Raw genomic sequence first — 45,649 nt, forward strand, 5'->3', positions numbered from 1 at the left:
GATCCACGACGTCCCAGCCGCCCAGGTCGTCGATGGTCCACAGCCGCTCCGGGGCCGGGAAGTCGTCAGCGAAGTCGATTGCCACTGCGGGGTCGACCGGCCGGAACCCGGCCTCGGCCCAGATCTTCTGGCCCTCAGGGGTATAGAGGAAGTTCTTCAGCGCGTTGGCCTGCTCCTGGTGGGCGGAGGTGGTGACCACCGCGACCGGGTTCTCGATCTTGAACGTCTGCGGCGGGTTGATGTGTTGCACCGGCTTACCCTGCCGCTCGATGTTGATCGCCTCGTTCTCGTAGCTGAGCAGCACGTCACCGGTGCCCTGCAGGAACAGGTCGCTGGCCTCGCGACCCGACGACGGCCGGGTCCTGATGTGGTTGGACACCAGGTCCTCGACGAACGCCAGGCCCGCCTGCGCATCCTGACCGCCGTTGCTCTTCGCCGCATACGGCGCCAACAGGTTCCACTTGGCCGAGCCCGAACTCAGCGGGCTGGGGCTGACGACCTCGAGGCCGGGCTGGAGCAGGTCGTCCCAGTCCGTGATGTTTTTCGGGTTGCCTTCGCGCACCACGAATGTCACCACTGAGCCAAACGGGACACCGTTGGTGGCATCAGCGTTCCAGTCTTCAGCGACCTTGCCGGCCTTGACCAGCCGGGTGACGTCGGGTTGAACCGAGAAATTGACCAGATCAGCGGGTTTGCCGTCGACCACGGCGCGGGACTGGTCGCCGGAGGCGCCGTAGGAGGTGGTGACCGCGACGCCCTGACCCTCCTCGGTCGCGGCGAACGCCGGGATGATCTTGCTCCACCCTGGTTCAGGCACCGCATACGCGACCAGCGTCAGCGTCGTCGTCGCATCCTCGGCGGTGTCGTCGCCACCCGCGACGTCGCTGGATCCTCCGCCGCAGGCGGCGAGCATGGCGGCGGTGGCGGTCAATGCGGCGGCGGTGCGCCAGGACTTGAGGTTGAGCACTTCGTGACCTTTCCTTGCAGGGACGAGATGACGGATCCCGTCACGACAGCAAGGCGTGGGAGCAGGCGCTCAGACATCGGACGACCGGCTACCGACCCGAACCCCGGACGGGTATGGAGTCAGCGACAACAGCAGACGTCAGCAACGGCTGAGAACCCCACGGCGATGAGGGCCAGCACGTGGCCACTCTTGTTGCCGGTTGCCGTTCGCATGGCGCGAAGAATAACAGAGTCTCGGCGATCCGCTCGGCGAAGGGCGTCGCCGAAACTGCATTCCAGCAGCGCTTACTCGCAGTCTTCCTGCGTCGATGCAGTTTCGCGGTCGGTATGCGACCGGCCGACTCACATGGTCAGCAACCACATCACAATCACCAGGACCACGAGCAGGACCAGGGCCAGAGTGACCCGCGACCGCGGCATGCCGTATCTCACCTACCGTCTTCGTCTTGGTGGCGTACCCGGCGCAGCAACCGGATGCTGTTGCCGAGAGCGCCGTCGAGTACTACCGCGGCGCCATACGCGAGGACCAGCACGAACGGCATCACCACCGCGGTCTGGGCGATGAACGACAAGCCGGAGAGCCACAGCTCAACGCCGTCCCACCAATTGAGGAAGCCGCCCACCGGGCCAGCCTATTCGATGCGAAAATGCGCGGATGGCGGGCAGCGACATCGACAGCACCACCTGCGTCATCGCCGGTGGCGGGCCCGCGGGGGTCATGTTGGGCCTGCTGCTCGCGCGCGCCGGCGTGGACGTCGTGGTGATGGAGAAACACGCCGACTTCTTGCGCGACTTCCGCGGCGACACCGTCCACGCGAGCACCATGCGGATGCTCGACGAGTTGGGCCTGGGTCAGCAGTTCGCCGCCATCCCGCACCGCGAGATCGACACTTTGACACTGACGGTGCAAGGCACCGAGGTCAGCATCGACCTGAGCCGAATCCCGGGTCCGCACAAGCACATCGCCCTGGTACCGCAGTGGGATTTTCTGGAACTGCTGGCCTCCGCGGCGGCGCAGGAACCGACCTTTACGCTGCTGCGCAACACGGAGGTGCTCGGGCCGGTCCGCCGCGATGACACGGTGGTGGGTGTCGATTACCGCGACGCCTCCGGCCACCAGCGCCGGATGCACGCAACGCTGACCGTGGCCTGCGACGGTCGCTCGTCGACGCTGCGCACCGCTATGGGCCTGACCACCAGGAGCTTCGGGGCACCGATGGACGTCTGGTGGTTCCGGCTGCCGCGCGGAGTCGACGACCCGCACGGGCTGGCCGGCGTGATGGGCGCCGGGCACGCGATCGTCGTCATCGACCGCGGCGACTACTACCAGTGCGCCTACGTCATCCCCAAGGGCCGCGACGCCGCGTTGCGTCGACGCGGCATCGGCGCGTTGCACGACGGCGTCGTGAGCCTGGTGCCATGGCTGGCCGACCAGGTCACCGCGGTGTCCTCGTTTGATGAGGTCAAACTGCTCGACGTGCAACTCAACCGGCTGCGGCGCTGGTATGCCGACGGGCTGCTGCTGATCGGCGACGCCGCCCACGCGATGTCCCCGGTCGGCGGTGTCGGCATCAACCTTGCCGTGGCCGATGCGGTGGCCGCGGCCACCGTGCTGGCCGATCCGTTGCGTGCGGGCCGGCTGTCCACCCGCCACCTGGCCCGTATCCAGGCGCGACGCTGGGGGCCCACGGCGCTGGTTCAGTCGGTGCAGCGGCTGATCCACCGCCGGGTGATCGCCGTGGCCGTGTCGTCGACCGAGCCCGCCGAACCGCCGCTGGCCGTGCGCATGGCACCCAAACTGCGGTTCCTGCGAACCGTGGCCGGGTACGGCATCGCGATCGGCCCCCTACCCGAACGGGTGCCTGCCTTCGCGCGGCGCTGATCGTGATGGGTGGACGCCGAGCACGTCGGCAGTCGATGATGTCCGCATGGTCCTGGAACACACCGAAGCGTCCGGCGGGTCGCCGAGCAGGCAAGACAACTGGAACACTCCGTTGACCGTCACGGCTCCGGTGCCCTACACCGCCAGCGGACCGCTACGTAACCCGTTCCCGCCGATCGCTGACTACGCGTTTCTCTCCGACTGCGAGAACACCTGCCTGATCTCGTCGGCGGGTTCGGTGGAGTGGATGTGCGTCCCGCGCCCCGACTCCCCCAGCGTGTTCGGCGCGATTTTGGACCGCGGCGCCGGCCACTTCCGGCTCGGCCCCTACGGGGTGTCGGTGCCGTCGGCCCGCCGCTATCTGCCCGGGAGTCTGATCCTGGAGACGACGTGGCAGACCCACACCGGTTGGCTGATCGTGCGCGATGCGTTGGTGATGGGGCCGTGGCACGACCTCGAGACCCGCTCGCGCACGCATCGCCGTACGCCGATGGACTGGGACGCCGAGCACATCTTGCTGCGCACGGTGCGCTGTGTCAGCGGCACCGTCGAGTTGGTGCTCAACTGTGAGCCGGCGTTCGACTACCACCGCACGGCCGCGAGGTGGGAGTACTCCGGGCAGGCCTACGGGGAGGCGATCGCGCGCGCCCACCGTGACCCCGACGCGCATCCGACGATGCGGCTGACCTCGAACCTGCGACTGGGGTTGGAGGGCCACGAGGCGCGCGCACGCACCCGAATGAAGGAGGGCGACAACGCATTCGTGGCGTTGTCGTGGTCCAAACACCCGGCTCCGCAGAACTACGAGGAAGCCGCCGACAAGATGTGGCAGACCAGCGAGGCCTGGCGGCAGTGGATCAACGTCGGCGACTTCCCGGACCACCCGTGGCGGTCCTATTTGCAGCGCAGCGCGTTGACGCTGAAGGGGCTGACCTACTCCCCGACTGGCGCGCTGCTCGCCGCACCGACCACGTCGCTGCCAGAAACCCCGCAGGGCGAACGCAACTGGGACTACCGCTATGCGTGGGTGCGCGATTCGACATTCGCGCTGTGGGGCCTCTACACGTTGGGGCTGGACCGCGAGGCCGACGACTTCTTCGCGTTCATCGCCGACGTGTCGGGTGCGAACAACGGTGAGCGACACCCACTTCAGGTGATGTACGCCGTCGGCGGTGAGCGCACGCTCGTCGAGGAGGAACTGAACCACCTGTCCGGTTACGACGGGGCGCGGCCGGTGCGCATCGGCAACGGCGCGTACAACCAGATGCAGCACGACATCTGGGGCACCATGCTCGATTCGGTGTATCTGCACGCCAAGTCTCGTGAGCAGATCTCCGACACGCTGTGGCCGGTGCTCAAGCAGCAGGTCGAAGAGGCGATCAAGCACTGGAAGGAGCCCGACCGCGGGATCTGGGAGGTGCGCGGCGAACCTCAGCACTTCACGTCGAGCAAGATCATGTGCTGGGTGGCGCTGGACCGCGGTTCCAAACTGGCCGAACTACAGGGCGAGAAGTCCTATGCGCAGCAGTGGCGCGCGATCGCCGAGGAGATCAAGGCCGACGTGCTCAAGAACGGCGTCGACTCCCGCGGCGTGCTGACCCAACGCTACGGCCACGACGCGTTGGACGCGTCGCTGCTGCTGGCGGTGCTGACCCGGTTCCTGCCGCCCGACGATCCGCGGGTGCGGGCCACCGTGCTGGCGATCGCCGACGAGTTGACCGAAGAAGGCCTGGTGCTGCGCTACCGCGTCGAGGAGACCGACGACGGGCTGGCCGGCGAGGAGGGCACGTTCACGATCTGCTCGTTCTGGCTGGTCTCTGCGCTGGTCGAGATCGGTGAGATCCGCCGCGCCAAGCACCTGTGCGAGCGGCTGCTGTCGTTCGCCAGCCCGCTGCACCTCTACGCCGAGGAGATCGAACCCCGCACCGGACGGCACCTGGGCAACTTCCCGCAGGCGTTCACCCACCTGGCGTTGATCAACGCCGTGGTGCACGTGATCCGCGCCGAGGAGGAAGCCGACAGTTCCGGGGTGTTCGTGCCCGCCAACGCGCCCATGTGACCTTTCGGCCGCTATCTCCTCGCCGCGTTGGCGACCATGTCGGCGGCGATGGTCGCCGCCTCGTCCTCGATGGCGAACCCGCAGGCCCAGGTCTCGACGGTGACATTGGAGACCACCGCCAGCGCATGTTGGCAGCCCCAGCCGCCCGCGTCTTCCTGACCGGAGTACTGGGCAATCATGTTCTGCTCGGCGGTGACGTCTTCAAAGGTCCACGAGGACCGGGTGTCCCCGTCGTCCACCGCGACGGTGTCCCCGGCGCAGCCCTTCCACGACGACCTCGAACCCTCGAAGAACGCGCGCGCCTTGTCCGCCGACGGATACAACACGGCGGTCTGCTCGACCCAGTGGTCGTTGTCCTCGTCGGGTTCGCGGATGACCTGATCGCGCATCGCGGTCCAGCCGCTTCCGGCGTACACCGGCTCCTCGGCGGCATAGATCGCGCCGAGACAGTCCGGATCCGACACGTCGGCGGAGTGGTCGGTCATCTCCTCGAACTCGCTGGTGACCTTCATCGTGGTGGCGCCCATGATCCCGTTGATCTCGCCGACGGAAAGCAGCACGTCGTCGAGTTCGGACCTGTCCAGCGGCGCCACGTCGATGGGGCCGGCGTCCTGCCCGCGCACCGCGTTTCCGGCCGTCGTGTTCACACAGCCGGTGAGCACCGACGTCGCCACCACCAGCGCGGCCAGCGCCCGGGTTATCCCGACTTTCACCGCATAATCGTGCCAGAATCCGCGCCCCCACCGGGCAGGTTCGATGTCGCCGTCAACAGCATGCGCTTTGTGCAGCGACCTCCGCGCCCTCAGACGGGGCACCGCCGCAGCACGGTGTGCCGTCGTCGCCGGGGCGTTGCGGGCTGGACCCGAACGTCTCGGAGTCCGCGAGCACGGTGTAGACCTCCCACTTCTCGCCGGCGGGGCCCGTCACCCAGACTTTGTCCTGGGTGGCGAAGCAACACGTGGTGCCCAGTTCCTCGTCGGTGACAAGACCTTCGTCGGCCAGCCGGCCGATCTCGGCGTGTACGCGCTCGCTGGTCTCCACCTCGACGCCGAGATGGTTGAGCGTGCCGCCTCTGCCCGGGTTCTGCAGCAGCACCAGCTTGAGTGGCGGTTCGGCGATCGCGAAGTTCGCGTAGCCGTCCTTGAGCTTGGCCGGTTGGGTGTCGAACAACTTCGAATAGAACGCGACCGCGGTGTCGAGATCGTCGACGTTCAACGCCAATTGGACGCGGGACATGGTGCTCACCTTCCTGTTGTAGTACGACATATATCGAAATAGTCGTGAGGTCAGAATGCCCGACCTTTTTGATATATGTCAACACTTTGGGCAGAATGGAGGGATGCCCAAGGCCCTTCCGGTGATCGACATGTCCGCGCCCGTGTGCTGTGCACCGGTGGCCGCGGGCCCGATGAGCGACGACGACGCCCTCCACGTGGCGATGAGGTTGAAGGCCCTCGCCGATCCGGCGCGGGTCAAGATGATGTCCCTGTTGTTCGGGTCGCCGGCCGGAGAAGAGAACAGCGGTGATCTGGCCAGCGCCCTCGGGTTGACCGAGTCGACGGTCAGCCACCACCTGAGCCAACTGCGCAAGGCCGGTCTCGTCGAGTCCGAGCGACGCGGAATGAACGTGTTTCATCGGGTGCGCGCGGATGCGCTCAGCGCGATCTGCGCGGTGCTCGACCCCGACTGCTGCTAGCCGACCTTCTGCAGCATCAGGTCGGCCACCGCGACGGCGTCGAGAGCCCCGGCAGTGCCGTCGGTGCCGGTATCCGAAATCTCTACGTCCACAACATAATCGGCGACCACGCCGAGTGCCCGCTGAATCGTCGTACCCCCGTCACGCATCACCACCGCCGACACCACCGTGTCGTCGACGCTCACGTCGGTGATCCGGCTCGACCCGTTCGCCCCGTGCTCGGCTTGCTGCAGCACCAGGGTCGCGCCGTTGCATCGGTGCCAGTTCTCGGCCGAGGAGACCATGAACGCCCGCGCGTCGTCGGGTGTGGCGAACCTGACCACCCCGAAGAAGCCCGACGCCGACGGGCCCTCGGCCGAGCCGCCGGCCCACGACTGGCTGGCCACCGAGAGGACGGGGCGGTGTCGGTACACGGTCTGCTGCAGGCGATAGGCCGGGCCCACGCATTCGACCGGGGTGGCGTCGGCTTCACCGACACCGGCCAGCAGCGCGTCGGGGCCACCGTCGACGAGCGGCCCCAGGAAACCGGGGGCGCCGAGCAGCGTGGTCATCTCCTCGGCGGTGGGCAACACCTCGGGCAGTGGGCGCGACACCGACGGCGCCGCGGCAGGTTCGATGTGCAACACGGGCGGCGCGTCGACCGTTGTCGCGCACCCGCCCAGCGCCACACACGCGCTCAACGCGGCGACCGTCAGTGCCCGTGAGCGCATCGTCTCGCTACTTCTTGGTCTTGTCGGCGGTCGAGTCGGTGGACAGCGCCGCGACGAACGCCTCCTGCGGCACCTCGACCCGGCCGATCGTCTTCATCCGCTTCTTGCCTTCCTTCTGCTTCTCGAGCAGCTTGCGCTTGCGGCTGATGTCACCGCCATAGCACTTCGATAGCACGTCTTTGCGGATCGCGCGGATGTTTTCGCGAGCGATGATCTTCGAACCGATCGCGGCCTGCACCGGCACCTCGAACTGTTGACGCGGGATCAGTTCCTTGAGCTTCGTGGTCATCTTGTTGCCGTAGTCGTACGCCGACTCCTTGTGCACGATCGCGCTGAACGCGTCGACGGCCTCGCCCTGCAACAGGATGTCGACCTTGACCAGCTCGGCTTCCTGCTCGCCGGCCTCTTCGTAATCCAGGCTCGCGTAGCCGCGGGTGCGTGACTTCAGCGCGTCGAAGAAGTCAAAGATGATCTCCCCCAACGGCATTGTGTAACGCAGCTCGACACGCTCGGGTGACAGGTAGTCCATGCCGCCCAGTTCGCCGCGGCGCGACTGACACAACTCCATGATCGTGCCGATGAATTCGCTGGGCGCGATGATCGTCGTCTTGACGATGGGTTCATACACCGTGCGGATCTTGCCCTCCGGCCAGTCCGAGGGGTTGGTGACGATCAGGCCCGTGCCCTCGGTGTCGCTCTCCAAGACCACGCGGTACACGACGTTCGGTGAGGTCGAGATGAGGTCGAGGTTGAATTCGCGTTCGAGCCGCTCGCGGGTGATCTCCATGTGCAGCAGGCCGAGGAACCCGCAGCGGAAACCGAACCCCAGCGCCACCGAGGTTTCCGGCTCCCAGGTCAGCGCCGCGTCGTTGAGCTGCAGTTTATCCAGCGCGTCACGCAGGTCGGGGTATTCGGAGCCGTCGACGGGATACAGCCCGGAGTACACCATGGGTCGGGGCTCGCGATATCCGGTGAGCGGCTCGGGGGCACTGTTGCGCGCAGTCGTCACCGTGTCACCGACCTTGGACTGGCGCACGTCCTTGACACCGGTGATCAGGTAGCCCACCTCCCCCACGCCGAGCCCGTCGGAGGCCTTGGCCTCGGGTGAGACGATGCCCACCTCGAGCAGTTCGTGCACGGCGCCGGTGGACATCATCTTGATGCGCTCGCGCGGGGTGATCTTGCCGTCGACGACACGCACGTAGGTCACCACACCGCGGTAGGTGTCGTAGACCGAGTCGAAGATCATCGCCCGGGTCGGGGCGTCGGCGTCGCCGGTGGGCGGCGGCACCTCCTGCACCACGTGGTTGAGCAGCTCGGAGACGCCCTCGCCGGTCTTGCCCGACACCCGAAGCACATCGGTGGGTTCGCACCCGATGATGTGGGCGATCTCGGCGGCGTAGCGCTCCGGGTCGGCGGCGGGCAGGTCGATCTTGTTGAGCACCGGGATGATCTGCAGGTCCCGATCCAGCGCCAGGTACAGGTTGGCCAGCGTCTGCGCCTCGATGCCCTGGGCGGCGTCGACCAGCAGCACCGCGCCCTCGCACGCCTCCAGGGCGCGCGACACCTCATAGGTGAAGTCGACGTGGCCGGGGGTGTCGATCAGGTGCAGCACATACCGTTCGCCGTCGACCTCCCACGGCAACCGGACGTTCTGCGCCTTGATCGTGATGCCGCGCTCCCGCTCGATGTCCATCCGGTCGAGGTACTGCGCGCGCATCGTGCGGTCGTCGACCACACCGGTCAATTGCAGCATCCGGTCCGCCAGCGTCGACTTGCCGTGGTCGATATGGGCAATGATGCAGAAGTTCCGAATCTGCGCCGGCGCGGTGAAGGTCTGGTCGGCGAAACTGCTGATGGCAATCTCCAGGTGAGGCGGACTAAGGGCACTACCAGCGTATCCAGGCTGGGCCTCGCGCACACAATCGCGCCGTGCCCGCCTCGCTTATGCTCGAAAACATGGCTCCGCCCTGGAAAGCACTGCGGACGTTCCAGCAGTTCACCGAGAATTTGGTGTTCAACGAGGCGCCGAAGTTCATCCGTCAGATCGGCCAGTCCGAAACCGTGCAGCGCGGTATCCAGCAAGGCATCAAGATCGGCTTGGACGCGATCGCGGGCACCACGCGCGAAGAGGCCCCGGCAATCACCGCGGGCCGGCCCGTCAGCCGGAACTTCGCGCCCACCGCGCAACGGGCCCGCAAGCTGATGTACGCCCCGGATCTCGACGGTCGTGCGGATCCCGGCGAGATCGTCTGGACGTGGGTGGTCTACGAGGACGACCCGACCCAGGGCAAGGACCGCCCGGTGCTGGTGGTGGGGCGCGACCGCGCCACATTGCTCGGGTTGATGCTGTCCAGCCAGGACCGCCACCGCGACGACCCCGATTGGGTCGGGATCGGTAGCGGCAGCTGGGATTACGAGAACAGGGAGAGCTGGGTGCGGCTGGACCGGGTGCTCGACGTGCCCGAGGAGGGCATCCGTCGCGAGGGCGCGATCCTGGCGCGGGAGAAGTTCGAGATCGTCGCCGCACGTCTGCGCGCCGAGTACTCCTGGAGCTGACGCCCCCGATCGGCGCGGTTTGGCCGAGCGTGCGTGTTTGCGGGCGACACGCCGACCAAAAACCCGAGTTGACGCACGCTCGCACCCCGCAGTGAACCCCGTACGGGGCCGGTTAGCGCGGATCGCGCCACATCGGCCACATCTTCGGGCCGCCGTCGGGAAGCGTGATCTCCCCGGTCACCTCGAAGCCGAACCGTTGGTAGTAGCCGATGTTGTCCGGGTTGCTCGACTCGAGGTAGGCCGGCGCGTACTCGGCGTCGCAGCGGTCCAGGCGCGACCGCATCACCGCATGGCCGTATCCGGCGCCGCGGACGGTCGGATCGCTGCCGATCACCGCGAGATACCAGTGTGGTTCCTCGGGATGATTCGCCTTCATCAGCGCGGCGATCTGCTGACCGCGCCGCGCCCGCAGGCCGAACGCCCGGATGAACCCGGGCATCATGAGCAGTCCCTGTCGGCGGGTGTTTCGCCACTGCCCCGGCGGGTCCCACAGCGCAGCGGCGCCGACGTGCCCGCCGCGAGCCACCTCGGCGCCGCCGGTGTGCAGGAAGTGGTGACGGATCATGGCTGCGAACATCAGCCGCAGCGCATGCCGGCGACCGGCACCGTCGGGCAGCATCCACACCATGACCGGGTCGTCGTAGAACGCCCGGGCGAGAACCGTGGACATGTCGCGTACATAGCGCCGGCGGGCGGGCTCGATCGCGATATCACCCACGAGTGATGTAGGCCTCCAGGTGCTCCTGCTGCGCCTCGAGCTCCTCCATCCGGGTCTTGACCACGTCGCCGATGCTGACGATGCCGACCAGCCGGCCGCCCTCCATCACCGGGACGTGGCGCACCCGGTTCTCGGTCATCAGCCGGGTCAGACTGTCCACCGAATCCTCGGGCGAACAGGTCGCGATCAGCGTCGTCATGATCTCCGACACCGGCTGGGTGAGTAGTTCGGCGCCGCGTCGGTGTACCGCGCGCACCACGTCGCGCTCCGAGACGATGCCGATCAGGCCATCAGGTGATACCACCACCATCGCGCCAATGTTGTGCACCGACAGCTCGGTGAGCAGTCCGGCCACCGAGGTCTCGGGGGTGATGGTCGCCACCGACGAGCCCTTGTTCCGCAATACGTCCGCGATCCGCATCGAAGCCTCCACTCGTGATCTGCCTCACACCAGGCTAGGTCGGAGCCGCCGACTGCGAGAGGTTTTGGCATTCGTGTCCCAAAACGACGGGCCGTGCGGTGTGGTGGGGAGATCGATGGTGAGCGTGCGCAAACTCCCGACGGATGACGGCGTGTCGGCCGCAGACCCGCACGCTCGCGGGGGAAGACGCGGGGAAGGGGTATACCTGGCGCCATGATCGAGGTGACGCTGCTCGGCACCGGAAGTCCGATACCCGACGCGCGGCGTGCGGGCCCCTCGACGCTGGTGCGCGCCGGTGAGCAGACTTTTCTGGTCGACTGCGGCCGCGGGGTGCAACAACGGATGACAGCCGCGGGCGTGGGCTCCAATGGGCTGACCGCGCTGCTGCTGACCCACCTGCACAGCGACCACATCGCCGACCTGGGCGACGTGCTCATCACCCGGTGGGTCACGACGTTCACCCCGGACCCGGCGCCGCTGCCGATCATCGGGCCGCCGGGCACCGCCGAGGTGGTCGACGCGACGCTCAAGGCGTTCGGGTTCGACATCGGCTACCGCATCGCCCATCACGCCGACCTCTCCTCACCGCCCCCGGTCGAGGTGCACGAGTACACCGACGGCGGGGTCTGGGACCGCGACGGCGTGTCGATCACCGCGGCACCCACCGACCACCGGCCCGTCGCGCCGACGATCGGGTTCCGTGTCGAGCACGCGGGGGCGTCGGTGGTGCTGGCCGGCGACACGGTGCCCTGCGACAGCCTCGACGCGCTGGCGCGGGGCGCGGGCGCACTGGTGCACACCGTGATCCGCAAAGACCTGGTCGAGGCGCTGCCGTTGCAGCGCCTGCGCGACATCTGCGACTACCACTCCTCGGTCGAGGAGGCCGCGGCGACCGCGACCCGGGCCGGGGTCGGCATCCTGATCCTCACCCACTACGTGCCGGCCATCGAACCCGGGCAGGAAGACGACTGGCGTGCGCTGGCGGCTACGGCGTTCGACCGCCAGATCGAACTCGGCGACGATCTGCACACCGTCCAGGTGCATCCCGGGGTGTGCGGCAAACCGTAGTCGTTTGGGCAGGCCAACGGCCCTCGCTTTGGGGGTTCGAGCGCCCCGCTGGTACCCTGAGCAGTCGCTGCCCGTCGCCGGGCGCCCGCACAGACTCACCGACACCCCGACGAGATTTACGAAGGACTACACGCGTGGCCAACATCAAGTCGCAGATGAAGCGCAACCGCACCAACGAGAAGCGCAGGCTGCGCAACAAGTCGGTGAAGTCCTCGCTTCACACCGCGGTCCGCGGCTTCCGCGCGGCCGTCGAGTCCGGCGACAAGGACAAGGCCGGCGAACTGCTGGTCTCGACCGCCCGCCAGCTCGACAAGGCGGCCAGCAAGGGCGTCATCCACAAGAACCAGGCCGCCAACCGCAAGTCGGCGCTGGCCCGCGCGTTCAACAAGATCTAGAACCCTCAGTCCGCCGCCAACTCGGCGACCTGGCGCACCGCGGACTCCAGCGCGTAGTCGGCGTCGGCCGCCGCGCCCTTGACGTCGGCGTTGAGCGCGGCGACGAGCTGCAGCGCCTCGGCGACCGAGGTTCGTGACCACCGCCGCGCCTGCCGCTGCGCCTTCTGCACCCGCCACGGCGGCATGCTCAGTTCCGACGCCAACCGGTAGGGATCACCCGACAGCGGGGCCACCCGCGCGATCGTGTGCACGGTCTCGGCCAGCGCATCGGCCAGCAGCACGTGCGGCTCGCCACGCATCATCGCCCAGCGCAGCGCCTCGGCGGCGCCCGCCACATCACCCACCACCGCCTTGTCGGCGATGTCGAAACCCTTCACCTCGGCCTTGCCCGAGTGATAGCGCCGCACCGCCGCGGCGTCGACCTGACCGTCGGTGTCGGCGACCAGCTGGGAGCACACCGCCGCCAGTTCACGGATATCGGAGCCCACCGCGTCGATCACCGCGGCGACGGCGTCGTCGCTGACCTTCACCTTCAACGCGCGAAACTCGCGTCGGACGAAGTCGACACGATCGGCCGCCTTGGTGATGCGGGCACACGGATGAACCTGTGCACCAAGCTTTTTGAGTTGATCAGCGAGCGCCTTGGCGCGTCCGCCGCCGGAGTGCACCACCGCGAGCCAGGTGCCGGCCGGCAGTTCGGCCGCCGCGGCCGCGATCAGCGCGACCGCGTCCTTGCCCGCCTCCGCGGCGGACTCCAGGACCACCACCCGCTCGTCGGCGAACAGCGACGGGCTGAGCAGTTCGGCGAGTTCGCTGGTGCTCACCTCGCCTGCGCGCAGCCGGTTCACCGGGACGTCGGCGGCGCCGGCCTGGGCGCGGGCGGCGCGCAACACCTCCGCGACGGCCCGTTCGACCAGCAGCTCTTCATCGCCCAGCACGAGATGCAGACGCGAAACGTCATCACTCACGCACCGATCGTGCCATGTGCGTCGGACAGCCCCGCCACCGTCCACGCGACCAGGCACAGCGCCGCGCCGCACGCCGCCGCGCGCACCCACCACCAGCGCCACGCGACCACCACGGCCACGCCGATGGCCGCCACGGTGACCACCCCCGCCACCCCAGCCGGCACCGGGATCGACGATCCGGGAACGCTGGAGGCCCACCGCGCCACCCGCAGCAGCCACCACAGTTCGGGTCCGGTGAACCGAATCAGCACCGCGGCCCCGGTGGGCCACAGTTCGCCCAGCGCCGCGGCGGCCGTGCCAAGCACGGTGATCGGCGGGATCACCATGCACACAGCAAGGTTCGCGGCCACGGCGACCACGCTGAAGGTGCCCGCGATCCCGGCGACCAGTGGTGCGGTGACGAGTTGTGCGGCCACCGCGACGCTGGCCGCATCGGCCAACGGCTTCGGCCAGCCGCGGCCGACCAACCGTCGTGACCACACCGGCGCGATGACCACGAGAGCCGCGGTGGCCGACGCCGACAGGGCGAAGCCGACGTCGACGGCCAGTTCCGGCGAGGTGATCATCAACACGAGCACGGTCGCCGACAACGCCGGAATCGCCTGGCGACGACGGTGCGACGCGACCGCCAGCAGCGTGATCGCCCCCATGACGGCGGCGCGCAGCACGCTGGCCGAGGGTTGAACGACCACGACGAACGCCACCAGCGCCACCGCGGCCAACCCGACGGCCACCCGCGGACCGAGCAGGGCCGCGCTGATCAGCACCGCCCCGCACACGATCGTGACGTTGGCACCCGAGACCGCCGTCAGATGCGTCAGCCCGGAGGCGCGGAACTGCGCGGCCGCCTCGGTGCTCACGGCCGAGGTGTCGCCGAGCACCAGCGCGGGAAGCACCGCCGCCTGCTCGGCGGGCAGACCTTCTCGGGCCGCGTCGGCAAGTTCCGCGCGGATACCGTTGGCCGCGCGGTGGATCGGTGCGGCCTGGCCGTAGGTCGGCCGGCCGACCGCGGTGAGCACCGCGACCGTCAGGTCACGACGTGTCGGCCGTGCGACGCGGGCACGGAACGCCACCGGGCGCCCCGCGACCAGTTCGGCGAACGTCCTCGACGACGCGAACACGACGACGCGGCCGCCGGTCGGGTGTCCGTCGAGCCTCTGCAGCGTCGCGCGGAACATCATGCGGCCGCCGGCCAGGGCGCGCGGGCTTTCACTCGGGGTGGCCACGACGGCGGCGACCGTGCCATAGCGCTGGGCGACGGGATGGTCGCGCAGGTCGTCGACGCGCAGCCAGACCGCGACCGAGAACGCCGCGGCGACGAACGCGACCGCCAGCACGCCCGCACCGATGCGGCCGACCCGGTGCCCGTCCCGGTGCTCGTGGTGTTCACTACGGCGGCCACCCCACCAGCCCGCCACGGCGGTGAGCACCACCGCCGCAACGGCCGAGGCGAGCGCCCCGGTGTGCTGCCACAGAATTCCGGCTGCGGTCACCGCCCAGCTGGTCAGCGCCGCGGGGACCAGACGCAGGTCGAGTCCGGTGACGCCGGCCTCCACGACCGTCACACATGGACGTGTTCGCGCAGCTTCTCCAGCCGCGCGGGACCGATGCCATCGACGTCGCCGAGCTGCTCGACACTGCTGAACTTGCCATTGGTATCCCGCCAGGCCACGATCGCGGCCGCGGTCACCGGCCCGATACCGGGCAGGGTGTCGAGTTGTTCGACGGTGGCGGTGTTCAGGTTCACCGATCCGTCCGTGGCGGTCGCGGTCGCCGAAGCGCCCGGTGACGCTGCGACCTGCTGATCGGAGGTGACCGAGCTGCCCATGACGCTGGGCTCCCCCGGCGCGGAAGCGATGCCGACGACGATCTGCTCGCCGTCGACGACCCGCCTGGCCATGTTCAGCCCGAGCAGATCGGCACCGTCGAGCGCTCCGCCCGCGGCGGTCAGGGCATCGGCGATGCGCCCGCCGCCATCCAGCGTCACCAGACCCGGCTTGTGCACCAGTCCGACGACGCTGACGACGACCGGCTGGTCGGCACCCGGTTTTTCCTCCGGCGTGGGGGCGGTCGACGAAACCATCTGCACCGGCGGAAGGTTGGCCGACACCACCGCGGGTGGCCGGTCCCGGGCCAGGGTGAACAGCGTCACCAGCACCGCGACGGCACCCACCACCGCCAGCGCGATCGCCCCCGATCGGCGCGGGTCAGCCCGCACGGTGGTGAGCCAGTCCGCGGCGCGATCGGTCTTGGTCTCGGGCAACCAGCGCGACAACACGGCATCCGACGGGGCGGCGTCGTCGGCCTCGGCACCGTCGGCACCGTCCTCGTCTTCCCTGCCCAGGCGGCGGTGCAGGCGCTCGGCAGGCAATTCGGTTCGCATGCGGCCAAGTTAGGCCGGTGCGCCGTCCGCGCAGCCGCCGCGCGGTGACACGCCAGGGCCGCCTGTGGATGAAATCGCGGTTGGGGATAGCGCGGTTGTCTACCATTGGCTTGCCGCGACCCGCGCCATGCGACGCCGCGGCACACAGGGAGTGCAGCATGCTTCGTCGGCCCCCGATGATCGCCGGTATCGCGTTCGCGGTGTTGTATGCCGTTGCGTTGGTTCTGGTTCCGACGATGCCGGGCATCGACAAGCCGGGCTACGACATCGTCGCGCACGTCAACGCCCATTCCGGCTCCATGCGCGCCCAGGCGCTGCTGGTGGCGTTCGGCTCGCTGGCCCTGGTGGCGCTGCTCGCCTACGCCAGAGACCGATTGACCGGACCGCCGGCGTATGTATTCACGATCGGCTCGGCTGTGCTGCTCGGTCAGGTCAACATCGCGATGTGGTTCACCGCGGGCCTGGCGTTGCACCCCGGCCAACTCGGATCGGCCACCGCACGCACGCTCACCGACATCGCGACGATGTGGGCGCCGATGCTGACCGTGGCCGATATCATGGTCGCGGTACCGATTCTGTTGGCCGCCAACGAAGGTCGGTTCCCGCGTTGGATGGGCATCGCGGCCGCTGTCTTTGCTGTCGAGCAGTTGATCGAGACGATCACGATCATCGGCCCGCCGGGAAGTTTCATCTCCCCCGGTGGTCCGATGAACTTCTATCTCGGCGCGCCGCTGTTCATCCTGTTCTTCCTCGCGCTCGCTGCGGCGTTGTCGCTGGACCCGGCACCCGCCGAAGCAGGAGTTGTCGCCGATGTCGATGACGTCGCCGAATCGGCCCTCGACGAAACCGACGACGAAGCTGCCGGGACCGACGGGGACGTCGCCGACGAACGTGAGGTCGACGGCCGCACCTGAGCGCCCGCCGATGACGGGAACGGGTCGGCCAGGGAAGCCCGCACGTTGGTCAGCGCCGTGTCGACCGCGTCGCGCACGATGCCGCCGGCAGTGGCGCCGGTGGTGGTCGCCTGCGCGACGCCCGCCCGCCACGCCGCACCTGGGTCACCGGAGTCGGCCAACTCCTGAGCCGCTGCGTCCACCGACTGCGCGACGCCGAGCAATGCGATCTCGCCGGCCTCGAACGCCACGGCCGCCGTCACCCTGATCGCCTCGACGGCCAGCACCTGCGGAAGCGTCCGCGCTCCGGTGTCAGTGGGCGCCGGTGGCGGCAACGGCTGATTCAACGCCGCCAGCACACGTTCCCGCGCAGCGCTGACCGCTCGACGAAAGGCGCTGGGCTGCAATGTCGTAGCCGCAACATCGGTCAGCTCCACCACCGCGACCTCGAGGTTGTTGAACGCCTTCGGCACCACGCGGTACACGTCGTTTTCGATGATCGGGGTGGCGGCCGCGGCGGCCGGACCGGTCACCGACGCGGCGGTGGCCCCGATCGCCCGCAGCGCCGACCCCGTCGACGCGAAGGCCTGCACGAACGTGACGGGAGTTCGCGCCGTGGCAACCGGGACGGCACCGGCGCCGCGGACCACGTGCGGACAGATCAGGGCGCAGTACTGGAGTTGGTTGCCGACAAAGGCCAGCGGAATCGCCCCCGGGACAGGCCCGACGCTCTCGGACCGGGCCGGCGGGGGCGCGGCCACCAGGGCGGCCAGGGTGCCCAACACCCCGACCCAGACGCCCACCCGGCCGGCGATGGAACGAGCTTGTGCACGCATGACGACTCCCGGTGCTATTCGCGGTACCACCCTTCACACGGTGCCGGAGGCCCCACGGTTCGAAAGCTAGGTGCGACGGGACCGGAACGTCACGAACCGCTTCGCCCAGCGCGGCAGTGCCGAGGCGGGGACCCGCGCAGGCCAGTCGTCGGTGCGTAGATAGGCGTCGGAGCCACCGTCGACGAAGATCACGCTGCCGCACAGAAAGTCGGCGTAGTCCGACAGCATGAACGTGATCCACTCCCCCAGATGGCCGGGGTCACCGAAGCCGCCGACCGGGACGGGGAAGGCGTCGATCGCCTTGGCCTCACGCGGGGTGGCGAGTTGCTTCTCGAGTAGCGGTGTCAGGATGGCACCCGGCGCCAGGGCGTTGAGCCGGATGCCCTCCCCGGCCCAGTGCGCCGTCACCGCGTGGCGCCGCACCCAGCGCGACACCGCGATCTTGGACGCCGCGTAGGCCAGCGACGGACCCACCGGGCCGTACAACCGGACCGCGCGCGCGGCTTTGGCGGCGTCGCCGGCCAGCAGCGCACGCACCGCCCGACGCGGCACCAGCGGGGTGGTGGTCGTCGAATTGCTCGCGATCACCACGACTTTCGCGTTACCGACCGCGGCCAGCGCGGGCCGCCAGGCCTGCAGCAGGTCGGCCACGCCGAAGAAGTTCACCTCGAAGATGCGTCGACACTGCTCCGCGCCGGGAGTGGGGCCGATACCCGCGGCCAGTACGGCACCGTCGAGGCGGCCCTCGCACTCGGCGAGCACCCCGTCGGCGGCCGCCCTGCGTCCCTCGGGTGAGGACAGGTCCGCGACGACGTCGGCCTCTTTGATGTCCACGCCGACGACGGTGTGACCGGCCGCGCGCAGCCGTTCAGCTGCCTGCCAGCCCATCCCCGACGCCGACCCGGTCACTGCATAGGTGCCCATCAGGTTCTCCTCCGTGTGCGCGCACCCGACCGGGGCACGACTCGACCGTCGTCACGCGTGACCTTAGTTCTAGCAGTGACGCATTCGTGCCGGGGTACCGCACGATGGACGCGATGAAGGCGATGCGCCCTTGACGCGGGCGGACCGGGTCAGCCGAAGGAGGCGATGATCGCCTCTCGCGGCGGTCGCCACGTGACGCCCAGATCGGCCAGCGTCTGCGAGTCGTCGGTGGGGATCGCGGCGGTGATCAGCAGCGCCGCTTCGTAACTGAACCCGGCACCCAGCGGCACCATCCCGGCCAGGGCGTCGGAGATGCGGCCGATCCCGCGGAACATCGGCGCGCTCAGCGGAATTCGCCGGATACCTATCCCCGCGCCGGCCTCCACCGCCGAGACCATCTCGTCGAAGCTCAGGAACATCCCCCCGCACACGTAGCGCTTGGGCCCGCGGCCAGGGCGCATCAGCGCGACGTGCACATCGGCGACGTCGCGCACGTCGACCATCTGCATGCCCGCATTGCGCACCCGCGGCGCCACCCGGTACCGGACGATCGGCTGCCAGCCCTGTTCGGTGATGCCGGGTGCCGTCGCCAGCGCGGGGCCGACCACACTGGACGGATAGATCACCACGACCGGGGCGCCGTCACGCTGCAGTGCGCGGGCGACCCGGTCGGCGTAGGCCTTGGTCTTCGCGTACGCCGAGCGCCCCTCGACGGGCGGGGTGTCGGGGCCGATGACGGGACCGGGCGGCGGAAACAGCGAACTGTAGCTGCTGACCGACACCACGGGGTCCAGGCCGAGCGCGACCGCCCGTCGCAGGATCGCCTCGGTGGCGTGCGCGTTGATCTCCCACATCAGCTTTTCCCGGCGGTCATCGGTGCCCACGATTCCGGCCGCGTGCAGCACCGCGTCGCAGCCGTCGAGCAGGGCCTCGACCGTGGGCGCGTCGCGCACGTCGCCGCGCACCCACGTCACGTCCCCGCGGTCGGCGAGCAACTGCGCCAGGGCCTCGTTGCGCTCGCGCGGCTCGACCAACAGCCGGACGCTGTGGCCGGCGTCGAGGAGCGCCGAAACGGTGTGGGCGCCGAGGTATCCCGTTCCGCCGGTGACGGCGATAAGCATGAGGTTGGATTCAACCACACCGGTTCGTCGGCACCGGCGGCGCCGACGATGTCCCGACCCTCAGGAGGCGTTGTGAGCGATTTCGACCACGTGGTCGACGTGGTGGTCGCCGGCTCGGGTGGCGGCCTCGCCGGTGCCTATACCGCGGCGCGGCAGGGGCTTTCGGTGATGGTCGCCGAGGCGACCGACAAGTTCGGTGGCACGACGGCCTATTCCGGTGGTGGCGGGATGTGGTTTCCCTGCAACCCGGTGCTGCGGCGCGCGGGCAGCGACGACACCGTCGACGAGGCGCTGCGGTACTTCCACGCGGTGGTGGGCGACCGAACCCCCCGCGAGTTGCAGCAGGCCTATGTCCGAGGCGGCGCGGAACTGATCCGATACCTGGAGGCAGACGAGCATTTCAAGTTCGCCGTGCTGCCGTGGCCGGACTACTTCGGCTCCGCTCCCGGCGCCCGGGTCGACGGTTTGCGCCACATCGTGCCCAAGCCGCTGCCCGCCGCCGACCTGCCCGGGCTGGCCGATCTTGTGCGCGGGCCGCTGGACACCGAGCGCCTGGGCGCCTCACCGCCGGAGTACCTGATCGGTGGCCGAGCGTTGATCGGGCGCTTTCTGGCCGCGCTGCGCCCGCTGCCGGGTGTCGAATTGCGGCTGAACTGCCCGCTGGTGGAACTGATCACCCGCGACGACGCGGTCGTGGGCGCCGTCGTGGTCCGTGACGGTGCACGACTGGCGATCGGAGCGCGCCGCGGCGTGCTGCTGGCGGCCGGCGGGTTCGAACACAATCACCAGATGCGTCGGTCCTACCGGGTGCCGGGCCGCGTGCAGGACACCATGGGCGCACCGGGCAACACCGGGGTCGCGCACCTGGCCGCCATCGCGGTTGGGGCGGCCACCGACCTGATGGATCAGGCGTGGTGGTCCCCGGGCCTGACCCACCCCGACGGCCGGTCGGCGTTCGCGCTGTGGTTCACCGGCGGCATCTTCGTCAACGAGCACGGCAACCGGTTTGTCAACGAGTCCGCGCCCTACGACCGGTTGGGCCGCGACATGATCCGTCAGATCGACGACGGTGCACTGAGACTGCCGTGCTGGATGGTCTACGACGACGGGCAGGGTGAGGTGCCGCCGGTCAAGGCGCCCAACGTGTCGATGGTCGAGACCGCCCGCTACCGCGAGGCGGGGCTGTGGCACACCGCCGACACGCTCGAGGCGCTCGCGGCGCTCATCGGGGTGCCCGCCGACAACCTGGTCGCCACGGTGCGGCGGTTCAACGACATGGTGGCCCGTGGCCGCGACGACGACTTCGGCCGCGGCGACGAGGCCTACGACCGCGCGTTCTCCGACGGCAAGCCGCCGCTGGTGCCGATCGTCACACCACCGTTTCATGCCGCCGCGTTCGGACTGTCCGACCTCGGCACCAAGGGCGGCCTGCGCACCGATACCCGCGCCCGGGTGCTCGACGCGGCCGGGCACCCGATCCCCGGGCTGTACGCGGCCGGCAACACGATGGCCGCCGTCAGCGGCACCGCTTACCCCGGCGGCGGAAACCCGATCGGCGCGTCGCTGCTGTTCAGTCATTTCGCCGCGCTGGACATGGCCTCGCGCGCCCCGATAGCGACATCCGGCTGACACCCGGTCGCCCACAGTGGATCATCTGGCCATGGCAACTCTTGCGCGATACACCAACCGACGGGTCCTGATCACCGGCGCAGGGTCGGGCATCGGGCAGGCCACGGCGCTGCGGATCCTCGACGAAGGCGGCCTCGTCGTCGCGGCCGACGTCAGCGAGTCCGGATTGAAGGACACCGTCGCCAAGGCCGAACCGCACGGCGACCGGCTCTCCACGCTGGTGATGGACATCGGCAGCGAGGCATCGGTGAAAGAGGGCGTCGCCGAGGCGATCCGAATCCTGGGTGGGCTGGACACCCTGGTCAACGTGGCCGGGATCCTGCGCTCGGCGCACTTTCTGGACACCTCGCTCGCCGATTTCGAACACGTGCTGCGGGTCAACCTCGTCGGTACGTTCCTGGTGACCCGCGAAGCCATCCCGGCGTTGCGCGCCGGCAACGGTCCCGCGGTGGTGAACTTCAGTTCCACCTCCGCGGCGTTCGCCCACCCCTACATGTCGGCCTACGCGGCGTCCAAGGGCGGCATCCAGGCGATGACGCACGCGCTGGCCCTCGAGTTCGCCAAGGACGGCATCCGGTTCAACTCGGTTCAGCCCGGCTCGATCTCGTCGGGGATGACCGACGGCACCGGTGAGTCCAAACAGAGCGTCGGACCGGGTCTGCCCGCCGACGTGGACTACACGTTGTTCGGCAAGGCGATGCCGGCACTTCCGCTGGCCGACGGGGCGATGTTCGCCAGACCCGAGGCGGTGGCGGCGGTGGTCGCGATGCTGGGCAGCACCGATGCGTCGTTCGTCACCGGCACCGAGGTGCGCGTCGACGGCGGCTCACACATGTAGCCTCCTGCAGATGAGCCACGCCCGACCTCTTCGCGTCATCCAGTGGACCACCGGCAACATCGGGCGCCGATCGCTGCACGCGATCCTCGGCCGGGACGACATGGAACTGGTCGGCGTGTACGCCCACGGCGCGGACAAGGTCGGTGTCGACGCCGCGGAGCTTGCGGGCTGGCCCGAGCCCACCGGTGTGGCGGCCACCGCCGACATCGACGAGTTGATCGCGCGCGAGCCCGACGCCTGCTGCTACAACCCGTTGTGGCCGAACATCGACGAGTTGGTCCGGTTGCTGTCGGCCGGTGTCAACGTGTGCTCGAGCGCGGCGTGGATCACCGGCGGCAAGCAGTCGCCCGAGGATCTCGATCGCATCCGGAAAGCCTGCGAGAAGGGCAATTCCACGATCTTCGGCAGCGGCGCGCATCCGGGGGTGACCAACATGGTCGGCATGGTGCTGTCCGGCTGCTGCGAACGGGTCGACGAGATCCGCATCACCGAGTCGGTGGACTGCTCGACCTACGAGTCGGCGGGCACCCAGACCGCGATGGGCTTCTCCCAGGATCCCGACACGCCGGGTCTGGCCGACAGTGTGCGGCGCGAAAGCGAGGTGTTCGCCGAGTCGGCGGCGATGATGGCCGACGCGATCGGCGCCACGCTGGACAAAATGACGTTCGACGTGACGTTCACGGCGGCCACCGGTGACTCCGATCTGGGTTTCATGCGGATCCCCGAGGGCACCGTCGCCGGCGTGCACGGCTATCACCGCGGCTGGGTCGGCGACCGCAACGTCGTCAGCGTCGGGTTCAACTGGACCATGGGCACCCACGTCACCCCGCCCAAACCGCTGGCCCACGGCCACGTCATCCAGGTGTTCGGCCGGCCCAACATGCGCACGGTGCTGCACTGCCTGACCCCGCAGGACTGGACCGAACCGGGCTTCATGGGGCTGGGCATGATCTACACCGCGATGCCGGTCACCAACGCGGTGCCCGCGGTCGTCGCGGCCAAGCCGGGCATCGTCACGCTCAAGGACCTGCCGCCGGTCACCGGCCGCGCCGCGGTGTAGACACTCAGAGGTGTTGCGCCAGTTTGGCTTTGCCCGGGCCATCCAGGTCGTCGAGCGCGGCCGCGCGGCCCGCCATCGCCATCAGCACCGCCTCGCCGCTGCCACGCACCTCGGCGCCCTTGCCGTGGCTCCAGTCCAGGTCGGTGGCGACCATCCGCACCCCCCGGGTACGCATGGCACCGAGCAGGCGGGGTGCGTACCTGGTGAATTCCAGTGCGATGCGCAATGGTTCGGCGGCGATCGCGCGTGGAATTCCCAACGGTCGGCGAATGTCCTGCTGGTGGATCATGCCGTCGGTGAGGGCGATGCGGCCACCCATACCCGCCGTCACCCCCTGCGGCACGACGTAGCGCCGCATCAGCGCGGTCAGTTCTTCGGTTGACGCACCACGATATTGGGCCACTTCGAACGCGTTGCCGCCGCCGCGGGTGACCAGACCCCTGGCCATCCACCACGCCAGCCGGGGGCGGCTCAACGGGTCGTATCCGATGACGTGAGCGACCACGTCGCGCACGCTCCACCCCGGGCACAACGACGGGCACTGCCACTGCTGCGGTGTCAACGTCTCCAGCAGCGCGACGAACTCCTCGCGCTCGGCGCGGGCCAGCGCCATCGCGTCCGTCGGCGTCACTGCGACTCCGCCAGCCGGGCACACCGGTTGAGGGTGTCGATCCAGCCGCCGGGCGAGTCGAACGCGGCGCGCATCTGCTCGGCCATCTCGCCGAAGCGCTGCAGGTGCCGGTGGTGCAGATCGATTGTCGTGCGGCCGGGGTCTGTCTCGAGGAATCTCACCTCGACCTCGGTCTCGAAGTCGGGATCGAACTTCCACTGCCCGGTGATCTGCCAGATCAGCACGACGCGCGAGGTCGGCTCCCACGCGCCGACGCGCCCCCAGTCGGTCTGCGCCCCGTCCCGGGCGCGTTCGTACCAGCGACCGCCGACCCGCGGTTCGAGCACCACCGCCTCGAACGGTGCCGCTCCGATCGAGTGTTCCGGCGGCCAGAACTCCGACATCCGCGAGGTGAACAGCTCGAACGTCTTCGCCTGGGTCAACGGCACCGTGATGGATCGGACCACCTCGACTTCGGCTCCCGAGTCTGGGGTCATTGGGACTCCTTTCCCTGCGTCTCGGCCTCGGCGGACGCCAACAACGCGAAATTGTCGAGCGTGGTCTCCCAGAAGCGGTCCAGATAGTCCCGCACGGCCACCAGCCCGGCCTGATCGACGCGGTAGATCCGCCGCGTGCCCGCCACCGATTCCACCACCAGCCCGGCGTCCTTGAGCACCCGCAGATGCTGTGACACCGCAGGACGCGAGATCGGCAGTTGTTCGGCAAGCACCCCGACCGCCGCGGGTCCACCGGCCAGCTTCTCCAGGATCAATCTGCGGGTCTTGTCCCCCAGCGCGTCCAGGGCTGCGGATGCAGGCACATCGGTAAGAATTCACTAACGGTAAGCCGCTGTCAACCGTTCGTGAAAACTTACCGAAGCTACTCGGCCGTCTGCACGGCCACCCCGACCGCGCCCGCGCCGACATGGATCGACAGCACCGGCCCCATATCGGTGACGGTGAGCGTCTCGAGCTGGGGCAACCGGCCGGTCAACGCCGCCCCGAGCCGGTCTGCGGCGTCGTGGTTGTCGACGTGGTGCACCGCGATCGACGCGCGTCGGTCGCCGACGATGTCCGCGACGCGGTCGACCATCGCCGCGTGCGCCTTGGAGACGGTCCGGATCCGCTGGTCCAGCACCAGGCGCCCGTCGACGTCGAGGCACAACAGCGGCTTGAGCGCCAGCGCGGTGCCGAGCCAGGACGCCGCGGTGCCGATCCGGCCGCTTCGCCGCAGGTTGTCGAGGCGGTCGACCACGATGAAGGCGTGCGTGCGCGGCACCGCTGAACGCGCCACGGCCTCAACGGCATCCAGGTCGGCACCCGAGGCGGCGGCTTGTGCGGCGGTCAGTGCGATGAACCCGACGCCCATCGCGGCCGACCGGGAGTTGACAACCCGCACCAACGAGCCGAACTCGCGCGCGGCCTGCACCGCCGAACTGTAGGAACTCGACAGCGCAGCCGACAGATGAACCGCGACCACCCCCTCGCCGCCGCTGTCGTGCAGCGCCTGCCGGTACGTCTCGGCCAACTCCGCGGGCGTGGCACCGGCGGTGCTGGCGCGTGGTAGTTCGTGGACGTCGTAGGGCACCTCGTCGACCCCGTCACGCAGATCGATCAGGTCGACGAGAACGTGCAGCGGCACCTGCCGGATGTCCCACTGCTTCGAGTCCTCCGGTGGCAGCCTCGACGACGTGTCGGTCACCACGACTACGGGCATGAGATGCCGGCCTCGGCGAGCGCCTTGAGCATCAGGTCCGCAACGGCCTGGTGGGCCTCGAAGTTCCAGTGGATGCCGTCGGGATTGCCCTTGCCGGCCATCACGTGCTCCCCCACCGCCGCCTTCAGGTCGACCAGCGGCACGTCGTGCCGGCGCGCCCATTCGGTGATCGCCCGGACCGTGGGTTCACGACCGTGATGGGCCCGACCATAGGTGTCGGCGATGTGCACCGACGGCAGGCAGGCCACCACCGGAATACCGGGCCGGTTGAAATCAATCGCGCCCCTGGTCATTTCGAGATATTCGACGCTCACATGAGGGGGCAGCGCGGCGCGCGACACCGGGGACAGCCGAGGCTGCAGCCAACCGTAGCCGTCGCGCACCCAACGCCGAATCCGTGACGGGCGGACATAGCGGATCAGTTCGCGCAACGCGGTGGGCAGCGGCGAGGGCAACGAGTCCATGCCGCTGGTCGCGAAGATCACCGCACCCGCCCGCGGCAGGGCCGCCCACGCGCGTGGATCCTGCGTCGCCGCCCACCACACGTCGCGGCAGGTCCAGCCGATCCGGCCGATGAGTTCCACATCCCAATCCAGCTGACGAGCAACGATATTGGGCCAGATGCGGGGGTCATCTGCGGGCAGACCGCCGGTGGGCCCGTAGTAGGACAACGAATCGGCGAACACCAGAAGTGTCTGGCGCTGTTGCTCAGAGGACATCGCTGGCGACCTGAGCCGAGGCGTTCCACACGTCGAGCCGCCAACGGATCTGCTCGGCGGCAAGCTCCCGGCCGTGGCCGGACAGCTGCACCCAACTGCAGTTGCCCATCCCGCCGAGGGCTGGCCAGCTGTCCACCGGCAGCCCCAGCAGGGCGGCGGTCAGCGCCGCGATCAGCCCGCCGTGCGCGACCAGCACCACCGGCCGGTCCGGTTCGTCACGTCCCCATTCGCCCTGGCCGGCGACGAGCTCGGACACCAGCGGCAGGCTGCGCTCGGCGACGTCGACCCGGCTCTCCCCGCCCGGCGGCGCCCATCGCGCGTCGTCGCGCCACGTCAGCCGGGCGCCGGGGGCGGCGGCGTCGACCTCCAGATGGGTCAGGCCCTGCCACTCACCGAGGTGGGTCTCGCGCAGCCTCGCGTCGACCTGCACCGGCATCCCGGCGCGCTCGCCGAGTGCCACCGCGGTGTCCAGCGAACGGCGCAGATCTGAGGACACGATCATCAGCGGCTGACGCTTGGCCAGCACCTCGGCCGCGACCACGGCCTGTTCGCGGCCCAGCTCGGACAGGTCGGTGTCCAGTTGGCCCTGCATCCTGCTGCCCGCGTTGTACTCGGTCTGCCCGTGCCGAAGCATTACCAGCCGACGGATCCTCATGACTGCCCGTCCAATTCCACCGGCAGCACCGGGCAGTCGCGCCACAGCCGGTCCAGCGCGTAGAACTCGCGCTCGTCCTGGTGCTGGATGTGCACGACGATGTCGACGTAATCGAGCAGCGTCCAGCGCCCCTCGCGGGCCCCCTCGCGGCGGGCCGGCTTGTAGCCCGCCAGTCGCATCTTCTCCTCCACCTCGTCGACGATCGCGTTGACCTGCCGCTCGTTGGACGCGGACGCGATGACGAAGCAGTCGGTGATCACCAGCTGTCCCGACACGTCGATCACCACGACGTCGTCGGCCAGCTTGGACGCCGCGGCCCGCGCGGCCACGGTCGCCATCTCAACGGCTTCGTCAGAGGCGCTCATAGGTGCTTTCCCGGAGTCGTCATCGGTTGTGCGGCATAAAGTTTGCGCTTGGCCACATACTGCACCACGCCGTCGGGCACCAGATACCAGATCGGCCGATGCTGTTCGGCGCGCTCACGGCAGTCGGTCGACGAGATCGCCAGCGCGGGCACCTCGACGAGAGTGAGCGCGTCCTTCGGCAGTTGTTTGGCCGCGGCGGCGATGTGCTTGCCGTCCAACTCGTAGCCCGGCCTGCTGACGCCCACGAACTTCGCGATGGCGAACATCTCCTCCCAGTTCTGCCAGGACAGGATCGACGCCAACGCATCGGCGCCGGTGATGAAGTACAACTCGGTGTCGGGGTTGAGCGCGCTCAGATCGCTCAGCGTGTCCTTGGTGTAGGTGGGCCCGCCGCGGTCGATGTCGACGCGGCTGACGCTGAACCGGGGGTTGGACGCGGTGGCGATGACAGTCATCAGATAGCGGTCTTCAGCGGGGGTGACGACGCGGTGGGGCTTCTGCCACGGCTGCCCGGTAGGAACGAACACCACCTCGTCGAGTTCGAAAAGATCCGCCACCTCGCTGGCCGCGACGAGATGGCCGTTGTGGATGGGGTCGAACGTCCCACCCATCACACCCAGCCTGCGTCGCGATCGCACGAATAGCCAGCTTACGGGAGTGCGTCCGCCGCGCCGCGCCCCGCCGAAATGGACGTTTGGGCGCGATTTGCCCGCTTTTTTTCGCCCGTGTGTCCGTTTCGGCCGGAAGGGGCGGGAAGAGGACGGGACGTCAGACCGGCAGCAGCTGGTCGATGACCGCGGCCAACTGCTTGGCCGACCGGCATTCGTGCATGGTGATGATGTCCTCGTAGCGCGGCACCGCCGAGTCGCCGCTGCCCCACAGGTGCCGCGGTTCGGGGTTGAGCCAATGCGCATGCCTGCTGGAGCGGACCATGCGCGCCAGCAGGTCGATCTCGGGATTGCGGTAGTTGTTGCGCCCGTCGCCCAGCACCAGCAGCGAGCTGCGCGGCGACAGCACGTTGGGCCACTTGTCCATGAACGACACGAACGCGTGGCCGTAGTCGGAGTGCCCGTCGCGGGTGTAGACCCCCGCCTCCCTGGTGATCCGCTGCACCGCGACCGCCAGGTCGGCGTCCGGCCCGAACAGCTCGGTGACCTCGTCGGTGGTGTCGATGAACGCGAAGACGCGAACGCGGCTGAACTGCTGGCGCAGCGCGTGCACCAGCATCAGTGTGAAGTGGCTGAAGCCGGCCACCGAACCGGACACGTCGCACAGCACCACCAGCTCGGGCCGCGCCGGGTGCGGCTTCTTGAGCACCACGTCGATCGGCACGCCGCCGGTGGACATCGACTTGCGTAGCGTCTTGCGCAGGTCGATCTGGCCCGCACGCGCCCGGCGTCGCCGCGCGGCCAGCCGCGTCGCCAGGGTCCGCGCCAGCGGCGCCACCACCCGGCGCATCTGGCGCAGCTGATCACCGGAGGCGCGCAGGAACTCGACGTTCTCGGCCAACTGCGGCACGCCGTACATCTGCACGTGCTCGCGGCCCAGCTGTTCGGCGGTGCGCCGCTTGGTCTCCGCCTCCACCATCCTGCGCAGCTGCGTGATGCGTTGCGCGGCCATCGCTTTGGCGATCTGCTCCTGGGTGGGAGTGGGATCGTCGCCGTAGGGCACCAGCAGCCCGGCCAGCAGCCTGCCCTCGAGGTCGTCGAGGTTCATGGCCTTGAGCGCCTGATACGACGAGTACGACGGACCGCGGCTGGAGTTGTAACGACCGTAGGCCTCGACGATCTGGGCGATCATCGCCGCCATGCGTTCGTCTAAGTTGGCCAGATCCTCGTTGTCGGCCAACAGGTCCAGCAGCGCCGCGCGCATCGCCTCGACGTCCTCGGGCGGCAGCCCCTCCGGCGGGTCGTCCGATTCGTCGTCGGCCAGCACCGTCTTGGCGCCCAGCGCCGCGGGGAACCACAGGTCGAACATCGCGTCGTAGGTCTCGCGGTGGTCGGGGCGGCGCACCACCGCGCAGGCCAGGCCTTCCCGCAGCACCTCGCGGTTGTCGAGGCCCAGCACCGACATCACCCGGCCGGCGTCGACGGTCTCCGACGGGCCCACCGCGATGCCCTGCTTGCGCAGCGCCTCGACGAACTCGACCAAATGGCCGGGGATGCCGTGCGGTGCAAGCGGCTGCGGCGGGCGGGTGCGACGGACGGCCATGGCTGCTCTCCTAGTTCAGATGCAGTTCGCCGCTGGCCTTGACCTGGTCGGACTGATGCTTGAGCACCACACCCAGGGTGGCCGCGATCGTCGCGTCGTCGATGGTGTCCATGCCCAGCGCCAGCACCGTGCGGGCCCAGTCGATGGTCTCGGCCACCGACGGCAGCTTCTTGAGTTGCATGCCGCGCAGGACGCCGATGATGCGCACCAACTCGTCGGCGAGATGAGCGGGTAGCTCCGGCACCCGCGACAACAGGATGCGACGCTCGAGGTCGGCATCGGGAAAGTCGATGTGCAGGAACAGACACCGGCGTTTGAGCGCCTCGGACAGCTCGCGGGTGGCGTTGGACGTCAGGACGACGAACGGTGCGCGCTCGGCGGTGATCGTGCCCAACTCCGGCACCGTCACGGCGAAATCGGAGAGCACCTCCAGCAGTAGACCCTCGATCTCGATGTCGGCCTTGTCGGTCTCGTCGACCAGCAGGACCGTCGGCTCCGTGCGGCGGATCGCGGTCAGCAGCGGACGGGTCAGCAGGAACTCCTCGCTGAACACGTCCATCTTGGTCTGGTCCCAGTCGCCATGACCGGCCTGGATCCGCAGGATCTGCTTGGCGTGGTTCCACTCGTAGAGCGCACGCGCCTCGTCGACACCCTCGTAGCACTGCAGTCGCACCAGTTCCGAACCGGTCGCCTGGGCGACGGCGCGGGCCAGTTCGGTCTTGCCGACGCCGGCGGGGCCCTCCACCAGCAACGGTTTACCCAGCCGATCGGCCAGGAATACCGCTGTCGCGGTGGCGGTGTCGGGCAGGTAGCCGGTTTCGGACAGCCGACGCGAGACATCGTCGATGTCGGCGAACATCGGCGCCGGGCGTGCGGGGACGCTCACAGGGAATCTCCTTGGTTTCTGATCATGCCGGACGGGTCTGCCCGTCTCCCCACACGATCCACTTGGTTGACGTCAGTTCGGACAGCCCCATCGGGCCACGGGCATGCAACTTCTGTGTCGAGATGCCGATCTCGGCGCCGAAGCCGAATTGTTCGCCGTCGGTGAATGCCGTCGAGGCGTTCACCATCACCGCCGCGGCGTCGACTCGCTCGGTGAATCGTTGCGCCGCAGCGAGATCGGTCGTGACGATGGCTTCGGTGTGTCCGGTGCCGAACTCGTTGATGTGCGCGATCGCCGCGTCGATCCCGTCGACCACCGCGACGGCGATGTCCATCGACAGAAATTCGGCGTGCAATTGCTCGTCGGACGGGTTCTCGTGCACGGCGACCCCGGCCCGCTGCAACGCCGTGGTGAGCCGGGGCAACGCCCGGTCGGCGATCGCGGAGTCGATCAACAGCGACTCGGCGGCGTTGCAGACGCTGGGCCGCCGCGTCTTGGCGTTGAGCACGATACGTTCGGCCACGTCGAGGTCGGCCGACTCATGTACGTACACATGGCAATTGCCGACGCCGGTCTCGATGGTCGGCACCATCGCGTCCCGGACCACCGCGTCGATCAGCCCCGCACCGCCGCGCGGGATCACCACGTCGACCAGACCGCGGGCCTGGATCAGGTGGGTCACGCTCGCGCGGTCTTCGCTGGGCAGCAATTGCACGGCGTCGGCGTCGAGACCCTCGGCGACCAGTGCCGCCCGCAGCGTCGTCACCAGCGCCTCGTTCGACTGGGCCGCAGACGAACTGCCGCGCAGCAACACGGCGTTGCCCGACTTCAACGTCAGCCCGAACGCGTCCACGGTGACGTTGGGCCGACCTTCGTAGACGATGCCGACCACGCCGAGGGGGACCCGCTGCTGGCGCAGTTGCAGACCGTTGGGCAGGGTGCGCCCGCGCAGTACCTCACCCACCGGGTCGGGCAGGCCCGCGACCTGCCGCAGACCGGAGGCGATGCCGTCGACACGCTGCGGGTTGAGGGCCAGCCGATCCAGCATGGCCTCGGGGGTGCCACCTTCACGGGCGGCGTCGACATCGCGTTGGTTCGCCGCCAGGATCTGGTCCACGTTGGCCAGCACCGCGTCCGCCGCGGCGTTGAGGGCGCGGTTCTTGGTTTCGGTGCTCAGCGTGGCCAGTGCGCGCGACGCGACGCGGGCCCGGCGCGCGGCGTCGTGCACCTGCTCTCGCAGGCCGGGAAGCGACGGGGCTTGCACACTCATCTGTCCAGCGTATCGAACGTCTCTGCGCTGCTAGCCACACGTCAGGCCGTCGGGCGGACTAGGTTGGACGACTATGGCGGCGCGGGTCTGCGTGGTGGGCAGCGTGAACCTGGACCTCACCTTCACCGTGGATGCCCTGCCGCGTCCGGGCCAGACCGTGCTGGCGTCGTCGCTGTCGACGGCTCCCGGCGGCAAGGGCGGCAACCAGGCGGTGGCCGCGGCGCGTGCGGGCGCCCGGGTGAGCCTGGTCGCCGCGCTGGGCACCGATTCGGCCGCCGACCAGCTGCGGGCCCACCTGCGCGCCAACGACGTCGGACTCGACGGTGTGGTCAACCTGCCCGGCCCCAGCGGCACGGCCGTGATCACGGTCGACTCCTCGGCGGAGAACACCATCGCGGTGGCGCCGGGAGCCAACGCCCACCTGAGCGTGGACTCCCCCGAGGTGTCGGCGGTCGTCGCCGGATGCGACGTGATGCTGCTGCAACTGGAGATCCCCGTCGCCACCGCCATCGCCGCGGCGCGGACCGCGCGAACCGCCGGCGCGGTCATCGTCGTCAACGCCTCGCCGACCGGCGCCAAACCGCACGACCTGCTGGCCCTGGCCGAACTGGCCGACGTCGTCGTGGTCAACGAGGCCGAGGCCCGCGAGTGGCACTGGCCGGTCCCACACCTGGTGATCACCCGGGGTCGTCGCGGCGCCAGCTACCTCGGCGACGATGAGCGGTTCGACGTGCGCGCACCGGTGGTGGACGCCGTCGACACCACCGGGGCCGGCGACGTGTTCGCGGGCGTGCTGGCCGCCGGGTGGCGAGACGGCCACGAGGACGCGCTGCGGCGCGCGTGCGCGGCCGGCGCCCTTTCGACGTTGGTGCCCGGGGCCGGCGACTGCGCCCCGTACGCCGAGGCCATCGACGATGTCGTGTCACACAGGAAGGCGATCGAGGGACATCTATGACAACCGCAGAGCACAAAAGCGCACCGCGTCCGCCCGACGGCGACTGGCTGGGCACGCCGTTTTTGAAGTTCACCCGCGAGGGCGCTTTCGGGGTGTGCCGACTCGACCGGCCGGAAGCCCGCAACGCGATGACGGGGGCGATGTACTTCGGCATCAAGTACGCGGTCAAGCATGTCGAGAACGATCCCGACCTGGCCGGGCTGCTGATCACCGGCACCGGTGACGTCTTCGCACCCGGCGGCGATCTGGGTGGCGGCGGCGCCGACGACTGGATGAGCTTCGGCTCTGCGCTGGGGATGGACGCGTTGCCGTTCGACACGCTGCGCCAGTCCACCAAACCCGTGGTGGCGGCGGTGAACGGGTTGTGCCAGGGCGGTGGGTTGCAGATCGCGCTGTGCGCCGACATGGCCGTGGTCAGTGACCGGGCCACGTTCCGCGTGCCCGAGTTGTATCGCGGGATCGCCGACACCTACTACAGCCAGATGCTGGCCCGGCTGATCGGGCCGGTGCGCACCCGCGACCTGATGTTCACCGGGCGCACGCTGACCGCCGAGGAAGCGCAGGACTGGGGCATGGTGGCCCGGGTGGTGCCGCACGACGAGTTGACCGAGACGGCCCGCGAGGTGCTCGCGCAGTGTTGCCGCACCGCGCCCGCGGCGCGATCCGTCGTGAAGTCCAGCCTGGACAACTACCTCGGTCTCTACGACCGCATCGGTATGCAGGCCAGCCTGGGCGCACCCGAGTCCATCGAGGGCTTCATGGCGTTCAAGGAGCGGCGCTCACCGGACTGGGTGCACCCCGAGCTACGCGTCGACGGCCGCCTCTGACGTGTGATTTCGGCGTGGTTGGTCGCGTTGGGCGCGACTGCGCACGCCGAAATCAGTACAGATTCTGCTGTACTATCGGCGCTATGCAGACGGTCACCCACAGCGATGCCCTGTCGCGGTTCGGCTGCGCGTTGTCGGACCCGACGCGCGCCGAGATCCTGCTGATGCTGCGCGACGGCCCGGGCTACCCGTCCGAACTGGCCGACAAGATCGGGGTGTCGCGCCAGATCCTGTCCAATCACCTGGCGTGTCTGCGCGGATGCGGGCTGGTGGTGGTCCAGCCCGAGGGCAGGCGGAGCCGATACGACCTGGCCGACGCGCGAATCGCCCACGCGCTCGACGACCTGGTGGGGCTGGTGCTCGATGTCGACCCGGCCTGCTGCCCGGCCGCCGACGCCGACGCCTGCTGCTGATGCCGGCCATGGCCGTCGTCGCGCTCGTCCTGTTCGCCTGCTACGCCGCTCTCGGGTTCGGTTGGCGCAGTTGGATTCAGCACCGTCGCACCGGGTCGACGGGATTTCGCGGGCTCAGCGGCCGACCCGGATCACTCGAATGGTGCGCCGGCATCGGATTCGTCGTCGCGATGGCCTTGGCCGTGTTCGCCCCGATCCTGCAGTTGGCCGGCGCGGTGGCACCGTTCGCCGTGCTCGCCCAGGAATGGCTGCATGTCGCCGGCATCGTCGTCGCGGTCATCGGCATCGGCGCCACCGTCTATGCCCAACTGCACATGGGTGACTCGTGGCGCATCGGCGTCGACGACAGCGAGGTGACCACGTTGGTGCGCACGGGAGTCTTCGGCTGGGTGCGCAATCCGATCTTCACCGCGATGCTGACGTTCGGTATCGGGCTTGCGATGGTGACGCCCAACGTGGTCGCCGTCGTCGGGGTGGCGCTGCTGATACTCACCATCGAACTTCAGGTCCGCGTGGTCGAGGAGCCCTATCTGCTCGACGTCCACGGCGAGTCATATCGCGAATACCTCGCTGAGGTGGGACGTTTCGTTCCCGGGGTGGGGAGACGCCGTCTGCCGCGCTAGCGTGGATCAGATGGCACCCAAGCAGACGAACAGCACGCGAAATGCCAACTGGCTGTGGATGCCGCTGATCATCGGACTGATCATCGGAGTGTGCGTGGCCGCCGTGACCGATCAGTGGTGGTGGGCGACCGTCGGAGCGTTGGCCGGGGCGGCCGTGGGCGCGGTCAGCGCCGGCGTGATCCGGCGGCCGGGTTCGAACCGCTAGACCTCGGGTATCTCGCGGTCGATCTCGTCGAGCCAGACCCGCGCGGACATGTCCGAGGGTGCGCGCCAGTCGCCCCGTGGTGACAACGACCCGCCATGGGACACCTTGGGGCCGTTCGGCAGTGCCGAGCGTTTGAACTGCGAGAACGAGTAGTACCGCTGCGCGAACACCCGCAGCCAGTGGCGAATCTCTTTCAGCGAGTACGCCGGACGCTTGTTCTCGGGGTAACCCGCAGGCCAGCCGCCGCGGTCCGGATCACTCCACGCATGCCAGGCCAGGAAGGCCACCTTCGACGGCCGGAATCCGTATCGCAGCACCTGGAAAAGCGAGAAGTCCTGCAGCACATACGGACCCACCTTGGCCTCGCTGCTCTGGATCTCCTCATCCTCCCCTGTCGGAACCAGTTCAGGGGTGATCTCGGTGTCGAGCACCGACATCAGCACCTCGTTGACCGCGTCGTCGAACCGGTGTGAGGACACCACCCAGCGGATCAGGTGCTGGATCAACGTCTTGGGCACCCCGGCGTTGACGTTGTAGTGCGACATCTGGTCGCCCACCCCGTAGGTCGACCAGCCCAACGCCAATTCGGACAGGTCGCCGGTGCCCAGCACGATTCCGCCGCGCTGGTTGGCCAGCCGGAACAGGTAGTCGGTGCGCAGCCCGGCCTGCACGTTCTCGAAGGTGACGTCGTAGACCTTCTCGCCGCGGGCAAACGGATGCCCCATCTCGGTGAGCATCAATTGCGCGGTGTCCTTGATGTCGATCTCCTCGAACGTGACCCCGAGCGCCTCCGCGAGGCGGATGGCGTTGCCCTTGGTGCGTTCGCCGGTCGCAAACCCGGGCAGCGTGAACGCCAGAATATCGCTGCGCGGCCGGCCTTCTCGGTCCATCGCGTGGGCGGCGACGATCAGCGCGTGCGTGGAGTCCAGTCCCCCGGACAGCCCCAGCACCACCTTCGGATAGTCCAGCGCGCGCAGCCGTTGCTCGAGGCCGGCCACCTGGATGCTGTAGGCCTCGTAGCAGTCCTGTTCCAGCCGTGACGGGTCGGCGGGCACGAACGGGAAGCGCTCCACCTCGCGGCGCAGCCCGATGTCGCGGGTCGGCGGGTCGAGCCGAAACTCGATACGGCGGAACGACTCCGCGGTCAGCCCGTGGTGGATGCGGTTGTCGTCGAAGGTGCCCATCCGCAACCGCTCGGAACGCAGCAGTTCGAGGTCGACGTCGGCCACCGACCGGCGTTCACCCTTCGGGAACCGCTCGGACTGCGCGAGGCACAGCCCGTTCTCCCAGATCATCGTCTGGCCGTCCCAGGCGAGATCGGTGGTGGACTCGCCCTCCCCTGCCGCGGCGTAGACGTAGGCGGCCAGACACCGCGCCGAAGCCGATCGGGCCAGCAGGCAACGGTCTTCGGCGCGTCCGATCGTGATGGGGCTGCCGGAGAGGTTGGCCAGCACCGTCGCCCCCGCCAACGCCGCCTGCGCGCTCGGCGGTACGGGCACGAACATGTCCTCGCAGATCTCGACGTGCAGGACGAAGCCGGCCAGGTCGGTCGCGGCGAACAGCAGATCGGGACCGAACGGCACGTCGGTGTCGCCCATCCGGATGAAGCCGCGCACCAGGTCACCCGCGGCGAACTGACGCCGCTCGTAGAACTCGCGGTAGGTGGGCAGATAGGACTTGGGCACCACCCCGAGAACGGTGCCGCGGTGGATCACCACGGCGGTGTTGTAGATCCGGTGCTGATAGCGCAGCGGCGCACCGACCACCAGGACAGGCGTCAACTGCGCCGACGCCGCGACGACGTCGAGCAACGCGTCCTCCACGGCGTCGAGCAACGCGTCCTGCATCACGATGTCCTCGATCGAATACCCCGACAGCGTCAGCTCCGGAAACACCGCGAGCGCGACACCGTCGTCGTGGCAGGCACGCGCCAACCCCAGCACCGAATCCGCATTCGAATGCGGGTCGGCCAGGGCGGTGTGATGCGTGCAGGCGGCGACGCGCGCAAAGCCATGCCGGTACGCCGAGTAGAAATCCATGCTTCATTGTTGCCCGAAACCCGATTGGGGTATGCACTTGCCCATGAGTCAGGTAGCCCTGCTGGTCGTCGACATGCTCAACACCTACCGCCACGAGGATGCCGAGAAGCTGGCGCCGCACGTCGGCGAGATCATCGACCCGCTGGCGGGCCTGGTCGCCGAGGCGCGCGAACGCGACGACGTCGACGTCATCTACGTCAACGACAACTACGGCGATTTCACGGCCCAGTTCAGCGACATCGTCAAGGCTGCCCTCGACGGTGAGCGCCCCGACTTGGTGAAACCGATCGTGCCCCAGAGCGGATGCCGGGTGCTGACCAAGGTGCGCCACAGCGCGTTCTTCTCCACCTCGCTGGAGTACCTGCTGGGTCAGCTGCGCCCGGAGCGGCTGGTGCTGACGGGTCAGGTGACCGAGCAGTGCATCCTCTATACCGCGCTGGACGCCTATGTGCGTCATTTCCCGGTGGTGGTGCCGCCGGACGCGGTGGCCCACATCGACGCCGAGCTCAGCGATGCGGCGCTGACAATGATGAGCAGCAATATGCGCGCCGAGATCACCCCCGCGGCCGACTGCCTCCGCTGAGCCCCCCTACCGTCTCGCCCAAACGGACGTTTGGGCGAGGAAGAGCGAGTAGATGGCGCCAGAACGTCGATCTCGGCCTAGGTGTGGCCCCAGCTGCGGCCGCATACGGTGAGCCGACGCCCGCTTACCCTGGACGGCGTGGATGCCCCCGAGCTCGTCGCGCTGCTGCGTGACCGCCGCGTCGCGGTGCTCACCGGCGCCGGGATCTCCACCGATTCCGGAATCCCCGACTACCGCGGCCCGGACTCACCGCCGAGCAATCCGATGACGATCCGCCAGTTCACCTCGGACCAGGCGTTCCGGCAGCGGTACTGGGCGCGCAACCACCTGGGCTGGCGGCACATGGACGCGACGATGCCCAACGCCGGCCACCGCGCCGTGGCGGCCCTGCAGCGCTGCGGCGTGGTGGCCGGGGTGATCACCCAGAACGTCGACCTGCTGCACACCAAAGCGGGCAGCACCGACGTGATCGACTTGCACGGCACCTATGCGCGGGTGATCTGCCTGGACTGCGGACACACCATGTCGCGGGCGGCGCTGGCCGACCTGTTGGAGGCGGCCAACCCGGGCTTCGTCGAACGCGCGCAGAGCCTCGGCGGCATCGCGGTCGCCCCCGACGCCGACGCGGTCGTCGACGACACCGCCTCGTTCCGGGTCGTCGACTGCCCGCCCTGCGGCGGCATGCTCAAACCCGACATCGTCTACTTCGGCGAGAATGTCCCCAAAGACCGTGTCAACCAAGCATATTCACTAGTCGACTCGACCGAGGCGCTGCTGGTTGCCGGCTCGAGCTTGACGGTCTACTCCGGCTACCGGTTCGTCCGGCACGCCGCGGCGGCCGGTATACCCGTCGCGATCGTCAACCGCGGCCCCACCCGTGGCGACGACCTGGCCACGGTCAAGGTCGACGCCGGCTGCAGCGAGATGCTGACCCTGCTGGCAAGCGATTTCGGCGTGCCCAGTTGCGACCAGCGCGACCACACACGCCGAAACCGTGGCTTAGACGGCGACCAGATCGTCGGCGTGCACGGCCGGCCGGCGCATCTCGGCGGGTAACTCCGACGTCGACCGGCCCAGCATGGTGGCCAATTCGGAGTGGTCGTAGGCGACCACCCCACGGGCCACCGTCGTCGCATCCGGGGCCCGCAATTCGACGACGTCGCCGCCGTAGAACCGGCCAGACAGCGCGATGATGCCCGCCGGGAGCAGCGAGCGCCGCTGGCCCACCACCGCGCGCACCGCCCCGTCGTCGATGGTGAGCGCACCCGACACCTCGGCGGCGTAGCGCACCCAGAACCTGCGCGCGGACATCCGCTCGGCGCGCGGCGCGAACACCGTACCGACCGACGCGTCCGACAACGCCGTGGCGACATCCGACGCGGCGGCCAGCAACACCGGCACGCCCGCGTCGGCGGCCAGCAACGCCGACGACAGCTTCGACGCCATTCCCCCGGTCCCGAGACTGCTGCCGCGTCCGGCCACCACACCGTCGAGATCGTCGGGTCCGTCCACCTCGGGGATGAACCGGGCGTCGCCTTTTCGGGGGTCCGAGTCGTAGAGACCGTCGATGTCGGAGAGCAAGATCAGCGCGTCGGCGCCGACCAGATGGGCCACCAGCGCCGAGAGTCGGTCGTTGTCGCCGAAGCGGATTTCGTTGGTCGCCACGGTGTCGTTCTCGTTGACGATCGCGACCGCGTGCAGCGCGCGCAGCCGGTCCAGAGTGCGTTGGGCGTTGGTGTGCTGCACCCGCATCGAGATGTCGTGCGCGGTCAGCAGCACCTGACCGACCACCCGGTCATAGCGGGCGAACGCCGCGCTCCACGCGTTGACCAGCGCGACCTGCCCGACGCTGGCGGCGGCCTGTTTGGTGGCCAGGTCGCCGGGTCGCTTAGAGAGTTTGAGCGGTTCGATTCCGGCCGCGATGGCGCCCGACGATACGATCACCACATCGGAGCCGGCCTTCATCCGGCGCTCGATCGCCTCGGCGAGGGTGGCCAGCCTGCTCGCGTCGAACACCCCGGCCGGTGTGGTCAGCGCGGTGGTGCCGATCTTGACGACGACGCTGCGCGCAGTGCGGACCGCTTCGCGATGCCGGCTCACGACTCGCCGCCTTCGGGCCGCCCGCCCGGGCGGCGACGCTCGCGGCGGGCGGCCTTGCGCTCGGCGGCCGACACGCGATCGGTCTGGTCCAGGCGGGCGTCGGTGCCGCGCCCGGACGGCACCACGTCGACGCCGGCGGGGGTCTGCGGCTCCCAGTCGAAGGTGACTTCGCCGATGGTGACCGCGCAGCCGGGTTTGGCGCCCAGGCGCAGCAGTTCGTCCTCGACGCCGAGGCGAGCCAACCGGTCACCGAGGTATCCGACCGCCTCGTCGTTGGTGAAATCCGTTTGCGCGACCCACCGTTGCGGTCGCGTGCCGCGCACGACGTAGCCTCCCGTCCCGTCGGGCTCGACGCTGAACCCGCTCTCGTCGACCGGTACCGGACGGATGACGGGTCGGCGCGCCACCACCTCCGGTTGCGAGGCGCGATAGGTCGAGACCATTTCCCACAGCGCGAAGATCAACGGCCGCAGGCCTTCTCGGGTCACCGTCGAGACCAGGAACACCGGCCAGCCGAACCGGTCGGCGATGTCCTCGCGGACGAATTCGGCAAGTTCGCGGGCTTCGGGCACGTCGATCTTGTTGAGCACCACCGCACGTGGCCGCTGCCCCAGGTCGCCCAGTGTCGTATCGCCCTGCAGCGTCGGGGTGTAGGCGGCCAGTTCGGCCTCCAGCGCCTCGATGTCGGAGACCGGGTCGCGGTCGGGTTCCAAAGTCGCGCAGTCGACGACGTGCACCAGCACCGCGCATCGCTCGATGTGGCGCAGGAACTCCAGACCCAGGCCGCGGCCCTCGGAGGCGCCCGGGATCAGACCGGGGACGTCGGCGACGGTGAACGTGTGCTCGCCGGCCGACACCACCCCGAGGTTGGGGGTCAGCGTCGTGAACGGATAGTCGGCGACCTTGGGTTTGGCCGCCGAGATCGTCGACACCAGCGACGACTTGCCCGCCGACGGAAACCCGAGCAGACCGACATCGGCGACGGTCTTGAGTTCCAGGGTCAGGTCGCGGACCTCGCCGCGCTCGCCGAGCAACGCGAAACCGGGCGCTTTGCGGGCGCGCGACGCGAGCGCGGCGTTGCCGAGACCTCCACGGCCTCCTGCGGCGGCGACGAAACGGGTGCCGGCGCCGACCAGGTCGGCCAGCATCCGGCCGTGCTCGTCGAGTACGACGGTCCCGTCGGGGACCTTCACTTCCAGATCGGCGCCCGCGGCGCCGTCGCGGTTGCCGCCCATCCCCTGCTTGCCCGACGGGGCCACGACATGGGGGTGGAAATGGAAGTCGAGCAGGGTGTGCACCTGCGGATCGACGACCAGGATGACGCTGCCGCCGCGTCCGCCGTTGCCGCCGTCGGGTCCGCCGAGCGGTTTGAACTTCTCGCGGTGCACCGAGGCGCAGCCATTACCGCCGCTGCCGGCCCGCGCGTGTATCACCACGCGGTCGACAAACCGGGGCATCGAAACTCCTCTCCTGCCGAATCGGACGTTTGGGCGCGAAAGTGCGGGTGCCTAACGCCTGAACGTCGATCTCGACGGTGGGAGTCAGGCCTCTCAGGCCTCGACGGCCTCGGTCGGCTCCAGGGACGGTCGCACGACGTTGACGGTCTTGCGGCCGCGCTTCATGCCGAACTCGACGGCGCCGGGCGCCGTGGCGAACAGCGTGTCATCGCCGCCGCGCCCGACGTTGACACCGGGGTGGAAGTGCGTACCGCGCTGGCGCACCAGAATCTCGCCGGCCTTGACGATCTGGCCGCCGAAACGCTTGACGCCGAGCCGCTGGGCTGCGGAGTCGCGACCGTTGCGTGAGCTGGAAGCGCCCTTCTTGTGTGCCATCTGTTCGCCTCTACTTGATGCCGGTGACCTTGAGGACCGTCAACGGCTGACGGTGCCCCTGCCGCTTGTGATAGCCGGTCTTGTTCTTGAACTTGTGGATGCGGATCTTGGGGCCCTTGATGTGCTCGAGGATCTCGCCGGTGACCGCGACCTTCTCCAGCGCCTTGGCGTCGCTGGTGACCTTCGCGCCGTCGACGACCAGGGCGACGGGCAGCGTGACCTTGGCGCCGGGCTCAGAATCGAGCTTCTCCACCTTGACCACGTCTCCGACGGCGACCTTGTACTGCTTGCCGCCGGTCTTGACGATTGCGTACGTCGCCATCGTTGCTCTGTCTCCTACGTCGCTTCTTGACAGCGCGCAACCGCGACCGCGCGTGTCTGGGTGTCCGACTGTCGCCGGCGGGGCCTGGCGACAACTGCTCAAGGCTACTTGAGCCGCAGCGGGACGGTCAAATCACCGCAGGTCACGGCTCATCGCCGCTCACCCGCCCTGGATGGGCGGTCCCGCGGGCCGCACCGCGGCGCGGCGGCGGTGCCGCCCAGCCGGCCGGGTCACCGGCGGCGGCCCGTAGCCGTCATCGTCGGAATCCTCGTCCTCGTCGTCGGAGTCCTCGTCCTCGTCAGAGTCTTCGGAGTCGTCGGAGTCGCCGTTGAGGACCTCGATGTCGTCGTCCAGGTCTTCCTCGTCGTCGTCCAGTTCGATCTCGTCCTCGTCGGAGTCCTCATCGGAATCCTCGTCGGATTCGAAATCGTCCTCGAGGTCGTCGTCGACGGCATCGGCGACGCCGGTCCGAATGGCGTCGGAGTCGACCTCGGCGACCTCCTCGGCCTTCGTCTCGTCCTTCTCGCCGGGCTCGTCGGCGAGGTCTTCGTCGTCGCCGTCCTGGCGGTCGCTGGCGGCCGCCATCGCCTTGAACATCGGATGTTCGCCCGCAGGATGGGCGGGCACCTTCGCGACCGGCACGTCGTCGGTCTTACCGCCCCGCTTACCGCGCTTACCGCGGCGGCTGCCGCCGTCCTTACGTCCGTTCGACGCCGTGGAATCGACGGGGTCGCCGTGCAGCACGATCCCGCGGCCCGCGCAGTGCGGGCACGGCGTGGAGAACGCCTCGATCAGTCCGGTGCCGAGGCGCTTACGCGTCAGCTGAACCAGCCCGAGCGAGGTCACCTCCGAGACCTGGTGGCGGGTGCGGTCCCGGGCCAACGCCTCGGTCAGCCTGCGCAGCACGAGGTCGCGGTTGGACTCCAACACCATGTCGATGAAGTCGATGACGACGATGCCGCCGATATCGCGCAGCCGCAGCTGGCGCACGATCTCCTCGGCGGCCTCGAGGTTGTTGCGGGTGACGGTCTGTTCCAGGTTGCCGCCGGAGCCGGTGAACTTGCCGGTGTTCACGTCGACGACGGTCATCGCCTCGGTGCGGTCGATCACCAGCGTGCCACCGGACGGCAGCCACACCTTGCGGTCCATCGCCTTGGCGAGTTGCTCGTCGATGCGGTGCACGGCGAACACGTCGGGGCCGTCGGGGGACGCGGGCTCGTACTTCGTCATCCGTGGAAGCAGTTCGGGCGCAACCGCGCTCACGTAGTCGTTGATGGTGTTCCAGGCGTCGTCGCCGGACACCGTCAGCCCGGTGAAGTCCTCGTTGAACAGGTCGCGGATGACCTTGACCAGCACGTCGGGCTCTTCGTAGAGCGCGACCGCCGCACCGGCCTTCTTCTCGGTGATCTCGGCCGCCTTGGCCTCGATCTCCTGCCACCGCTTCTGCAGCCGGTCGACGTCGGTGCGAATGTCTTCTTCCTTGACGCCCTCGGAGGCGGTGCGGATGATCACGCCCGCATCGGCGGGCACGACCTCGCGCAGGATCTCCTTGAGCCGCTGGCGTTCGGTGTCGGGCAGCTTGCGGCTGATGCCGGTCGACGAGGCGCCCGGCACGTAGACCAGGTAGCGGCCGGCCAGCGAGACCTGCGTGGTCAACCGGGCGCCCTTGTGACCCACCGGATCCTTGCTGACCTGGACGACGACGTAGTCGCCGGGTTTGAGGGCCTGTTCGATCTTGCGGTTCTGACCGCCGAGGCCCGCGGCCTCCCAGTTGACCTCGCCGGCGTAGAGCACGCCGTTGCGGCCGCGGCCGATGTCGACGAAGGCCGCCTCCATCGAGGGCAGCACGTTCTGCACGATGCCGAGATAGATGTTGCCGACCAGCGACGTCTGCGCCGCCGAGGTGACGAAGTGCTCGACGACGACGCCGTCTTCGAGCACCGCGATCTGGGTGTAGCGCGCGCCTTCGTGCGGCGGTTCGGTGCGGACCTTGTCGCGTACCACCATCATCCGCTCGACGGCCTCGCGCCGGGCCAGGAATTCCGCCTCGCTCAGGATCGGCGGGCGGCGCCGGCCCGCGTCGCGGCCGTCGCGCCGGCGCTGCCGTTTGGCCTCCAGCCGGGTCGAGCCGGTGATGCCCTGGATCTCGTCGGACCCGGCGGACTTGTCCTTACCGGACTGCCGCGGCTCGCGCTCGTGCACGACGGTGTTGGGCGGGTCGTCCGGTGAGCCGGAGTCCCCGTTGTCGCCGGAACTCGACCGGCGACGGCGTCGGCGCCGGCGCCGACGGGTGCCGGCCTCACCGCCGCCCTCGTCGTCGCTGTCATCACTGTCGTCGTCCGAGTCGTCCGAGTCATCGGCGTCAGTGCCGGAATCCTGCCCCGAGCTTCGCCCGTCGCCCTGGGTGTCGCCGTCGGTGTCGGAGTCCTCGCCGCCCTGCTCGCCTCGCCCGCGGCCACGTCCGCGGCGGCCGCGACGCCTGCGCCTGCCGGATGGGCGCTGCTCATCGTCGGAATCCTGGGCGTCGTCGCTGTCGTCGTCGCCGTCGTCGTCATCGTCGGCATCGTCGAACTTGACCGGCTGCGGCGCGACGAACAACGGCATATAGCCGGCGGGTTCGGGGGCGCTGTCCGGTGCGGGGGGCTGGACCTGCGCCGGGGCCGGCTGCTCCTCGGTGTCGTCGGTGGTGCCTTCGTCGCCTGCGGCGTCCGGGGGCACCACCTCTGCGGCGTCCGGGGGCGCCACGTCGGCCGGCGGCGCCACCTCGGCCGGCGGCGGCACCTCGGCGACCTGGGCTGCTTCGGGATCGGGGGCGTCGGCGACGGCCGCACGCACCCGTTCGATCTCGTTCTCCTCGACCACCGACTGGGCGGTGCGGGGCCGGCCGTCGAGAGCGGTCAGTTCATCGAGCACCCGCTTGCTCGTGGTGCCCAATTCCCGCGCCAGCGAATGGACCCTCAGCTTTTCGTGCTGAGTGTCTTCTACTGTCTGGGTCTGATCCGGTAGCTCGTCGGTCGGGGCTGGAGAGTTTTCACTGTCGGCCACGTAGTCTCCTCTAGCCCCCGGGCGCGTCCTGTTCGTCGCGGCCACGCGAGGGCTTCGCTATTGACCCGGGCTATTACTTCTCCCGAGCTTGTTATGGTCTCGCCCCGAGCAGTCCTCTGGTTAGGACCATCTCGGCGCCTGTTGCGAATGATGGCTGGACGGTCTGCGCCGCATGCGCACACGAGGAGCGGAAATGGACTCCGCGCGTGGCGATGGTCGCGCACGTCTAAGTCTTCATTCGGATGTCCGGCCCCGGTTTGAGGTCGGCCACCCGAGGCCAGTATCCCACATCACGCCCACCCGCCCGACCATGCCGCGCGAGCTGGGCCGACACCAAGGTCAGGCGTTGGCCTGTTCGCTGGGGAACCAGAGGGCGATCTCGCGGGCCGCCGACTCCGCCGAATCCGACCCGTGCACCAGGTTGTCCTGGGTGATCAGCGCCATATCGCCACGGATCGTGCCGGGTGCGGCCTTCTCGACGGGATCGGTGCCGCCGGCGATCTGGCGGAACGCCGCGATGGCCCGCGGGCCCTCGACGACGGCCGCGACGACGGGCCCGGAGGTGATGAACTCCAGCAGCGACCCGAAGAACGGCTTGTCTTCGTGCTCGGCGTAATGCCGGCGGGCGAGGTCGTCGCTGACGTTCTTGAGCTCCAGGGCCGCGATGGTCAGGCCCTTCTTTTCGATTCGGCCGAGGATCTCTCCGATCAGGCGCCGCTGGACGCCGTCGGGCTTGATCAACACGAGGGTGCGCTCAGTCACAGCCGTCAGCCTAGTCGGGCGGGTCCTGCTGGCCCGGCAGCAACCCGCGTCTCTGGCGGCGAAGAACCTCGGCGCGCAGGTATGCGATCACCAGCCACACCACCAGGAAGATGACGCCGACGAACCCGATCGCGCCGTCCATCGTGGCGCCGGCGATCAGCACCACCTGCATCGCCACGTTGACCCAGATCGCCCAGGAGCGGCCCTGCACCGCGGTCAGCGCCACCAGCACCACGGCCACACCGATCAGGAAGCCGCCGCTGGCCCCGGTCAGCCCGCCGCCGAGGTGCGAAACCACCGGCAGCGCCAGCAGCACCACGATGGCTTCCAGAATCAGGGTGCCTGCCAGCACGCCGCGGAAGCTCTTCCACGGATCGGGCGGTGC

The 45,649-nt window shown here is 69.0% G+C and carries 48 protein-coding genes and 2 pseudogenes (1 of these 50 running past the window's edge); 17 read left to right on the forward strand and 33 right to left on the reverse strand.

Annotation, left to right across the window (positions count from 1 at the left end; translation table 11 throughout):
• From ABQE89_RS22665 to ABQE89_RS22675, 3 genes are all read right to left on the reverse strand, one after another.
• Nucleotides 1-913, reverse strand: partial view of a sulfate ABC transporter substrate-binding protein gene (locus ABQE89_RS22665; RefSeq protein WP_448420929.1) — the 5' portion only. It extends 62 nt beyond the left edge of the window; the window shows 913 of its 975 coding nt (coding positions 1-913); the start codon lies at nucleotides 911-913; the stop codon falls past the left edge of the window.
• Nucleotides 914-1,086: 173 nt separating this feature from the next.
• Entirely contained in the window at nucleotides 1,087-1,179 is a 93-nt protein-coding gene (locus tag ABQE89_RS22670; RefSeq protein WP_448420840.1) for an Ms4533A family Cys-rich leader peptide, read from the reverse strand.
• A 215-nt stretch (nucleotides 1,180-1,394) separates the two neighbouring features.
• Entirely contained in the window at nucleotides 1,395-1,589 is a 195-nt protein-coding gene (locus ABQE89_RS22675) for a hypothetical protein (RefSeq protein WP_448420842.1), read from the reverse strand.
• A 32-nt stretch (nucleotides 1,590-1,621) separates the two neighbouring features.
• Between ABQE89_RS22675 and ABQE89_RS22680 the strand changes: the two genes are divergently transcribed.
• Together ABQE89_RS22680 and ABQE89_RS22685 are read left to right on the forward strand one after the other, a co-directional pair.
• Nucleotides 1,622-2,848: an FAD-dependent oxidoreductase gene (locus ABQE89_RS22680; protein ID WP_448420844.1), complete on the forward strand. Its 1,227-nt coding sequence runs from the start codon at nucleotides 1,622-1,624 to the stop codon at nucleotides 2,846-2,848.
• A gap of 151 nt (nucleotides 2,849-2,999) precedes the next feature.
• Nucleotides 3,000-4,907, forward strand: a pseudogene (locus ABQE89_RS22685) (glycoside hydrolase family 15 protein); the annotation flags it as partial.
• A gap of 11 nt (nucleotides 4,908-4,918) precedes the next feature.
• Here the strand turns inward: ABQE89_RS22685 and ABQE89_RS22690 are convergent.
• Together ABQE89_RS22690 and ABQE89_RS22695 are read right to left on the reverse strand one after the other, a co-directional pair.
• Nucleotides 4,919-5,620 (reverse strand): sensor domain-containing protein, encoded by a 702-nt coding sequence (locus tag ABQE89_RS22690; protein ID WP_448420846.1) that lies wholly within the window; start codon nucleotides 5,618-5,620, stop codon nucleotides 4,919-4,921.
• Nucleotides 5,621-5,672: 52 nt separating this feature from the next.
• Nucleotides 5,673-6,143: an ArsI/CadI family heavy metal resistance metalloenzyme gene (locus ABQE89_RS22695; protein ID WP_448420931.1), complete on the reverse strand. Its 471-nt coding sequence runs from the start codon at nucleotides 6,141-6,143 to the stop codon at nucleotides 5,673-5,675.
• A gap of 103 nt (nucleotides 6,144-6,246) precedes the next feature.
• Here ABQE89_RS22695 and ABQE89_RS22700 point away from each other — a divergent pair, with 103 nt between their 5' ends.
• Nucleotides 6,247-6,603 (forward strand): Rv2640c family ArsR-like transcriptional regulator, encoded by a 357-nt coding sequence (locus ABQE89_RS22700; protein WP_448420848.1) that lies wholly within the window; start codon nucleotides 6,247-6,249, stop codon nucleotides 6,601-6,603.
• On the opposite strand, the gene ABQE89_RS22705 is transcribed toward ABQE89_RS22700, so the two are convergent.
• Entirely contained in the window at nucleotides 6,600-7,313 is a 714-nt protein-coding gene (locus tag ABQE89_RS22705; protein WP_448420850.1) for a sensor domain-containing protein, read from the reverse strand. The two genes, ABQE89_RS22700 and ABQE89_RS22705, sit on opposite strands and share 4 nt — an antisense overlap.
• A gap of 7 nt (nucleotides 7,314-7,320) precedes the next feature.
• Nucleotides 7,321-9,239, reverse strand: a pseudogene (lepA, locus tag ABQE89_RS22710) (translation elongation factor 4).
• Between the two features lie 33 nt (nucleotides 9,240-9,272).
• Between lepA and ABQE89_RS22715 the strand changes: the two are divergent.
• The gene (locus ABQE89_RS22715) at nucleotides 9,273-9,872 is read left to right on the forward strand and encodes a type II toxin-antitoxin system PemK/MazF family toxin (RefSeq protein ID WP_448420852.1); all 600 of its coding nucleotides are present in this window, start codon (nucleotides 9,273-9,275) and stop codon (nucleotides 9,870-9,872) included.
• 112 nt (nucleotides 9,873-9,984) lie between these two features.
• On the opposite strand, the gene ABQE89_RS22720 is transcribed toward ABQE89_RS22715, so the two are convergent.
• Both ABQE89_RS22720 and ABQE89_RS22725 read right to left on the reverse strand, forming a co-directional pair.
• Nucleotides 9,985-10,542: a GNAT family N-acetyltransferase gene (locus ABQE89_RS22720; RefSeq protein WP_448420933.1), complete on the reverse strand. Its 558-nt coding sequence runs from the start codon at nucleotides 10,540-10,542 to the stop codon at nucleotides 9,985-9,987.
• A 40-nt stretch (nucleotides 10,543-10,582) separates the two neighbouring features.
• Nucleotides 10,583-11,011, reverse strand: a complete 429-nt coding sequence (locus tag ABQE89_RS22725; protein ID WP_448420854.1) for a CBS domain-containing protein — start codon at nucleotides 11,009-11,011, stop codon at nucleotides 10,583-10,585.
• A 213-nt stretch (nucleotides 11,012-11,224) separates the two neighbouring features.
• Here ABQE89_RS22725 and ABQE89_RS22730 point away from each other — a divergent pair, with 213 nt between their 5' ends.
• Both ABQE89_RS22730 and rpsT read left to right on the forward strand, forming a co-directional pair.
• The gene (locus tag ABQE89_RS22730; protein WP_448420856.1) at nucleotides 11,225-12,079 is read left to right on the forward strand and encodes a ribonuclease Z; all 855 of its coding nucleotides are present in this window, start codon (nucleotides 11,225-11,227) and stop codon (nucleotides 12,077-12,079) included.
• Between the two features lie 134 nt (nucleotides 12,080-12,213).
• Complete coding sequence (rpsT, locus tag ABQE89_RS22735) at nucleotides 12,214-12,474, forward strand: 30S ribosomal protein S20 (RefSeq protein ID WP_448420858.1); 261 nt, start codon at nucleotides 12,214-12,216, stop codon at nucleotides 12,472-12,474.
• Nucleotides 12,475-12,479: 5 nt separating this feature from the next.
• On the opposite strand, the gene holA is transcribed toward rpsT, so the two are convergent.
• The 3 genes from holA to ABQE89_RS22750 are packed head-to-tail and all read right to left on the reverse strand — an operon-like array spanning nucleotide 12,480 to nucleotide 15,825.
• Entirely contained in the window at nucleotides 12,480-13,442 is a 963-nt protein-coding gene (holA, locus tag ABQE89_RS22740; RefSeq protein WP_448420860.1) for a DNA polymerase III subunit delta, read from the reverse strand.
• On the reverse strand, nucleotides 13,439-14,998 hold the full coding sequence (locus ABQE89_RS22745) for a ComEC/Rec2 family competence protein (RefSeq protein WP_448420935.1): 1,560 nt from the start codon (nucleotides 14,996-14,998) through the stop codon (nucleotides 13,439-13,441). Before ABQE89_RS22745 ends, holA begins: the two co-directional genes overlap by 4 nt.
• A 5-nt stretch (nucleotides 14,999-15,003) precedes the next feature.
• Nucleotides 15,004-15,825 carry a helix-hairpin-helix domain-containing protein gene (locus tag ABQE89_RS22750; RefSeq protein WP_448420862.1) on the reverse strand — a complete coding sequence of 274 codons (822 nt, stop codon included), beginning with the start codon at nucleotides 15,823-15,825 and terminating at the stop codon, nucleotides 15,004-15,006.
• Nucleotides 15,826-15,983: 158 nt separating this feature from the next.
• On the opposite strand from ABQE89_RS22750, the gene ABQE89_RS22755 reads away from it, so the two are divergent.
• On the forward strand, nucleotides 15,984-16,739 hold the full coding sequence (locus ABQE89_RS22755) for a hypothetical protein (protein WP_448420864.1): 756 nt from the start codon (nucleotides 15,984-15,986) through the stop codon (nucleotides 16,737-16,739).
• A gap of 881 nt (nucleotides 16,740-17,620) precedes the next feature.
• Here ABQE89_RS22755 and ABQE89_RS22760 read toward each other — a convergent pair.
• Both ABQE89_RS22760 and ABQE89_RS22765 read right to left on the reverse strand, forming a co-directional pair.
• A complete protein-coding gene (locus ABQE89_RS22760) occupies nucleotides 17,621-18,478 on the reverse strand; it encodes an SDR family oxidoreductase (protein ID WP_448420866.1) in 858 nt (285 codons plus the stop codon).
• A gap of 149 nt (nucleotides 18,479-18,627) precedes the next feature.
• Nucleotides 18,628-19,599, reverse strand: a complete 972-nt coding sequence (locus ABQE89_RS22765; RefSeq protein WP_448420868.1) for an NAD-dependent epimerase/dehydratase family protein — start codon at nucleotides 19,597-19,599, stop codon at nucleotides 18,628-18,630.
• 72 nt (nucleotides 19,600-19,671) lie between these two features.
• Here ABQE89_RS22765 and ABQE89_RS22770 point away from each other — a divergent pair, with 72 nt between their 5' ends.
• From ABQE89_RS22770 to ABQE89_RS22780, 3 genes are read left to right on the forward strand one after another with little or no spacing between them, the layout of a single operon-like run.
• Nucleotides 19,672-21,228 (forward strand): FAD-binding protein, encoded by a 1,557-nt coding sequence (locus ABQE89_RS22770; RefSeq protein WP_448420870.1) that lies wholly within the window; start codon nucleotides 19,672-19,674, stop codon nucleotides 21,226-21,228.
• A gap of 31 nt (nucleotides 21,229-21,259) precedes the next feature.
• Complete coding sequence (locus ABQE89_RS22775; RefSeq protein ID WP_448420872.1) at nucleotides 21,260-22,066, forward strand: SDR family NAD(P)-dependent oxidoreductase; 807 nt, start codon at nucleotides 21,260-21,262, stop codon at nucleotides 22,064-22,066.
• 10 nt (nucleotides 22,067-22,076) lie between these two features.
• Complete coding sequence (locus ABQE89_RS22780) at nucleotides 22,077-23,126, forward strand: NAD(P)H-dependent amine dehydrogenase family protein (protein ID WP_448420875.1); 1,050 nt, start codon at nucleotides 22,077-22,079, stop codon at nucleotides 23,124-23,126.
• A 4-nt stretch (nucleotides 23,127-23,130) separates the two neighbouring features.
• Here ABQE89_RS22780 and ABQE89_RS22785 read toward each other — a convergent pair whose 3' ends face one another.
• The 11 genes from ABQE89_RS22785 to ABQE89_RS22835 all read right to left on the reverse strand — a co-directional run bounded on the left by ABQE89_RS22785 (nucleotide 23,131) and on the right by ABQE89_RS22835 (nucleotide 31,558).
• On the reverse strand, nucleotides 23,131-23,739 hold the full coding sequence (locus tag ABQE89_RS22785; RefSeq protein ID WP_448420937.1) for a maleylpyruvate isomerase family mycothiol-dependent enzyme: 609 nt from the start codon (nucleotides 23,737-23,739) through the stop codon (nucleotides 23,131-23,133).
• Between the two features lie 14 nt (nucleotides 23,740-23,753).
• The gene (locus ABQE89_RS22790; protein ID WP_448420877.1) at nucleotides 23,754-24,233 is read right to left on the reverse strand and encodes an SRPBCC family protein; all 480 of its coding nucleotides are present in this window, start codon (nucleotides 24,231-24,233) and stop codon (nucleotides 23,754-23,756) included.
• Nucleotides 24,230-24,556, reverse strand: a complete 327-nt coding sequence (locus ABQE89_RS22795) for an ArsR/SmtB family transcription factor (RefSeq protein ID WP_448420879.1) — start codon at nucleotides 24,554-24,556, stop codon at nucleotides 24,230-24,232. The genes ABQE89_RS22790 and ABQE89_RS22795 overlap by 4 nt, the downstream gene beginning before the upstream one ends.
• Nucleotides 24,557-24,615: 59 nt before the next feature.
• Nucleotides 24,616-25,452 (reverse strand): DegV family protein, encoded by an 837-nt coding sequence (locus ABQE89_RS22800; RefSeq protein ID WP_448420881.1) that lies wholly within the window; start codon nucleotides 25,450-25,452, stop codon nucleotides 24,616-24,618.
• Complete coding sequence (gene octT, locus ABQE89_RS22805) at nucleotides 25,443-26,171, reverse strand: diglucosylglycerate octanoyltransferase (protein WP_448420883.1); 729 nt, start codon at nucleotides 26,169-26,171, stop codon at nucleotides 25,443-25,445. Before octT ends, ABQE89_RS22800 begins: the two co-directional genes overlap by 10 nt.
• On the reverse strand, nucleotides 26,161-26,826 hold the full coding sequence (gene gpgP / locus ABQE89_RS22810; RefSeq protein WP_448420885.1) for a glucosyl-3-phosphoglycerate phosphatase: 666 nt from the start codon (nucleotides 26,824-26,826) through the stop codon (nucleotides 26,161-26,163). Before gpgP ends, octT begins: the two co-directional genes overlap by 11 nt.
• A complete protein-coding gene (gene rsfS, locus ABQE89_RS22815; RefSeq protein WP_448420887.1) occupies nucleotides 26,823-27,191 on the reverse strand; it encodes a ribosome silencing factor in 369 nt (122 codons plus the stop codon). The genes gpgP and rsfS overlap by 4 nt, the downstream gene beginning before the upstream one ends.
• Nucleotides 27,188-27,829: a nicotinate-nucleotide adenylyltransferase gene (gene nadD, locus ABQE89_RS22820; RefSeq protein WP_448420889.1), complete on the reverse strand. Its 642-nt coding sequence runs from the start codon at nucleotides 27,827-27,829 to the stop codon at nucleotides 27,188-27,190. Before nadD ends, rsfS begins: the two co-directional genes overlap by 4 nt.
• Before the next feature lie 130 nt (nucleotides 27,830-27,959).
• On the reverse strand, nucleotides 27,960-29,402 hold the full coding sequence (locus tag ABQE89_RS22825; protein WP_448420891.1) for a vWA domain-containing protein: 1,443 nt from the start codon (nucleotides 29,400-29,402) through the stop codon (nucleotides 27,960-27,962).
• A gap of 10 nt (nucleotides 29,403-29,412) precedes the next feature.
• Nucleotides 29,413-30,288: an AAA family ATPase gene (locus ABQE89_RS22830; RefSeq protein WP_448420893.1), complete on the reverse strand. Its 876-nt coding sequence runs from the start codon at nucleotides 30,286-30,288 to the stop codon at nucleotides 29,413-29,415.
• A gap of 22 nt (nucleotides 30,289-30,310) precedes the next feature.
• Entirely contained in the window at nucleotides 30,311-31,558 is a 1,248-nt protein-coding gene (locus tag ABQE89_RS22835) for a glutamate-5-semialdehyde dehydrogenase (RefSeq protein ID WP_448420895.1), read from the reverse strand.
• Nucleotides 31,559-31,631: 73 nt separating this feature from the next.
• Between ABQE89_RS22835 and ABQE89_RS22840 the strand changes: the two genes are divergently transcribed.
• The 5 genes from ABQE89_RS22840 to ABQE89_RS22860 all read left to right on the forward strand — a co-directional run bounded on the left by ABQE89_RS22840 (nucleotide 31,632) and on the right by ABQE89_RS22860 (nucleotide 34,581).
• The gene (locus tag ABQE89_RS22840) at nucleotides 31,632-32,513 is read left to right on the forward strand and encodes a ribokinase (RefSeq protein WP_448420897.1); all 882 of its coding nucleotides are present in this window, start codon (nucleotides 31,632-31,634) and stop codon (nucleotides 32,511-32,513) included.
• The gene (locus tag ABQE89_RS22845) at nucleotides 32,510-33,340 is read left to right on the forward strand and encodes an enoyl-CoA hydratase/isomerase family protein (protein WP_448420899.1); all 831 of its coding nucleotides are present in this window, start codon (nucleotides 32,510-32,512) and stop codon (nucleotides 33,338-33,340) included. Before ABQE89_RS22840 ends, ABQE89_RS22845 begins: the two co-directional genes overlap by 4 nt.
• Before the next feature lie 83 nt (nucleotides 33,341-33,423).
• Nucleotides 33,424-33,753, forward strand: a complete 330-nt coding sequence (locus ABQE89_RS22850; RefSeq protein ID WP_448420901.1) for an ArsR/SmtB family transcription factor — start codon at nucleotides 33,424-33,426, stop codon at nucleotides 33,751-33,753.
• A gap of 8 nt (nucleotides 33,754-33,761) precedes the next feature.
• On the forward strand, nucleotides 33,762-34,376 hold the full coding sequence (locus ABQE89_RS22855; protein ID WP_448420903.1) for a methyltransferase family protein: 615 nt from the start codon (nucleotides 33,762-33,764) through the stop codon (nucleotides 34,374-34,376).
• Between the two features lie 10 nt (nucleotides 34,377-34,386).
• Complete coding sequence (locus ABQE89_RS22860; protein WP_448420905.1) at nucleotides 34,387-34,581, forward strand: hypothetical protein; 195 nt, start codon at nucleotides 34,387-34,389, stop codon at nucleotides 34,579-34,581.
• Here the strand turns inward: ABQE89_RS22860 and ABQE89_RS22865 are convergent.
• A complete protein-coding gene (locus ABQE89_RS22865; RefSeq protein ID WP_448420907.1) occupies nucleotides 34,578-36,620 on the reverse strand; it encodes an NAD(+) synthase in 2,043 nt (680 codons plus the stop codon). The two genes, ABQE89_RS22860 and ABQE89_RS22865, sit on opposite strands and share 4 nt — an antisense overlap.
• A gap of 43 nt (nucleotides 36,621-36,663) precedes the next feature.
• Between ABQE89_RS22865 and ABQE89_RS22870 the strand changes: the two genes are divergently transcribed.
• Nucleotides 36,664-37,203, forward strand: coding sequence for a cysteine hydrolase family protein (locus tag ABQE89_RS22870; protein WP_448420909.1), 540 nt, complete (start codon nucleotides 36,664-36,666; stop codon nucleotides 37,201-37,203).
• Nucleotides 37,204-37,341: 138 nt separating this feature from the next.
• Nucleotides 37,342-38,259: an NAD-dependent protein deacetylase gene (locus tag ABQE89_RS22875; RefSeq protein WP_448420911.1), complete on the forward strand. Its 918-nt coding sequence runs from the start codon at nucleotides 37,342-37,344 to the stop codon at nucleotides 38,257-38,259.
• On the opposite strand, the gene proB is transcribed toward ABQE89_RS22875, so the two are convergent.
• The 7 genes from proB to ABQE89_RS22910 form a co-directional block, all read right to left on the reverse strand.
• Nucleotides 38,203-39,303 carry a glutamate 5-kinase gene (gene proB, locus ABQE89_RS22880; RefSeq protein ID WP_448420913.1) on the reverse strand — a complete coding sequence of 367 codons (1,101 nt, stop codon included), beginning with the start codon at nucleotides 39,301-39,303 and terminating at the stop codon, nucleotides 38,203-38,205. The two genes, ABQE89_RS22875 and proB, sit on opposite strands and share 57 nt — an antisense overlap.
• Nucleotides 39,300-40,760, reverse strand: coding sequence for a GTPase ObgE (gene obgE / locus ABQE89_RS22885; protein ID WP_448420915.1), 1,461 nt, complete (start codon nucleotides 40,758-40,760; stop codon nucleotides 39,300-39,302). The genes proB and obgE overlap by 4 nt, the downstream gene beginning before the upstream one ends.
• Before the next feature lie 93 nt (nucleotides 40,761-40,853).
• Nucleotides 40,854-41,135, reverse strand: coding sequence for a 50S ribosomal protein L27 (gene rpmA / locus ABQE89_RS22890; protein WP_448420917.1), 282 nt, complete (start codon nucleotides 41,133-41,135; stop codon nucleotides 40,854-40,856).
• A 10-nt stretch (nucleotides 41,136-41,145) separates the two neighbouring features.
• The gene (gene rplU / locus ABQE89_RS22895) at nucleotides 41,146-41,457 is read right to left on the reverse strand and encodes a 50S ribosomal protein L21 (protein ID WP_448420919.1); all 312 of its coding nucleotides are present in this window, start codon (nucleotides 41,455-41,457) and stop codon (nucleotides 41,146-41,148) included.
• A 159-nt stretch (nucleotides 41,458-41,616) separates the two neighbouring features.
• Nucleotides 41,617-44,502 (reverse strand): ribonuclease E, encoded by a 2,886-nt coding sequence (locus tag ABQE89_RS22900; protein WP_448420921.1) that lies wholly within the window; start codon nucleotides 44,500-44,502, stop codon nucleotides 41,617-41,619.
• Between the two features lie 339 nt (nucleotides 44,503-44,841).
• Nucleotides 44,842-45,264 (reverse strand): nucleoside-diphosphate kinase, encoded by a 423-nt coding sequence (gene ndk, locus ABQE89_RS22905; RefSeq protein ID WP_448420923.1) that lies wholly within the window; start codon nucleotides 45,262-45,264, stop codon nucleotides 44,842-44,844.
• A 10-nt stretch (nucleotides 45,265-45,274) separates the two neighbouring features.
• A partial coding sequence (locus tag ABQE89_RS22910; protein WP_448420925.1) for a DUF4233 domain-containing protein occupies nucleotides 45,275-45,649 on the reverse strand: 375 nt, incomplete at its 5' end.

The organism is Mycolicibacterium sp. XJ1819 (genome assembly GCF_053483675.1).

Excerpts from the sequence above, each read along its gene's own strand:
- ABQE89_RS22680 (WP_448420844.1), top strand. The coding sequence starts at position 1,622 with ATGGCGGGCAGCGACATCGACAGCACCACCTGCGTCATCGCCGGTGGC.
- ABQE89_RS22840 (WP_448420897.1), top strand. The coding sequence starts at position 31,632 with ATGGCGGCGCGGGTCTGCGTGGTGGGCAGCGTGAACCTGGACCTCACC.
- ABQE89_RS22835 (WP_448420895.1), bottom strand. The coding sequence starts at position 31,558 with ATGAGTGTGCAAGCCCCGTCGCTTCCCGGCCTGCGAGAGCAGGTGCAC.
- ABQE89_RS22760 (WP_448420866.1), bottom strand. The coding sequence starts at position 18,478 with ATGGGCACCTATGCAGTGACCGGGTCGGCGTCGGGGATGGGCTGGCAG.
- ABQE89_RS22705 (WP_448420850.1), bottom strand. The coding sequence starts at position 7,313 with ATGCGCTCACGGGCACTGACGGTCGCCGCGTTGAGCGCGTGTGTGGCG.
- ABQE89_RS22825 (WP_448420891.1), bottom strand. The coding sequence starts at position 29,402 with ATGGCCGTCCGTCGCACCCGCCCGCCGCAGCCGCTTGCACCGCACGGC.
- ABQE89_RS22695 (WP_448420931.1), bottom strand. The coding sequence starts at position 6,143 with ATGTCCCGCGTCCAATTGGCGTTGAACGTCGACGATCTCGACACCGCG.
- gpgP (WP_448420885.1), bottom strand. The coding sequence starts at position 26,826 with ATGAGGATCCGTCGGCTGGTAATGCTTCGGCACGGGCAGACCGAGTAC.
- rplU (WP_448420919.1), bottom strand. The coding sequence starts at position 41,457 with ATGGCGACGTACGCAATCGTCAAGACCGGCGGCAAGCAGTACAAGGTC.
- ABQE89_RS22870 (WP_448420909.1), top strand. The coding sequence starts at position 36,664 with ATGAGTCAGGTAGCCCTGCTGGTCGTCGACATGCTCAACACCTACCGC.
- ABQE89_RS22845 (WP_448420899.1), top strand. The coding sequence starts at position 32,510 with ATGACAACCGCAGAGCACAAAAGCGCACCGCGTCCGCCCGACGGCGAC.
- ABQE89_RS22725 (WP_448420854.1), bottom strand. The coding sequence starts at position 11,011 with ATGCGGATCGCGGACGTATTGCGGAACAAGGGCTCGTCGGTGGCGACC.
- rsfS (WP_448420887.1), bottom strand. The coding sequence starts at position 27,191 with ATGAGCGCCTCTGACGAAGCCGTTGAGATGGCGACCGTGGCCGCGCGG.
- ABQE89_RS22790 (WP_448420877.1), bottom strand. The coding sequence starts at position 24,233 with ATGACCCCAGACTCGGGAGCCGAAGTCGAGGTGGTCCGATCCATCACG.
- ABQE89_RS22865 (WP_448420907.1), bottom strand. The coding sequence starts at position 36,620 with ATGGATTTCTACTCGGCGTACCGGCATGGCTTTGCGCGCGTCGCCGCC.
- ABQE89_RS22720 (WP_448420933.1), bottom strand. The coding sequence starts at position 10,542 with ATGTCCACGGTTCTCGCCCGGGCGTTCTACGACGACCCGGTCATGGTG.
- ABQE89_RS22855 (WP_448420903.1), top strand. The coding sequence starts at position 33,762 with ATGGCCGTCGTCGCGCTCGTCCTGTTCGCCTGCTACGCCGCTCTCGGG.
- ABQE89_RS22670 (WP_448420840.1), bottom strand. The coding sequence starts at position 1,179 with ATGCGAACGGCAACCGGCAACAAGAGTGGCCACGTGCTGGCCCTCATC.
- rpmA (WP_448420917.1), bottom strand. The coding sequence starts at position 41,135 with ATGGCACACAAGAAGGGCGCTTCCAGCTCACGCAACGGTCGCGACTCC.
- ABQE89_RS22700 (WP_448420848.1), top strand. The coding sequence starts at position 6,247 with ATGCCCAAGGCCCTTCCGGTGATCGACATGTCCGCGCCCGTGTGCTGT.
- ABQE89_RS22785 (WP_448420937.1), bottom strand. The coding sequence starts at position 23,739 with ATGGCGCTGGCCCGCGCCGAGCGCGAGGAGTTCGTCGCGCTGCTGGAG.
- ABQE89_RS22765 (WP_448420868.1), bottom strand. The coding sequence starts at position 19,599 with ATGCTTATCGCCGTCACCGGCGGAACGGGATACCTCGGCGCCCACACC.
- ABQE89_RS22860 (WP_448420905.1), top strand. The coding sequence starts at position 34,387 with ATGGCACCCAAGCAGACGAACAGCACGCGAAATGCCAACTGGCTGTGG.
- ABQE89_RS22715 (WP_448420852.1), top strand. The coding sequence starts at position 9,273 with ATGGCTCCGCCCTGGAAAGCACTGCGGACGTTCCAGCAGTTCACCGAG.
- ABQE89_RS22750 (WP_448420862.1), bottom strand. The coding sequence starts at position 15,825 with ATGCGAACCGAATTGCCTGCCGAGCGCCTGCACCGCCGCCTGGGCAGG.
- octT (WP_448420883.1), bottom strand. The coding sequence starts at position 26,171 with ATGTCCTCTGAGCAACAGCGCCAGACACTTCTGGTGTTCGCCGATTCG.
- obgE (WP_448420915.1), bottom strand. The coding sequence starts at position 40,760 with ATGCCCCGGTTTGTCGACCGCGTGGTGATACACGCGCGGGCCGGCAGC.
- ABQE89_RS22775 (WP_448420872.1), top strand. The coding sequence starts at position 21,260 with ATGGCAACTCTTGCGCGATACACCAACCGACGGGTCCTGATCACCGGC.
- ABQE89_RS22755 (WP_448420864.1), top strand. The coding sequence starts at position 15,984 with ATGCTTCGTCGGCCCCCGATGATCGCCGGTATCGCGTTCGCGGTGTTG.
- ABQE89_RS22730 (WP_448420856.1), top strand. The coding sequence starts at position 11,225 with ATGATCGAGGTGACGCTGCTCGGCACCGGAAGTCCGATACCCGACGCG.
- ABQE89_RS22780 (WP_448420875.1), top strand. The coding sequence starts at position 22,077 with ATGAGCCACGCCCGACCTCTTCGCGTCATCCAGTGGACCACCGGCAAC.
- ABQE89_RS22800 (WP_448420881.1), bottom strand. The coding sequence starts at position 25,452 with ATGCCCGTAGTCGTGGTGACCGACACGTCGTCGAGGCTGCCACCGGAG.
- ABQE89_RS22850 (WP_448420901.1), top strand. The coding sequence starts at position 33,424 with ATGCAGACGGTCACCCACAGCGATGCCCTGTCGCGGTTCGGCTGCGCG.